Source organism: Nocardioides sp. NPDC006273 (assembly GCF_040613495.1).
Taxonomy (GTDB): domain Bacteria; phylum Actinomycetota; class Actinomycetes; order Propionibacteriales; family Nocardioidaceae; genus Nocardioides.
In genome coordinates, this window is the sequence record NZ_JBEXSD010000003.1 from 1 (window position 1) to 55,760 (window position 55,760).

58 protein-coding genes and 1 pseudogene (1 of these 59 running past the window's edge) are annotated in these 55,760 nt (G+C 69.2%); 19 read left to right on the forward strand and 40 right to left on the reverse strand.

Features of this window, described 5'->3' with window-relative positions:
- From ABZZ22_RS01960 to ABZZ22_RS01970, 3 genes and pseudogenes are all read right to left on the reverse strand, one after another.
- Positions 1-198 (reverse strand): annotated as a pseudogene (locus ABZZ22_RS01960) (hypothetical protein); the annotation flags it as partial.
- Positions 174-1,211: an anthranilate phosphoribosyltransferase gene (gene trpD / locus ABZZ22_RS01965; protein WP_354926273.1), complete on the reverse strand. Its 1,038-nt coding sequence runs from the start codon at positions 1,209-1,211 to the stop codon at positions 174-176. The pseudogene ABZZ22_RS01960 and the gene trpD, both read right to left, overlap by 25 nt.
- Entirely contained in the window at positions 1,208-1,618 is a 411-nt protein-coding gene (locus tag ABZZ22_RS01970) for a hypothetical protein (protein WP_354926275.1), read from the reverse strand. Before ABZZ22_RS01970 ends, trpD begins: the two co-directional genes overlap by 4 nt.
- Positions 1,619-1,757: 139 nt before the next feature.
- Here ABZZ22_RS01970 and ABZZ22_RS01975 point away from each other — a divergent pair, with 139 nt between their 5' ends.
- The 5 genes from ABZZ22_RS01975 to ABZZ22_RS01995 all read left to right on the forward strand — a co-directional run bounded on the left by ABZZ22_RS01975 (position 1,758) and on the right by ABZZ22_RS01995 (position 6,667).
- The gene (locus ABZZ22_RS01975; RefSeq protein ID WP_354926615.1) at positions 1,758-2,423 is read left to right on the forward strand and encodes a heme-copper oxidase subunit III; all 666 of its coding nucleotides are present in this window, start codon (positions 1,758-1,760) and stop codon (positions 2,421-2,423) included.
- 13 nt (positions 2,424-2,436) lie between these two features.
- Positions 2,437-3,318 (forward strand): c-type cytochrome, encoded by an 882-nt coding sequence (locus ABZZ22_RS01980; protein WP_354926277.1) that lies wholly within the window; start codon positions 2,437-2,439, stop codon positions 3,316-3,318.
- Positions 3,315-4,478: a Rieske (2Fe-2S) protein gene (locus ABZZ22_RS01985; protein WP_179657109.1), complete on the forward strand. Its 1,164-nt coding sequence runs from the start codon at positions 3,315-3,317 to the stop codon at positions 4,476-4,478. Before ABZZ22_RS01980 ends, ABZZ22_RS01985 begins: the two co-directional genes overlap by 4 nt.
- Positions 4,475-6,202: a ubiquinol-cytochrome c reductase cytochrome b subunit gene (locus ABZZ22_RS01990; protein WP_354926279.1), complete on the forward strand. Its 1,728-nt coding sequence runs from the start codon at positions 4,475-4,477 to the stop codon at positions 6,200-6,202. Before ABZZ22_RS01985 ends, ABZZ22_RS01990 begins: the two co-directional genes overlap by 4 nt.
- Before the next feature lie 114 nt (positions 6,203-6,316).
- A complete protein-coding gene (locus ABZZ22_RS01995) occupies positions 6,317-6,667 on the forward strand; it encodes a hypothetical protein (protein ID WP_354926281.1) in 351 nt (116 codons plus the stop codon).
- On the opposite strand, the gene ABZZ22_RS02000 is transcribed toward ABZZ22_RS01995, so the two are convergent.
- The 10 genes from ABZZ22_RS02000 to ABZZ22_RS02045 form a co-directional block, all read right to left on the reverse strand.
- Complete coding sequence (locus tag ABZZ22_RS02000) at positions 6,664-7,515, reverse strand: MurR/RpiR family transcriptional regulator (protein ID WP_354926283.1); 852 nt, start codon at positions 7,513-7,515, stop codon at positions 6,664-6,666. The two genes, ABZZ22_RS01995 and ABZZ22_RS02000, sit on opposite strands and share 4 nt — an antisense overlap.
- A 76-nt stretch (positions 7,516-7,591) precedes the next feature.
- Positions 7,592-8,467 carry a phosphonate ABC transporter, permease protein PhnE gene (phnE, locus tag ABZZ22_RS02005; RefSeq protein WP_354926285.1) on the reverse strand — a complete coding sequence of 292 codons (876 nt, stop codon included), beginning with the start codon at positions 8,465-8,467 and terminating at the stop codon, positions 7,592-7,594.
- Positions 8,464-9,288, reverse strand: coding sequence for a phosphonate ABC transporter, permease protein PhnE (phnE, locus tag ABZZ22_RS02010; protein WP_354926287.1), 825 nt, complete (start codon positions 9,286-9,288; stop codon positions 8,464-8,466). The genes phnE (ABZZ22_RS02005) and phnE (ABZZ22_RS02010) overlap by 4 nt, the downstream gene beginning before the upstream one ends.
- The gene (phnC, locus tag ABZZ22_RS02015; protein WP_354926289.1) at positions 9,285-10,112 is read right to left on the reverse strand and encodes a phosphonate ABC transporter ATP-binding protein; all 828 of its coding nucleotides are present in this window, start codon (positions 10,110-10,112) and stop codon (positions 9,285-9,287) included. The genes phnE (ABZZ22_RS02010) and phnC overlap by 4 nt, the downstream gene beginning before the upstream one ends.
- Positions 10,109-11,086 (reverse strand): phosphate/phosphite/phosphonate ABC transporter substrate-binding protein, encoded by a 978-nt coding sequence (gene phnD / locus ABZZ22_RS02020; protein ID WP_354926291.1) that lies wholly within the window; start codon positions 11,084-11,086, stop codon positions 10,109-10,111. The genes phnC and phnD overlap by 4 nt, the downstream gene beginning before the upstream one ends.
- The gene (locus ABZZ22_RS02025; protein WP_354926293.1) at positions 11,080-11,814 is read right to left on the reverse strand and encodes a hypothetical protein; all 735 of its coding nucleotides are present in this window, start codon (positions 11,812-11,814) and stop codon (positions 11,080-11,082) included. Before ABZZ22_RS02025 ends, phnD begins: the two co-directional genes overlap by 7 nt.
- A 191-nt stretch (positions 11,815-12,005) precedes the next feature.
- Positions 12,006-13,214, reverse strand: coding sequence for an Ig-like domain-containing protein (locus ABZZ22_RS02030; RefSeq protein WP_354926295.1), 1,209 nt, complete (start codon positions 13,212-13,214; stop codon positions 12,006-12,008).
- 252 nt (positions 13,215-13,466) lie between these two features.
- A complete protein-coding gene (locus ABZZ22_RS02035; protein WP_354926297.1) occupies positions 13,467-13,883 on the reverse strand; it encodes a cytochrome c oxidase subunit 4 in 417 nt (138 codons plus the stop codon).
- A 5-nt stretch (positions 13,884-13,888) separates the two neighbouring features.
- A complete protein-coding gene (gene ctaD / locus ABZZ22_RS02040; protein WP_354926299.1) occupies positions 13,889-15,583 on the reverse strand; it encodes a cytochrome c oxidase subunit I in 1,695 nt (564 codons plus the stop codon).
- On the reverse strand, positions 15,580-16,473 hold the full coding sequence (locus ABZZ22_RS02045) for a cytochrome c oxidase subunit II (protein ID WP_354926301.1): 894 nt from the start codon (positions 16,471-16,473) through the stop codon (positions 15,580-15,582). The genes ctaD and ABZZ22_RS02045 overlap by 4 nt, the downstream gene beginning before the upstream one ends.
- Positions 16,474-16,648: 175 nt before the next feature.
- On the opposite strand from ABZZ22_RS02045, the gene ABZZ22_RS02050 reads away from it, so the two are divergent.
- Both ABZZ22_RS02050 and ABZZ22_RS02055 read left to right on the forward strand, forming a co-directional pair.
- A complete protein-coding gene (locus tag ABZZ22_RS02050) occupies positions 16,649-17,758 on the forward strand; it encodes an aminotransferase class V-fold PLP-dependent enzyme (RefSeq protein WP_354926303.1) in 1,110 nt (369 codons plus the stop codon).
- Positions 17,755-17,991, forward strand: coding sequence for a sulfurtransferase TusA family protein (locus ABZZ22_RS02055; protein WP_354926305.1), 237 nt, complete (start codon positions 17,755-17,757; stop codon positions 17,989-17,991). Before ABZZ22_RS02050 ends, ABZZ22_RS02055 begins: the two co-directional genes overlap by 4 nt.
- A 111-nt stretch (positions 17,992-18,102) precedes the next feature.
- Here ABZZ22_RS02055 and ABZZ22_RS02060 read toward each other — a convergent pair whose 3' ends face one another.
- On the reverse strand, positions 18,103-19,086 hold the full coding sequence (locus ABZZ22_RS02060; RefSeq protein WP_354926307.1) for a carbohydrate kinase family protein: 984 nt from the start codon (positions 19,084-19,086) through the stop codon (positions 18,103-18,105).
- A gap of 119 nt (positions 19,087-19,205) precedes the next feature.
- Between ABZZ22_RS02060 and ABZZ22_RS02065 the strand changes: the two genes are divergently transcribed.
- Positions 19,206-19,421 carry a hypothetical protein gene (locus ABZZ22_RS02065; protein ID WP_354926309.1) on the forward strand — a complete coding sequence of 72 codons (216 nt, stop codon included), beginning with the start codon at positions 19,206-19,208 and terminating at the stop codon, positions 19,419-19,421.
- A gap of 94 nt (positions 19,422-19,515) precedes the next feature.
- Here the strand turns inward: ABZZ22_RS02065 and erpA are convergent, their stop codons facing one another.
- Together erpA and ABZZ22_RS02075 are read right to left on the reverse strand one after the other, a co-directional pair.
- Positions 19,516-19,869, reverse strand: coding sequence for an iron-sulfur cluster insertion protein ErpA (gene erpA / locus ABZZ22_RS02070; protein WP_141803852.1), 354 nt, complete (start codon positions 19,867-19,869; stop codon positions 19,516-19,518).
- A gap of 64 nt (positions 19,870-19,933) precedes the next feature.
- Positions 19,934-21,019, reverse strand: coding sequence for a glycerate kinase (locus ABZZ22_RS02075; RefSeq protein ID WP_354926311.1), 1,086 nt, complete (start codon positions 21,017-21,019; stop codon positions 19,934-19,936).
- Positions 21,020-21,111: 92 nt separating this feature from the next.
- Between ABZZ22_RS02075 and ABZZ22_RS02080 the strand changes: the two genes are divergently transcribed.
- The 3 genes from ABZZ22_RS02080 to nadA are packed head-to-tail and all read left to right on the forward strand — an operon-like array spanning position 21,112 to position 24,276.
- Positions 21,112-22,161: a DUF695 domain-containing protein gene (locus ABZZ22_RS02080; RefSeq protein ID WP_354926313.1), complete on the forward strand. Its 1,050-nt coding sequence runs from the start codon at positions 21,112-21,114 to the stop codon at positions 22,159-22,161.
- Between the two features lie 16 nt (positions 22,162-22,177).
- Positions 22,178-23,044, forward strand: a complete 867-nt coding sequence (locus ABZZ22_RS02085) for a GNAT family N-acetyltransferase (RefSeq protein ID WP_354926315.1) — start codon at positions 22,178-22,180, stop codon at positions 23,042-23,044.
- 59 nt (positions 23,045-23,103) lie between these two features.
- Positions 23,104-24,276: a quinolinate synthase NadA gene (gene nadA / locus ABZZ22_RS02090; protein ID WP_354926317.1), complete on the forward strand. Its 1,173-nt coding sequence runs from the start codon at positions 23,104-23,106 to the stop codon at positions 24,274-24,276.
- A gap of 124 nt (positions 24,277-24,400) precedes the next feature.
- Here nadA and ABZZ22_RS02095 read toward each other — a convergent pair whose 3' ends face one another.
- The 10 genes from ABZZ22_RS02095 to ABZZ22_RS02140 form a co-directional block, all read right to left on the reverse strand.
- A complete protein-coding gene (locus tag ABZZ22_RS02095; RefSeq protein WP_354926617.1) occupies positions 24,401-25,042 on the reverse strand; it encodes a response regulator transcription factor in 642 nt (213 codons plus the stop codon).
- On the reverse strand, positions 25,039-26,271 hold the full coding sequence (locus ABZZ22_RS02100) for a histidine kinase (RefSeq protein WP_354926319.1): 1,233 nt from the start codon (positions 26,269-26,271) through the stop codon (positions 25,039-25,041). The genes ABZZ22_RS02095 and ABZZ22_RS02100 overlap by 4 nt, the downstream gene beginning before the upstream one ends.
- A 17-nt stretch (positions 26,272-26,288) precedes the next feature.
- Entirely contained in the window at positions 26,289-27,638 is a 1,350-nt protein-coding gene (locus tag ABZZ22_RS02105; protein WP_354926321.1) for an FtsX-like permease family protein, read from the reverse strand.
- Positions 27,638-28,405, reverse strand: a complete 768-nt coding sequence (locus ABZZ22_RS02110) for an ABC transporter ATP-binding protein (protein WP_354926323.1) — start codon at positions 28,403-28,405, stop codon at positions 27,638-27,640. Before ABZZ22_RS02110 ends, ABZZ22_RS02105 begins: the two co-directional genes overlap by 1 nt.
- Positions 28,406-28,514: 109 nt before the next feature.
- Entirely contained in the window at positions 28,515-29,933 is a 1,419-nt protein-coding gene (locus tag ABZZ22_RS02115; RefSeq protein WP_354926325.1) for an ATP-binding protein, read from the reverse strand.
- A 101-nt stretch (positions 29,934-30,034) separates the two neighbouring features.
- The gene (locus ABZZ22_RS02120; protein ID WP_354926327.1) at positions 30,035-30,760 is read right to left on the reverse strand and encodes a response regulator transcription factor; all 726 of its coding nucleotides are present in this window, start codon (positions 30,758-30,760) and stop codon (positions 30,035-30,037) included.
- A gap of 104 nt (positions 30,761-30,864) precedes the next feature.
- The gene (locus tag ABZZ22_RS02125; RefSeq protein WP_179657085.1) at positions 30,865-31,452 is read right to left on the reverse strand and encodes a hypothetical protein; all 588 of its coding nucleotides are present in this window, start codon (positions 31,450-31,452) and stop codon (positions 30,865-30,867) included.
- 17 nt (positions 31,453-31,469) lie between these two features.
- A complete protein-coding gene (htpX, locus tag ABZZ22_RS02130) occupies positions 31,470-32,378 on the reverse strand; it encodes a zinc metalloprotease HtpX (protein ID WP_354926330.1) in 909 nt (302 codons plus the stop codon).
- Between the two features lie 10 nt (positions 32,379-32,388).
- Entirely contained in the window at positions 32,389-32,667 is a 279-nt protein-coding gene (locus ABZZ22_RS02135; protein WP_354926332.1) for a hypothetical protein, read from the reverse strand.
- Positions 32,664-33,446, reverse strand: coding sequence for a PspA/IM30 family protein (locus ABZZ22_RS02140; protein WP_354926334.1), 783 nt, complete (start codon positions 33,444-33,446; stop codon positions 32,664-32,666). The genes ABZZ22_RS02135 and ABZZ22_RS02140 overlap by 4 nt, the downstream gene beginning before the upstream one ends.
- 252 nt (positions 33,447-33,698) lie before the next feature.
- Between ABZZ22_RS02140 and ABZZ22_RS02145 the strand changes: the two genes are divergently transcribed.
- Positions 33,699-34,283, forward strand: a complete 585-nt coding sequence (locus tag ABZZ22_RS02145) for a DUF3043 domain-containing protein (protein ID WP_354926336.1) — start codon at positions 33,699-33,701, stop codon at positions 34,281-34,283.
- A 7-nt stretch (positions 34,284-34,290) separates the two neighbouring features.
- On the opposite strand, the gene ABZZ22_RS02150 is transcribed toward ABZZ22_RS02145, so the two are convergent.
- Both ABZZ22_RS02150 and ABZZ22_RS02155 read right to left on the reverse strand, forming a co-directional pair.
- Positions 34,291-34,677, reverse strand: a complete 387-nt coding sequence (locus ABZZ22_RS02150; protein WP_354926338.1) for a hypothetical protein — start codon at positions 34,675-34,677, stop codon at positions 34,291-34,293.
- On the reverse strand, positions 34,677-35,021 hold the full coding sequence (locus ABZZ22_RS02155) for an STAS domain-containing protein (protein WP_292646194.1): 345 nt from the start codon (positions 35,019-35,021) through the stop codon (positions 34,677-34,679). The genes ABZZ22_RS02150 and ABZZ22_RS02155 overlap by 1 nt, the downstream gene beginning before the upstream one ends.
- Positions 35,022-35,145: 124 nt before the next feature.
- Between ABZZ22_RS02155 and ABZZ22_RS02160 the strand changes: the two genes are divergently transcribed.
- Genes ABZZ22_RS02160 through ABZZ22_RS02170 form a run of 3 tightly spaced genes read left to right on the forward strand, consistent with a single transcriptional unit; the run spans position 35,146 to position 37,906 of the window.
- Positions 35,146-35,871, forward strand: coding sequence for a response regulator transcription factor (locus tag ABZZ22_RS02160; RefSeq protein ID WP_354926340.1), 726 nt, complete (start codon positions 35,146-35,148; stop codon positions 35,869-35,871).
- The gene (locus ABZZ22_RS02165) at positions 35,868-37,259 is read left to right on the forward strand and encodes a HAMP domain-containing sensor histidine kinase (RefSeq protein ID WP_354926342.1); all 1,392 of its coding nucleotides are present in this window, start codon (positions 35,868-35,870) and stop codon (positions 37,257-37,259) included. Before ABZZ22_RS02160 ends, ABZZ22_RS02165 begins: the two co-directional genes overlap by 4 nt.
- A complete protein-coding gene (locus ABZZ22_RS02170; protein ID WP_354926344.1) occupies positions 37,256-37,906 on the forward strand; it encodes a GerMN domain-containing protein in 651 nt (216 codons plus the stop codon). The genes ABZZ22_RS02165 and ABZZ22_RS02170 overlap by 4 nt, the downstream gene beginning before the upstream one ends.
- A 25-nt stretch (positions 37,907-37,931) precedes the next feature.
- On the opposite strand, the gene dapB is transcribed toward ABZZ22_RS02170, so the two are convergent.
- Positions 37,932-38,678: a 4-hydroxy-tetrahydrodipicolinate reductase gene (dapB, locus tag ABZZ22_RS02175; RefSeq protein ID WP_354926346.1), complete on the reverse strand. Its 747-nt coding sequence runs from the start codon at positions 38,676-38,678 to the stop codon at positions 37,932-37,934.
- A gap of 214 nt (positions 38,679-38,892) precedes the next feature.
- Between dapB and ABZZ22_RS02180 the strand changes: the two genes are divergently transcribed.
- Positions 38,893-39,360 (forward strand): class I SAM-dependent methyltransferase, encoded by a 468-nt coding sequence (locus ABZZ22_RS02180; protein ID WP_354926348.1) that lies wholly within the window; start codon positions 38,893-38,895, stop codon positions 39,358-39,360.
- A 118-nt stretch (positions 39,361-39,478) separates the two neighbouring features.
- On the opposite strand, the gene ABZZ22_RS02185 is transcribed toward ABZZ22_RS02180, so the two are convergent.
- The 3 genes from ABZZ22_RS02185 to ABZZ22_RS02195 form a co-directional block, all read right to left on the reverse strand.
- Positions 39,479-40,849, reverse strand: coding sequence for a pitrilysin family protein (locus ABZZ22_RS02185; protein ID WP_354926350.1), 1,371 nt, complete (start codon positions 40,847-40,849; stop codon positions 39,479-39,481).
- Positions 40,846-43,107: a polyribonucleotide nucleotidyltransferase gene (locus ABZZ22_RS02190; protein WP_354926352.1), complete on the reverse strand. Its 2,262-nt coding sequence runs from the start codon at positions 43,105-43,107 to the stop codon at positions 40,846-40,848. The genes ABZZ22_RS02185 and ABZZ22_RS02190 overlap by 4 nt, the downstream gene beginning before the upstream one ends.
- A gap of 203 nt (positions 43,108-43,310) precedes the next feature.
- Positions 43,311-43,898 carry a hypothetical protein gene (locus ABZZ22_RS02195; RefSeq protein ID WP_354926354.1) on the reverse strand — a complete coding sequence of 196 codons (588 nt, stop codon included), beginning with the start codon at positions 43,896-43,898 and terminating at the stop codon, positions 43,311-43,313.
- Between the two features lie 175 nt (positions 43,899-44,073).
- Here ABZZ22_RS02195 and ABZZ22_RS02200 point away from each other — a divergent pair, with 175 nt between their 5' ends.
- Positions 44,074-45,030, forward strand: a complete 957-nt coding sequence (locus ABZZ22_RS02200) for a DUF559 domain-containing protein (protein WP_354926356.1) — start codon at positions 44,074-44,076, stop codon at positions 45,028-45,030.
- A gap of 8 nt (positions 45,031-45,038) precedes the next feature.
- Here ABZZ22_RS02200 and rpsO read toward each other — a convergent pair whose 3' ends face one another.
- Positions 45,039-45,314, reverse strand: coding sequence for a 30S ribosomal protein S15 (gene rpsO / locus ABZZ22_RS02205; protein ID WP_179657071.1), 276 nt, complete (start codon positions 45,312-45,314; stop codon positions 45,039-45,041).
- A gap of 270 nt (positions 45,315-45,584) precedes the next feature.
- Here rpsO and ABZZ22_RS02210 point away from each other — a divergent pair, with 270 nt between their 5' ends.
- On the forward strand, positions 45,585-45,866 hold the full coding sequence (locus ABZZ22_RS02210) for a hypothetical protein (RefSeq protein WP_354926358.1): 282 nt from the start codon (positions 45,585-45,587) through the stop codon (positions 45,864-45,866).
- 26 nt (positions 45,867-45,892) lie between these two features.
- Here the strand turns inward: ABZZ22_RS02210 and ABZZ22_RS02215 are convergent, their stop codons facing one another.
- On the reverse strand, positions 45,893-46,729 hold the full coding sequence (locus ABZZ22_RS02215) for a hypothetical protein (RefSeq protein WP_354926360.1): 837 nt from the start codon (positions 46,727-46,729) through the stop codon (positions 45,893-45,895).
- Positions 46,730-46,823: 94 nt separating this feature from the next.
- Positions 46,824-47,759: a bifunctional riboflavin kinase/FAD synthetase gene (locus tag ABZZ22_RS02220; RefSeq protein ID WP_354926362.1), complete on the reverse strand. Its 936-nt coding sequence runs from the start codon at positions 47,757-47,759 to the stop codon at positions 46,824-46,826.
- A gap of 122 nt (positions 47,760-47,881) precedes the next feature.
- On the opposite strand from ABZZ22_RS02220, the gene ABZZ22_RS02225 reads away from it, so the two are divergent.
- Entirely contained in the window at positions 47,882-50,266 is a 2,385-nt protein-coding gene (locus ABZZ22_RS02225) for a penicillin acylase family protein (RefSeq protein ID WP_354926364.1), read from the forward strand.
- 14 nt (positions 50,267-50,280) lie between these two features.
- On the opposite strand, the gene truB is transcribed toward ABZZ22_RS02225, so the two are convergent.
- The 5 genes from truB to ABZZ22_RS02250 all read right to left on the reverse strand — a co-directional run.
- On the reverse strand, positions 50,281-51,153 hold the full coding sequence (gene truB / locus ABZZ22_RS02230) for a tRNA pseudouridine(55) synthase TruB (RefSeq protein WP_354926366.1): 873 nt from the start codon (positions 51,151-51,153) through the stop codon (positions 50,281-50,283).
- Positions 51,150-51,629, reverse strand: a complete 480-nt coding sequence (gene rbfA / locus ABZZ22_RS02235; RefSeq protein ID WP_354926368.1) for a 30S ribosome-binding factor RbfA — start codon at positions 51,627-51,629, stop codon at positions 51,150-51,152. Before rbfA ends, truB begins: the two co-directional genes overlap by 4 nt.
- Positions 51,630-51,711: 82 nt before the next feature.
- Positions 51,712-54,657 (reverse strand): translation initiation factor IF-2, encoded by a 2,946-nt coding sequence (infB, locus tag ABZZ22_RS02240; protein WP_354926369.1) that lies wholly within the window; start codon positions 54,655-54,657, stop codon positions 51,712-51,714.
- 93 nt (positions 54,658-54,750) lie between these two features.
- Entirely contained in the window at positions 54,751-55,113 is a 363-nt protein-coding gene (locus ABZZ22_RS02245) for a YlxR family protein (protein WP_354926371.1), read from the reverse strand.
- Between the two features lie 77 nt (positions 55,114-55,190).
- Positions 55,191-55,760: the 3' portion of an alpha/beta fold hydrolase gene (locus tag ABZZ22_RS02250; RefSeq protein WP_354926373.1), read on the reverse strand. The gene runs 330 nt beyond the window's last position; 570 of the gene's 900 nt are visible here — the last part of the coding sequence; its start codon lies beyond the right edge, outside the window; it ends in the stop codon at positions 55,191-55,193.

Below are 55,760 nucleotides of genomic sequence, written 5' to 3' on the forward strand. Positions count from 1 at the left end.
CAGCGCGGCGCCGACGAGGGCGCCACCCTGCAGGTCGTCGAACCACCCGACCGACTCCGAGCGCCACTCGGTCTTGACCCGCGCCCACGACGGGGCCTTGGAGCGAAGCGAAGCGAGCGAGGCGTGCGGATGCGCCGACTCGGCGCGTAATCGTCTAGCTCGCGCCGCAGAACTCAGCGAGCGGTAGCGACGACCCACCGGTCGAGCACGCCCTGAGCAGCCCCCGAGTCGATCGACTCCGCAGCGCGCACGATGCCCCCGGCAAGCCGCTCGTCGACGCTGCCGGAACCGGCGTCGTGGACCGCAAGAGCAGCCCCGGCATTGAGCAGCACGGCGTCGCGCACGGCGCCCTTCTCGCCTGAGAGCAGACGGCGGACGACCGCGGCGTTGTAGGCGGCGTCGCCGCCGCGCAGGTCCTCAACGGTGGACCGGGCGATGCCGTGGTCGAGGGGATCGACTGTCGCCTCGGTCACGATCCCCTGCGAGACCGTCCAGACGTGGGAGGTCGTCGTCGTGGTGAGCTCGTCGAGGCCGTCGTCGCCCCGGAAGACCCAGGCGTCGGCGCCACGACGGGCGAAGACGCCGGCCATGACCGGAGCGGCGGCAGGGTCGGCGCAGCCGATCGCGGAGGAGGCGGGGCGGGCCGGGTTGGTCAGCGGGCCCAGCAGGTTGAAGACGGTGGCGATGCCGACCTCCCGCCGTGCGGCGGCGGCGTGGCGCATCGCAGGGTGGAAGGCTGCGGCGAACAGGAAGGTGATCCCGGCCTCCTCGGCCACCTCACCGACCCGCGCGACATCGAGGTCGAGCCGGATGCCGAGCGCCTCGAGCACGTCGGCCGACCCGGACTTGGACGAGGCGGACCGGTTGCCGTGCTTGACGATCTTGGCCCCGGCGCCGGCCGCGACGATCGCCGACATCGTGGAGATGTTGACCGAGAAGGACCGGTCACCACCGGTGCCGACGATGTCGAGGACGCGTCCGGGCACGAAGATCGGGTTGGCCTTGGCCAGCATCCCGTCGGCGACGCCCGCGAGCTCGTCGACGGTCTCGCCCTTGGCGCGCAGTGCCACCGCGAACGCGGCGATCTGGGCCGACGTCGCTTCACCCGAGAGGATCTCCCCCATCGCCCACGCCGCCTGGTGCGCGGACAGGGACTGTCCCGCGACCAGCGTGGTGAGGACCTCGGGCCAGGAGTCGGCGGCGGACGTCATGCGCCAACGTTAACTGGCCGCAGCAGTCCCACGACCGCCCGGGCCAGCTCGAACGGGTCGAGCGGATGCGCGACGGTGGCTTCTGCACGCGACCAGGTGGCGAGCCAGGCATCCTGCGGACGACCGATGAGCACGACGATCGGCGGAGCGTCTCGCACCTCGTCCTTGATTGCCTTCGCGATCCCCAGCCCGCCGGCCGGCGCGGCCTCGCCGTCGAGGATGGCCAGCGCCAACCCGCCCCCGTCGAGCTGCGCACGCACGGTCGGCTCGGTGGCCACCTCGACGTACTCCACCTCCGGGAGAGAGGGGTGCGGGCGGCGCCCCAGCGCGAGGATCACCTGCTTGCGGACGTCGCTGTCGTCGCTGTAGACGAGGATCTTGAGTGAGTTCGAGGTGGTATCGGTCACACCCCGATGCTAGCGCCAACACCATGGTCCGCGGATAGATGTCACAGCCTGAACCTGAGCGGTGTCTCAAGGGTGTAGCACCGGTCTGAAACACGACACACAGGGTCCCGTGAAGACTCTGGGAAAGGGGCAGGACATAATGGCGGGCGTGGCGACAGTATCGACTCTTCCAACAGCCCGCCTGCACGGGCACCACGACCGTCCGAGCATGGTCAGCGTGGGGACGATCATCTGGCTCGCAAGCGAGCTGATGTTCTTCGCGGCGTTGTTCGCGGCCTACTTCACGATCCGCGCGGTCAGTCCCGAAGTGTGGGAGGCCAACACCGCTGGGCTCAACATCCCGTTCGCGGCGGTCAACACGACCATCCTCGTGCTGTCGTCGTTCACCTGCCAGTTCGGCGTCTTCGCCGCCGAGCGCGGCCAGGTCGGACGTAAGGGCTCCCTGCTCGCGATCCGCCTGTGGGGCCTGCGTGAGTGGTTCATCCTCACCTACCTCATGGGCGCGATCTTCGTCGCAGGTCAGGCGACCGAGTACGCAGCCCTGGTGCAGGAGGGCATCGCCCTCAACCGCGGCATCACCGGCCCCGACGACCCCTACGGCTCGGTCTTCTACCTGACGACGGGCTTCCACGGTCTGCACGTCACCGGCGGTCTGATCGCCTTCCTGTTCGTGCTCGGCCGGACGTACGTCGCCAAGCGCTTCACCCACGAGCAGGCCGTCTCCGCGATCGTCGTGTCCTACTACTGGCACTTCGTCGACGTGGTGTGGATCGGCCTGTTCGCGACCATCTACCTCCTCAAGTGACCAAGGACTGAATGTGCGTCTACTGAACCGCTCCGTCGGTCGACTGTCGCGGCACCGTCGCCGCCCGTTGGCCGGTGCCGCCGTGCTCCTGGTCGCCCTGTTGAGCACCGGCGGCGCGTACGCCGCCCTAGCCCCGGCCTCGCAGGCCGAGGTCGAGAAGGACAACGCCGCTCTCGTCGCCGAGGGCAAAGAGCTCTTCATGATCAACTGCTCCACCTGCCACGGCTCCAACGCTGAGGGCATCACGACCCAGAACGGGAAGCTCCTCGGCCCGTCCCTGATCGGCGTGGGTGCCGCCGCCGTCGACTTCCAGGTCGGCACCGGCCGGATGCCGATGGCCCAGCCCGGTGCCCAGGTCGAGGTCAAGGACCCCAGCTTCGACCAGGAAGAGATCGACGCGATGGCCGCCTACGTGGCCAGCCTCGGTCCCGGTCCGGCTGTCCCGGACCGGGAGCAGTACGACCCGGAGACCTTCGGCTCCGAGCAGGAGAAGGAGGAGGCGGTCGCTCTCGGTGGCCAGATCTTCCTGACCAACTGCACCGCCTGCCACAACTTCACCGGTGCCGGCGGCGCGATGCCGCGCGGCGGCGAGGCTCCGAGCATCCTGGAGACCGACCCGAAGCACATCTACCAGGCGATGCTGACCGGTCCGCAGTCCATGGACACCTTCTCCGACGGCAACATCAGCCCTGAGGAGAAGAAGGCGGTCATCGCCTACGTCGAGTCGATGAGGGAGCAGCCCGACTACGGCGGCTTCCACAACGGCCGGCTCGGTCCGGTGACCGAGGGAATCGTCGCGTGGGTCGTCGGTCTCGGCGTCCTGGTGGCCTTCACCGTGTGGATCGCCGCGCACACCACGCGCACCAACCAGACCAAGAAGGGATCTGCCCAGTGAGCAGCGACCTCAGCGAGATCGAGAAGCACGACGACTCGCACCCCGAGCTCAACGCGCACACCGACGCGCTGCTGCCCGACCCGGGCATGCACGAGCATCACTGGCGTCCCACCGACGTCGACCCCAAGGCAGAGAAGCGCGCCGAGCGCCAGGTCAGCCTCTTCTTCGCGCTCTCCGCGATCTGCTCGGTGTTGTTCGTGGTGGCCTACTTCGCGATCGAACCCGGCTACGACGGTGACGTCTGGGCCGGCTACGGCGCCTCCAACCTGGCGCTGGGATCGACCCTGGGCTTCGCCCTCCTCTTCCTCGGCATCGGCGTCATCCAGTGGGCCCGCAAGCTCGTGGTCGACATCGAGCACTCCGAGGAGCGCCACCCGGCGGCGTCCTCCCCCGCCACTCGTGAGGCGGCCATCGCCGAGCTGAAGGCCGCGCTCAACGAGTCGGGCATGGCTCGCCGCCCCTTCATCCGCAACGCGATGATCGGCTCGGCTGCCCTGCTCGGTCTGCCCGCGGTCGTCATCCTCAGGGACCTGGGTCAGACCAACGCCCAGATCACCGAGGAGCAGCCCTACCCGGGTGCCGGCCTCGAGCACACCGTCTGGGATGCCGGCGTGCGAGTCGTACGCGACGTGGTCGGCACCCCGATCCGTCCGGGCGACCTGGAGGTCGGTGACCTGGTCAACGCCGAGCCCTCGACGATCTTCGACGGCAGCCTGCACGGCGCGCCGCTGCAGATCGCCAAGTCGAAGGCGGCCACCATCCTGCTGCGTATGAACCCCGCCGACATCACCCACGACGTGACCCGCAACTGGTCCGTCGACGGCATCGTGGCCTACTCCAAGATCTGCACCCACGTCGGCTGCCCGATCTCGCTGAACGAGCGGACCACGCACCACCTGCTGTGCCCCTGCCACCAGTCGACCTTCGACCTCGCCGACCACGGCAAGGTCATCTTCGGTCCGGCCGGCCGGCACCTTCCGCAGCTGCCTCTGGGCGTCGACGCGGACGGCTTCCTGGTTGCTCTCTCCGACTATCCTGAGCCCGTGGGCGTCAGCTACTGGGAGCGCAACACCTACGACATCGACGAGATCTTCGACGACTGGTCGAAGGACCACGCCGCCGATGCTGAGCAGTACGGTTACAAGGAGGGCGGCCAGTGAGCACCGACACGTCCAAGGTTGCCGCCAGCAACGGCACCGACGCCGCTGCCCCGGCGGGCAAGCCGACCAAGGCAGGAGCGGCGGCCAACTGGGCCGACGAGCGCCTCGGCGTCGGCGGCCTGAGCAAGTTCCTCTCCCGCAAGATCTTCCCCGACCACTGGTCGTTCATGCTGGGTGAGATCGCGCTGTGGAGCTTCGTGGTCCTGCTGGTCACCGGCACCTTCCTGACCCTGTGGTTCAAGCCGTCGATGGCCGAGGTCGTCTACCAGGGCTCCTACGCCCCGCTGCGCGGCATCCCGATGTCCGAGGCGATGATCTCGACCCTGGACATCTCCTTCGACGTACGCGGCGGTCTGCTGCTGCGTCAGGTCCACCACTGGTCCGCGATGCTGTTCATCGCGTCGATGATGATCCACATGATGCGTGTGTTCTTCACCGGCGCGCACCGCAAGCCGCGTGAGATCAACTGGGTCATCGGCGCGACGCTGCTGCTGCTCGGCACGCTCGAGGGCTTCACCGGCTACTCGCTCCCCGACGACCTGCTCTCCGGCACGGGCGTCAGGGCCGCGGACGGGTTCATGATGGCGATCCCGGTCGTGGGGACGTACCTCTCGTTCTTCCTGTTCGGAGGCGAGTTCCCAGGCGACGACATCATTCCACGGCTGTTCACGATCCACGTGCTGCTCATCCCAGCGATCCTGCTGGCGCTGATCGGTGCCCACCTGATCCTGCTGATCTACCACAAGCACACCCAGTGGCCTGGACCCGGCCGCACCGAGAAGAACGTCGTCGGCTACCCGATGGTGCCGAACTACATCTCCAAGATGACCGGCTTCTTCTTCATCACCTTCGGTGTGACCGCCCTGCTCGGCGCCTTCTTCTCGCTCAACCCGGTGTGGAAGTTCGGGCCGTACGACCCGACGAAGGTCACCGCGGGCTCGCAGCCTGACTGGTACATGGGCTGGCCCGACGGCGCGCTGCGCATCATGCCTGGCTGGGAGTCGCACTTCTGGGGCTCGACCTGGTCGTGGAACATCTTCTTCCCGGTCATCGTGCTGCCGATGCTGGCCTGGATGGTCGTGCTGATGCTCCCGTTCATCGAGGCCTGGATCACCGGCGACAAGCGCGAGCACCACCTGCTCCAGCGCCCGCGCAACGCTCCGACCCGCACCGCCACGTTCGTCGCCCTGATGACGTTCTACGCGGGCTTCTGGATCGCGGGCGGCAACGACATCATCGCGATCAAGTTCGACCTCTCGATCAACCAGATCACCTACTTCCTGCGGGCGTTCGTGTTCCTGGGCCCGATCGTGGCGTTCATGATCACCCGTCGTTGGTGCATCTCGCTGCAGCGCAAGGACAACGAGAAGGTGCTGCACGGCTACGAGACCGGCACGGTCATCCGTACGCCGGAGGGCGCCTACCACGAGAAGCACCTGCCGGTCCACGAGGACGACGCCTACGCCATGACCGTCCGCGACCGCGGCCGGGCTGGCGAGGAGCCGGAGCTGAAGAAGAACGGCAAGCCGACCTTCCGGGCGAAGCTCCGTGCCTTCTACTACGACCACGACGTGGACAAGCCGACCACCGAGGAGCTCAGCGAGGCCCACCACCACGCCGAGCACGTGGCACAGGAGCTGGCCGTCCACGAGGGTCACGTCGTCGACGGGCACGACTTCGACGACCACCGTCACTCTGCGGTCGAGGAGCCCCTCAACCGCTAGGGCTGAAGCTCATACGCCACGTGGCGCCGTTCCTTCGGGGACGGCGCCACGTGCATTTCGCGGGCACCGAAACCCGGTTGCCCCTCAGCCGCGCCGGAACCTAGTCTCCAGCACATGACCGACCTCCAGACTCGCCTCCGAGCCGACCTCCTCACCGCTCGCAAGGCCCGCGACACGGCCGCCACAGCGGTGCTGCGCTCGACCCTGGCCGCGATCTCCAACGCGGAGGCACTGCCGGTGGCCGAGGCCTCGCTCACGGGCGACGGGCCGATCGCCGGAGCCGCCACGGGCGTCGGGACGACGGAGGCCGTCCGCCGGGATCTCACCGACGACGACATCCGCGCCGTCATCTCCGCCGAGCGGACCGAGCGGATCAGCGCCGCGACGCACCTGGAGTCCCACGGCGCGCAGGAGAAGGCCGAGCAGCTCCGCGTCGAGGCGGAGCTGCTCGAGGCGTACCTCTAGCCCAGCGGGTCGAGCTCGCCGCCGACGACCTCGAGCACGCGGGCGCGTACGTTGGCCGCGGCCTCGGGGTCACGAGCCGCCACGGCGGCGACGAGGGCGTTGCCGAGGATGAGCTGCGGGATCCGGATGATCGAGTCGAGCTCCTGACGGAAGCCGGCCCGACCGCCCTGCGGGGTGACCAGCTCGACCTCGGCGAGCTTGGTCAGCTGCGTTCCGGTGAAGGAGGTCAGCGCGATGACGGCCGCTCCCCCGGCGACGGCCGCCTGGGCGACCTGGATCGTCGGAGCGGTGGCGCCGGTGCCGCTGACGACCACGCAGACGTCGCCCGGCTGGAGCAGGCGAGCCCGGATGAGCTGGTCCAGGTGGTCGCCGGGCGCCACCGTGCTCAGCCCCTGGGAGGCCAGCCTCATCGCGATGTCGCTGGCCACCGGCGAGGAGACCCCCGTTCCGGCGACCAGGATCGAGCGCGCCTCGGCGAGCAGATCCACGGCCCGGCTGACCTGCTCCTCGGAGAGGAGTCCGACCATGTCGGAGGCGGAGTCCGCGATGTCGGCGAAGAAGGCGCGCACCACCGTCAGCGGGCTGCCTCCCTCGCTCGTCTCGGTCTTGGCCGAACCCAGGTCGCGCGCCAACAGCACCTTGAGGTGCGGGAAGCCACGGAACCCGAGTCTCTGCGCGGCTCTGACCACGGTCGCGGTCGAGACCGAGGCCTCGGCGGCGATCTCGGCGGTGGTCGCCTCGATGGCCCACTCCGAGCGGGTCAGCACGACCTCGGCGACCGCACGCTCGGAAGGGTTGAGCCGCGGCATCGCGGCCCTGATGGCTGGGAGAACCGGCGCGCTCGTCATGCCCACACCTCCGTCGTGGAAGGCGCAGAGTACGGACGTGTGGGCCTGACCTTGATGGTCGCTCGCTGGCGCTCGCTCATGCTGCCACCGCAGTGGCCTCGGCGCCGTGCAGGATCCGGTGACGCAGCGCAGCAGAGAGCTGGTCGACCAGGATCGTCACGAAGATGATCACAACAAGCATGATCCCACCCCACTCCCACTCACGGCCCCGAAGGACACGGTTTAATAACGCACCAATTCCACCAGCGCTCACGACGCCGAGGATCGCGCTTGCTCTGATGTTCACCTCGAAGCGGTAGAGCCAGAAGGCCACGGTCTCCGGCAACAGCTGCGGGATCACCGCCGTGCGGATGCGCTGCCACCAGGTCGCACCGGCTGCCACGACCGCCTCGACCGGCCCAGGATCGATCGCCTCGATGCTCTCCAGGGTCAGCTTGCCGAGCGAGCCGATCGAGTGGATGCCGATCGCCATCGCCCCGGCCATCGGGTTGAGCCCGAAGAGCGGAAGCATGACGATCACCGCGAGCAGGATCTCCGGGACGGCGCGGATGGCGTTGAAGAACGTACGCACCGGCATGCGTACGAACCATGGCGCGGTGTTGGAGGCGGCCAGAAATGCCAGCGGGAACGAGACCAGCGCCCCGACGCAGGTGCCGATCCAGGCGAGCGCCACCGACTCCCCCATCAGCTTCAGCGCCTGCAGCCACCAGTCTCCGTAGGTCAGGTCGGGGTCAGCCTGACCATCGGGATGCGCTCCCGGCCAGGTGAGCACGCCGTCGATCATCTGAGCGGCGTACTGCCAGATCGCGCCAGGGAACTGCGGCAGTCGCTCCCACTTGGCATCCTCCAGGGACCATCCGGCCGCCAGCACGACGCAGATGAGGGCGAGGCCGGCCGCGGTGTAGGGCCACTTCGGCGGCGGCTTCGGCCGCGTCGCGGTCGCGAGGCTCACACCAGTCTCCGGCGCAGGGCCTGGGAGAGCAGGTCGATCGCGATGACGGCCACGAAGATGACGATCACGACGGCCGCCAGCCGGGGGTAGTCGGCCCGGTTGAAGTAGAGCATGATCAGCTGCCCGACCCCGCCGGCTCCGACCGCACCCAGCACCACGGAGGCACGGATGTTGAGCTCGAAGACATAGAGGACGTACGAGGTGTAGCCAGGCAGCACCTGCGGGACGATCGCCACCCGGGCGCGCTGCCAGCGGGTGGCCCCAGCCGCGTCGAGCGCCTCCAGCGGCCCGTGATCGACGGCGTCGATGCTCTCCGCGGTCAGCTTGGCGACGATACCGACGTTGAAGACGGTCAGGGCCAGGATGCCCGGCAGCGGGCCGGTGACGACGGCGACGAAGATCAGGGCGTAGGCCATGTCGGGCAGCGACCGGATCACCGCCATCACCGACTTGGTGACCCGATAGACCCCGGGCGGCGCACTGACCTTCGAGCCCAGGAGTGCCACCCCGAGGGCGATCAGGGAGCCGACGAAGGTCGCGATCACCGCGATGGCGGCAGTCTCCATCAGCGCGGTCCACAGCCGCGAGGTCGGGTCGGTGATCTCCGCCCACTCGGGGTGCACCACCTCGCCGAGGATCATCGTCAGCGTCGACCACTGCTCGATGACCGGGGCGAGCGAGAAGTCGATCGCCCAGCCCGCGACCCCCGTGACGGCGACGGCACCGAGGACACCGCCGATCAACAGCAGGCTCGGCGGTGGTTTCGCCGGACGCACCGGGCTCTGCGGGCCGTCCGGGCGCTCGAGGACGGTGCCCGTCATGTCGAGACGTCCTCGCCGGTCAGCGAGCGTCCGTAGATCGCCTCGAAGACAGCGTCGTCGGCATCGGCTGTGGGGCCGTCGAAGACCACCTCGCCCGCGCGCATGCCGATGATCCGGTCCGCGTAGCGCCGGGCGAGGTCGAGGAAGTGCAGGTTGACCACGGTGGTGATGCCCAGGTCCCGGTTGATCTGCCGTAGGTCGCGCATCACCCGGTCGGCCGTCGGTGGATCCAGCGATGCGACCGGCTCGTCGGCGAGCATCACCGACGGCTGCTGCGCCAGAGCGCGAGCGATCGCGACCCGTTGCTGCTGCCCGCCGGAGAGCTCGGAGGCACGTACCCATGCCTTCTCGACGATTCCGACGCGCTCCAGTGCCTCGAAGGCGATCTCCTCGTCGGCTTTGGTGTGCAGCCCGAGCAGGGACCGCCCCCATGACTGGGCGTGCAGCCGGCCGGTGAGCACGTTGCTCATCACGGAGCGGCGGGTCACCAGGTTGAACCCTTGGAAGATCATCCCGATCTCGGCGCGCAGCCGCCGCAGCCGGCGGCCGCGTACCGACCTCACCTCGGTCCCACCCACCGACAGCTTCCCCGCGGTGACCGGCACCAGGCCGTTGATCGTGCGGACGAGCGTGGACTTCCCGGCGCCGGAGAGGCCGACGACCACGACGAACTCCCCTGGCGAGATGGTCAGGCTGACCCCGTCGAGGCCGCGGCTGCCGTTGGGATAGACCACCGAGACCTCGTCGAAGACGATGCCGTGTCCACTGTCGGACCCTCCATCGGACCCGTCACCGGCCCGATGCCCGAGATCCGAGGCGCTCATTCGCCGAAGTTCTCCTCCACGGACTTCGCCTTCTTCAGCGCTGCCTTGTCGACCTTCACCAGGCCCTCGATGTCGTAGACGGCCTCCAGGGTCTTGAGCCCCTTGGGGTCCTTGGCCATCGCGGTGAACGCGTCGATCACCTTCGTACGCAGCTCCTTGGAGAGCCCGCCGGCGACGACGATGCCGTCGTTGGGGATCTCCGCGGAGTAGGCGAACACCACGACGTCGGAGGCGACCTTCGGCTCGTCGGCCGCGACGTCCTCCCGGGCGTCGTCGAAGCTCACTCCGACCGGGTAGTCGCCACGGGCCACCGTCAGGACCGCGGCGTCGTGGTCGCCGGCGAACTGCGCGTCGAGGTCGACCAGCGCGTCGCCGCCGGTGACCAGCCCCCACTGGGTGGCCGGATAGTAGTAACCGGCCGCCGAACCCTGGTCGACGAAGGCGATCGGGGTTCCGGGCTTGATCTTGGACAGGGCGATCTCCCCGGTGGGGCCGGTCTCGGCGGCGTCGGTGCCGTTGCAGTACTTCAGGCCGTCGACGACCTTGACCTCGTCGGCACAGTAAGTCTCGGGGTCGTTGGTGAACCACTGCGTGTGGTAGCTCGACGAGCCGTAGCGCACCGACTGCAGGATCGGCACCGCACCGGCCTGGTCCTCGGCCTGCACCACGCCGATCGGACCGAGCATCGCGACCTGGGCCTGGTCCGACTTCATCGCCACGATCGCGGCCGCATAGCTCTCGGTCACCTCGGCGCGTACGGGGATCCCGATCCGGTCGCTGAGGAACGACTCCAGGCCTTGAGCGCTCTCGGTGATCGAGTCGATGTCCCCGGAGGGCACCAGCGACAGCACGAGCTCCTTGGGATCCTCCGCGGGCGCGGTGCTCTCCCCGCTGCCGCCGCAGGCGGCGAGCGAGAGGGCGAGCGATGCGGCGGCACCGACCGCCAGCAACCGGTTCGTGGGGGTTCTCAACATTGGACAGACTCCTTGAGGGGGTGCGCTGCGATGAAGGCTGAGGGGTCATTCGACCAGTCCGAGACTGCGGAGTACAGGCCCACCAGCGATCCTGCACGAACATGTGCCGGTCCCTGTCGACGGTCGAAGGCGTCAACGTACGCAGCAACACAACCGCGCTCGACAGCGGGTGCCAGGTCGTTGCGCCAGATGTCGCCCACAGACATGAGCCACTCCGGTCTGTCGGCCAGGCCGAAGGCATCGAGGAGGCGGTCCAGGTGACCGGTCATCCGGGTCGGCTTGAGGGCGTCGGCGCGCACCTCGTCGACCACGTCGAGGAGGCCGAGGTGCTCCAGGATCGCGTCCAGGCCGCTGCCCGGGGAGTTGGTCATGATCACCCGGTGGGCGTCGAGGCCGTCGAGCTGGTCGACCAGCCCGTCGGGCGTGCGGATGTCACCGGGCTGCTCGCTCATCGCCGCCCTGCTCCAGACGTACGCCGCGCTCAGCTCCTCCTCGGAGACCCCGGCGGCGAGGCCCAGGATCTTGACCGCCTCGTAGCCGTCCTGAGCGCCGATCAGCGTCTTCGGGGCGCTCTCGGGCAGTCTCTGCCCGAGAAAGGCCTCCGTGGTCTCCAGGAGCGCCTCAGGGGCGACGGTGAGGGCCGCCACCCGGGCGGCGTAGAGACGGACCGGCGTGTCTCCGAGACACACCGTTCCGTCCAGGTCGAGCACCAGCACGGGCCGAGACAACGAGTCCACCTTCCAGGCGCGGGCCGTCGGGGTCGACCCTGCGCATCACGATCACGTCTTCAACGGAAGGTAGGTAAAGACTCTTCCGGACGCAAGCAGCAACGACGTGGTGTCGCGCGTTGTCTGCCGCAGCCCACGATATCGGCCCGAGCCGGTCGTCCCGGTCAGGCGAGGCCCGGCGTGCCGTCGGGTCAGGCGAGCGCGGAGCCGGCGCGGTACTCCTCGTAGGGGGTGTTCCAGTCGCCCCAACCGTTGCTGAAGGTCATGCCGCGGTTGGTGCCGACCGTCTCGACCACGTCACCGCGACGGGTCATGTCGTAGAGGAACTTGGCGTTGGCGTCGCTCATCCCGGTGCAGCCGTGGGAGACGTTGGCGGTGCCCTGCTGGGCCACCGACCAAGGGGCGCCGTGGATGAACTCACCAGAGAACGTCAGCCGCATGGCCCACTTCACGCCCTCCATGTTGTAGTACTCCTGGTCGCCCTGGTTGATCCCGATGGTCTCGGAGTTCATGGTCTTGCGCTCGAACTTCTCGATGATCACCTTCACGCCGCTGCGGGTGATGAACCCTTCCTTGCCGGTCGTGATCGGGATGGTCTTGATCTTCTGCCCGTTCTTGAAGACCTCCATCTGATGGGTCTTCGCGTTGGCCCGGTAGATGTGCGCGTCACCGGTCTTGAAGGTGATCTGGCGGTTCTTCTGGCCGAAGACGCCGTCGCCGGCGGGGACCGAGTTGATGTTGAGCTTCACCTTGACCGTGGAGTTGGCCTGCCAGTAGTCGCGCGGGCGGTAGTGGGCCTCCTTGTCGTTCACCCAGTACCACGACCCCTCCTGCTTCGGGGTCGACTCGACGATCATCTTCTTCTCGAAGGCGGCCTTGTTCTTCACCGGCAGGTCGTACGTGACGATGATGGGCATCCCGACGCCGACGGTCTCGCCGTCGAGCGGCGCGACCGAGGGGTAGGTCTGGCGGTCCAGGCCGAGGTCCTCGGTCGCGAAGGCAATCTGGCTCTTCTTCTCCAGACCGTCGTCGCCTGTGGCGGTGACCGCGAGGGTGTAGGACGCGGTCGGCTCGAGCACATCGCCCGCACTCCAGCTGAGGCCGTCCTCGGTGATGGTGCCGCGCACCTTGGCACCCTTGGCCCCGGTCAGCATGACCTCGTCGAGACGCCCCTTGGCCACGTCGACCTTGACCACCTTGTCGACCGGGACGCCCGTCGCGTTGTCCTCGATGTTGTGCGTGATCTGCACCTTGGGCTCGGCGGGCTTCTTGGGCTCCTTCGAAGCCGGCTCTGCACCGCACGCGGCGAGCACCGGCGCGAGCGCCGCTGCCGCTGTGGTCCACAGCACCCGTCGGCGGGCGAGCAGAGACGGATGGTGAAACGGTGACTGCGATGACACGGTGAGACTGCTCCAGACCTGTTTAATTACCTCAACGTCCTGTACCCGGGCGTGAGCGCATTTAACCCTACCGGGCATCCCCAAGATCCGCCCAAGAAAATGAGAACAGGGCCCGATCCATCTGGATCGGGCCCCGCTAGCTAGGCGTCGTCCGGTGCGTGCGATCGCAAGGCGTGGGCGCGAAGGCGACCTTCAGGGCGAAGCCGGTCGTCGAGTGCCCACAACGCCGCGAGCGTGCGTGCCGGGCGGCGCCTAGTGCTTGAACTCGCCCCTGTAGTACTCAAAGTTCCAGCCGGCGATGGCCAGCATGCCGAGCACGGCGGCGATGATGACCAGCCACCAGGCGGCCATCGCGACCGCGAGGACCACCAGGCCGAAGGTGAGCGCGGCCCACAGCGGCCACCAGGAGAACGGCGGGAAGAAGCCGTACTCCCCTGCGCCCTCGGCGATGTCGCCGTCGGCACGGTCCTCGGGCCGCGGGTCCATCTTGATCGCGTGGAAACCGAGGTAGACGGTGATCATCGCGAACAGCAGCGTGCACATCACCAGCGCCGAGGTGCCGGTCCAGTCACCGCCCTCCTCGGAGGCCGCGGTGATGAGCCAGTAGGCCGGGGTGACCAGCACCAAGAAGACGGTGCAGACCACGAACAACCAGGCTTCAGACTTCATCGGGCTCAGCCCTCCTTGTTGGTGCCGGTGGCTGCGTCAGCCTTGCGGAGATCGTCCTCATCGTGCTCCAGCGCCGCGATCTCCGGGTGGTGGAGGTCGAAGGCCGGGGACTCCGAGCGGATCTTCGGGATCGAGACGAAGTTGTGGCGCGGCGCCGGGCAGGCGGTGGCCCACTCCAGCGAGCGGCCCCAGCCCCACGGGTCGTCCACGGTCACCAGCGGTGCCTTGCGGGAGACGTAGAGGTTGTAGAAGAAGGGCAGCATCGACAGGCTCAGCAGGAACGCACCCACCGTCGAGAACTGGTTCAGGAAGGTGAACCCGTCGCTGGGCAGGTAGTCGGCGATGCGTCGCTGCATGCCCTCGACACCGAGCCAGTGCTGGACCAGGAAGGTCGCGTGGAAGCCGATGAACAGCAGCCAGAAGTGGACCTTGCCGAGGCGCTCGTCGAGCATCCGACCGGTCATCTTCGGCCACCAGAAGTAGAAGCCGGCGAACATCGCGAACACGACGGTCCCGAAGACCACGTAGTGGAAGTGCGCGACCACGAAGTAGGAGTCGGAGACCTGGAAGTCGAGCGGCGGGCTCGCCAGGATGATGCCGGTCAGACCGCCGAAGAGGAAGGTCGTCAGGAAGCCGATCGACCAGAGCATCGGGGTGTCGAAACTGACTGAGCCGCCCCACATCGTGCCGATCCAGTTGAAGAACTTCACGCCTGTCGGCACCGCGATCAGGAACGTCATCCCGGAGAAGAACGGCAGGTTGACCGCGCCGGTGACGAACATGTGGTGCGCCCACACCGCCACCGAGAGGATCGCGATGCCGAGGGTCGCGGCGACCAGACCGACGTAGCCGAAGATCGGCTTGCGGCTGAAGACCGGGAGGATCTCGGAGATGATGCCGAAGAACGGCAGCGCGATGATGTAGACCTCGGGGTGGCCGAAGAACCAGAACAGGTGTTGCCACAGGATCGGTCCGCCGTGAGAGGCGTCGAAGACATGAGACCCGAACTGGCGGTCCGACTCGAGCATCAGCAGCGCGGCGGCGAGGATCGGGAACGCGATCAGCACGAGCAGCGCGGTGATCAGGGTGTTCCAGGTGAAGATCGGCATCCGAAACATGGTCATGCCCGGCGCGCGCATGCAGATGATCGTGGTGATGAAGTTGACCGCGCCGAGGATGGTGCCCAGACCAGCCATGTAGAGGCCCATGATCCACAGGTCGCCACCAACGCCCGGGGAGTACTGCGCACTGGAGAGCGGCGTGTAGGCGAACCAGCCGAAGTCGGCCGCGCCGGTCGGGGTGAGGAAGCCGCTGGCCGCGATCAGACCACCGAAGAGGTAGAGCCAGTAGCTGAACATGTTCAGCCGCGGGAAGGCGACGTCAGGAGCGCCGATCTGCAGCGGCATGATGACGTTGGAGAAGCCGAAGAACAGCGGCGTCGCGAAGAGCAGCAGCATGATCGTGCCGTGCATCGTGAACAACTGGTTGAACAGCTCGTCGTTGACGACCTGCTGACCCGGGAACGCCAGCTCCGAACGCATCAGCAGCGCCATCAGGCCGCCGAGCAGGAACCAGAAGAACGACGTGACCAGGTACATCTTGCCGATCAGCTTGTGATCGGTGGTGGTCAGCAGCTGGTAGATCTGCTTGCCGAGTGGTTTGCGACCCTCGGTGACCGGGCGCGCAGCAGTGGTGGTCACTCGCCCTCCTCCTCGTTGTGAGCGGCGACGTCGTCGGCGGGGCGGGTGGACTTGCCACCACCGAGCAGCGGACGCTCGGCCTCGAAGCCGTTCTGTGCCAGCGTGTCGACGTAGGACTTGTAGTCGCCCTCGGAGAGGATCGCGACCTTGAAGATCATCCGCGCGTGGTAGACACCGCAGAGCTCGTAGCAGGCGCCACGGAAGGTGGTGCCGTCGATGAGGTCCTCGGCGTTCGCGTCGAAGGTGGCCGTAGCCTCCTTCGTGGTGATCGAGTAGTGGTTCACCCGACCCGGGACGACGTCCATCCTCATGCCGAAGTCCGGAACACCGAAGTTGTGGATGACATCGGCCGAACGCAGGTTGAACCGCGTGGTGGTCTTCTCCGGGAGGACCAGCGTCGGGATGTGCGAGCCCGTGCCCACGACGTAGCCGTAGCGGTCGTAGGGGTACTCGTCGTCGACGAGGTTGTCGTCCGCGCTCACGTCGGGCTCACCGATGCCGTGGTTGAAGGTCCACTGCCACTGCTGGCCGGTCACCTCGATCACGTTGGTCGGGTTGCCGTTGTCCAGCATCTCGTTCTGGACCTTGACGGTGTGGTCGAAGAACACGATCACCATCAGAACCGGGGCGACCGTGTAGAAGATCTCCAACGGCAGGTTGTAACGCGTCTGGACCGGGACGTCGGCGTCACTGCGGCGTCGGTAACGCCAGATCGCCCAGAAGATGAGCCCCCAGGTCAGAACACCTGTGATCAATGCGGCCCACCACGCTCCCTGCCACAGGGCGAGGTTGTGCTCCCCCTGCTCAGAACGTGGCTCGGGGAAGCCGAAACGCGCCGCTTCGTCCGAACAGCCACTCAGCAGGAGGGCGCCGGCCGTCAGCGTCGCCACCAGCGCACCACGTCGGGCGCGGGCGTGGGACGGATTCGATCCGGCCCTTGGCAAGTGCAGACCCACTACGAGCCTCTCTCTCATGCGAACACTCAGATGTCGGCAGACTACCGCGAGCACCTCCGGAATCATCCTCAGGGGTTCCTCATGTCGCGCTTGGCTACCGTTGTCCTCCGTGACCGAACCCTTCACCTACCTCGACGCCGCGTCGGCCGAACCGCTCCATCCCGCCGCGCGGGAAGTGCTTCTGGCCGCGGCCGATCAGGGGTATGCCGACCCTCGCCGCCTGCACCGTCCCGCGCGCAACGCGGCGCTGCTGCTCTCGAACGCCCGCGAGGTCGTGGCCGAGGCGTTGGGGGTGCGTCGAGATGAGGTGCTTTTCACATCGTCGGGGACCGCCGCCGTGCACGCTGGCCTGCTGGGGCTCGGTTCACGTGGCATAGGTCACAGTGCCGTCGAGCACCAGTCGGTGATCGATGCCGCCCGATGGTCGCAGCGCTCCCCCGTCACCGAGCTGGCGATCGACAGCGAGGCCCGGGTCGAGGTAGCCGCCGTGCAGGACGCGGTACGGGCCGGAGACGTCGATGTGATCGCCGTCCAGCAGGCCAACCACGAGGTCGGCGCGCTCCAGCCCCTCGACGAGGTCGCATCCGCCGCCGGGCCGGTCCCGCTCTTCGTCGACGCCTGCGCCTCCATGGGGCGGCTGCCCCTGCCCTCGGCCGGCGAGGTGATCGCCGGCTCTGCCCGCAAGTGGGGCGGCCCGGGCGGTGTGGGGGTGCTGGTCGTGCGCCGGGCGGCGCGGTGGCGCTGGCCGTTCCCGGGTGATGAGTGGTCGCGTACGGACCAGGGGTTCACCAACATCCCCGGGGCGCTGGCCGCCGCGGCCGCACTCCAGGCCGTGGTCGCCGAGCGCGAGGAGGTCAACGCCCGCCAGCACGAGCTGATCTCGCTGGTCAGGGAGCGGGTCCGGGCGGAGATCCCGGACGTGGACGTGGCCGGGCCCGCCGACGGGCGCCTCCCCCACCTGGTGACGTTCTCGGCGCTGTACGTCGACGGCGAGGCCCTCGTGACCGCGCTGGACCGCCTCGGCGCCGGTGTCGCGAGCGGCTCCGCCTGCACCTCCGACACCCGCGAGCCGTCTCGCGTGCTTGCTGCAATGGGAGCGTTGACACACGGTAACGTTCGGCTGTCGCTGACCCGCGACACGACGCGAGAGGATGTGGAGCGCGTGCTCGATGCACTGCCCGGGATCGTCAAGGACCTGCGCGCCGAGGCGGGGCTATGAGCGTCCCGACCGTCGTCCTCGACTGCCGTGGCCAGGCTTGCCCGCGACCCGTCATCGAGCTCGGCCGACACCTCGGTGACGTCGAGATCGGCGAGGTGATCGCGGTAGCCGCCGACGACGTCGCCGCCCACCACGACGTGCCTGCCTGGGCCCGGATGCGCGGCCAGGAGTTCGTCGGCGAGGTGGAAGCAGCAGACGGCGTACCCGTCTATCGGATACGCCGTCTCAGTTGAGAGGTTCCGCGAGCGTCGATCTCGACCCGCAGTCGCGGCTTCGCAAGCTCAGCCGCGCGCTCGCTCGATCCCTTCGCGTTGCTCCCCGCTCGTTCCTCGCGGGCAGCAGGCTCAGGCCTTGAGGTTCGGTGCGATCTGGTCCGCGGCGGTGTCGCCGTAGGACTCGCGGACCCGGGCCACGAACTCCTCGGCGGTGAAGGAGTACTCCTGCGGGCCGACGGTCTCGACGCAGTAGGCAGCCAGGACACAGCCGACCTCGGCGGCCTGCTCCAGCTCGCAGTCCCAGGCCAGCGCGGCCAGGAAGCCGGCCCGGAAGGCGTCTCCGACGCCGGTGGGCTCGATGGCCTTCACGTTCTTCGCGGCCGGCACCTCGATGGCGTCCTCGCCCTTGCGCTGGATACGCGCACCGTCCTTGCCGAGGGTGGTGACCTGGGTGCCGACGCGGGCCAGGACCTCCTCGGCGGACCAGCCGGTCTTCTGCTGGAGGACGTGGGACTCGTACTCGTTGGTGAACAGGTACGCGGCGCTGTCGACGAGCTCGCGGATCAGCTCACCGTCGCCGAACGCGAGCTGCTGGCTCGGGTCGGAGATGAAGGTGTAGCCGCGCTGGCGCGCCTCCTGGGTGTGGCGCTTCATCGCGTCGGGGTCGTCGGGCGCGACCAGCACGAACGACGGCTCGCCGACCTTCTCCGCGATCGGGCCGAGCTCGATCTCGCGGGCCTCGGCCATCGCGCCCGGGTAGAAGCTGGCGAACTGTGCCATCGCGGTGTCCGTGGTGCACACGAAACGCGCGGTGTGCAGCGTCTCCGAGACGCGCAGGTGGTCGCAGTTGACGCCGTGGCGCTCCAACCAGGAGCGATAGTCGGCGAAGTCCTCGCCGACCGCCCCGACGAGCACCGGATCGAGACCGAGGTTGGCCAGGCCGAAGGAGATGTTGGCACCGACACCGCCTCGGCGGATCTCGAGGTCGTTGACCAGGAAGCTCACCGAGAGCTTGTCGAGCTGGTCGGCGACCAGCGAGTCGGCGAACTTTCCACCGAAGCTCATCAGGTGGTCGGTGGCGATGGACCCTGCGATCAGGAGTGAACCGGACATGCGCGGAACCCTACCGGCGAGACCTCGGACGACGTTAAGACTCGGCCGTGGACGGGAGGCGAAATATTACCGCCGAGTCGGCCTTCTACTACCGGTTGGTAGTGCTTACCGTCGTTTGTATGACAGACATGCGCGTTCCGTACGACGACCTCGACAGCCCGGCGCAGCTCTGCTCCGACTGTGCCGCCGCCGACAGCGCGCTGAGCCTGCCCGCACCGAGAGTGCGTGCGGCCGAGCGCCCGGCGCCGACGGTCCGGATGCAGGCTCGTGAGCCGGGCGACACCGCCATGCTCGCGGCGTGCGAGCATGCCGCCGACGACCTCGCCCTGACCTGATCGGCCTCGGCCTCCCTCACCGGGAGGCCACACATGCACAGCAGCCCCCTGCCTGCGCGGCAAGAGGCTGCTGACGTACTTGGCCAGGTTCGGCTCAGTGGAAGGAGTCTCCACAAGCGCACGATCCTGTGGCGTTGGGGTTGTCGATGGTGAACCCCTGCTTCTCGATGCTGTCCACGAAGTCGATCATGGCGCCGTTGAGGTAGGGGACGCTCATCCGGTCGACTACGACGGAGACACCGTCGAAGTCGGTGACCACGTCACCGTCGAGGGTGCGCTCGTCGAAGAAGAGCTGGTAGCGCAGGCCGGAGCAGCCGCCGGGCTGCACCGAGATGCGCAGGCTGAGGTCGTCGCGGCCTTCCTGCTCCAGGAGGCTCTTCACCTTCGCGGCGGCAACGTCGCTCACGTTGATGGAGTCGGCGCGGCGTTCGGTCGTCTGCTCGGTCATGTAGCTGGGCTCCCTGTGCGTGGGTGCGGGTGTGTCCTAAGGCTCAATCGTCGCACATCCTCGGTTATTCCCGATGGTCGGCGGACCACGTCCGGGCCACCCGGGCGGCCACCTGGACCAGGGAGTCGTACGCCTCGGCGAGCGCCCGCTCCTCGCCGACGCTGTCGACGAGGGAGTAGGCGGCGTCGATGCCGAGCGTCCGCAGCTCCCGTCCGCTCATGCTGGCCTTGCCGGCCAGCACGATGCAGGGCCGCAGCGACTGCTCGGCCAGGCGTGCCACCCCGACCGGGACCTTGCCGGCGGTGCTCTGCGGGTCGAAGGACCCCTCGCCGGTGATCACCAGGTCGGCCCAGGCAGCCAGCTCGGGCAGCCCGAGCAGGTCGGCGACGACCTCGAACCCCGGCCGCCGCTTGCCGCCGAGGAGCAGCAGCGCGAATCCCATGCCGCCGGCCGCTCCGGCACCCTTCTCGGTCGCGGTCTTGCGCGAGGTGGCGGCGGCCAGGTCTTGGAGCGCACCGTCCCAGCGGGGCATGGCCTCCTCCACCAGCCCTTTCTGCTCCCCGTAGACCTTGACCGCACCGAAGAGGCCGGTCAGCGGGTTGTCGACGTCGCTGGCGATCACGATCTCGAGACCGAGCGGCTCGGGCAGTGTCACCTCGGTGACGCCCTCGAGCCCGACGAGGCCGCCGTCGAGCGGCCGGTCCGCGGTGGCACCCAGCGCAGCGAGCAGACCCGCTCCCCCGTCGCTCGTGCCCGAGCCGCCGAGGCCGACCACGACCTTGATCGCTCCGGCGTCGCGAGCGGCGAGGATCAGCTGCCCCACGCCGTACGAGGTCGCCTGCTCGGCGCCCTTCCCGCCGGTCAGGTGCAGGCCGGCCGCCTGGGCTGACTCGACATACGCGGTCCCGCCGTCGACCAGGATCTGTGCGGCCACCGGCTCGCCGTGCGGTCCGCTGACCTCGAGGTCGTGGAGGTCGCCGCCGAGGGACTCGTGCAGCAGCGCGAGGAACCCCGGTCCACCGTCTGCCATCGGCACCAGCGAGAGCTCGTCGCGGGGAGCCGTACGCCGCCAGCCCTCCGCGATCGCGGCGGCCGCGTGGGAGGCGGAGAGCGTGCCTGCGTACTTGTCGGGGGCGATCAGGACTCGCATGGCCGAAACCTACCCGCGGACCGAAAGATCCGCGTGTCCACCGTCCGTCCAAAGCCACAACCATTGCGGATGCGTCGGGTTAAGGTCGTTTCGTGCGGTTCTTCCGGCGGCCCACGGCCAGCGACACAGAGACCAGACGGATCCGTGGCTTCTGGACCTGGTGGGCACAGAAGGGTGCGCTCGCCTGTGACGCAGCGCTCGATGCCGACGACCAGGACGCTCTGGTCGACCTGCTGGCCAGACGGGTCGACGCGATCGAGGCGGGCCTGAGCTGGGAGGTCGGCCCCGGACCGCTGGGTGGGCGCCTGCTGGTCGTCTCTGCCGGCGGCGACCCGGACCACCGCGCACTGGCTCGCCGCTGGCTGCTCGCCGCCCCCGAGCCCGACGGCGTCTCGCCCTGGGAGTTCAGCGACCAGCGGCCGCCGGTCGAGGATCCGGTCCAGGCGGTGCTCACCACCTCCGGCGGAGCCGAGATCCGGCTGGCCGACGTGCTGGTGAGCGGCCGGCAGAACGGCGCCCACTTCGACATCACGCTCTTCCACCCGGCCTTCCCGGAGCTCGCCGACGACGCCCGGCTGCAGGTCGCCTTCCACGCCCTCGACACCACCCTGGGCGAGTCCAACGCCGAGCTGTGGATCGGCGAGGTCGAGACCGCCACCGCCCGCCCCCGCAACGGCTTCGGCCTCGACGGGCTGCGCACCGCCGTACGCAACCTCCGCAAGGAGTACGTCGACCCCGACGGCAACCCGGCCTGGGTGCTGCTCCGCGGGGAGAGCCCGCAGGGTCCGGTGGAGGCGAGCGCGGTCGTCCCGCTGCACCCGGTCCTCGCCCCCAACCTGACCCACCACGTCGGAGTGATGATCCCCTATGTCGGCTTCGCCGAGCGTGGGCTCCCCTCGGCCGATGCCCTGCGCGACCTCGGTCGGCTCGAGGACCGGCTCGCCTCGACCCTCGGACCCGACGGCCGCGTCGTCGCCCATGAGACCACCAACGGCGTACGTCTTCTGCACGCCTACATCGACCCGACCACCTCCGCTCCGCAGCGGCTGGAGGAGACGGTCGGCGACTGGGCCCACGGCGACGTCGTCACCCGGGTCGACACCGACCCCGCTTGGGAGGCCGTCCGACCGCTGCGCGCCTGAGATAGGTTCACCAGCCATGGACATCCGGCCAATGCAGCCTGAGGACGTGCCGCTCGCCGAGAGACTCAGCGACGATGCCTTCCATGAGGCCGCGACGCTGTCACGGCGCGCTTGCGACCCTCCCGCCCAGCGGCGTACGGCCTCCCGGTCCGCGAACTGGATCACCCGCACCGAGGGGTTCCTGACCACGGACCCAGAGGGCTGTCTGGTGGCGTACGACTCCGAAGGTCTGGCCGGCTTCGCCACCTCGGCACGACGCGAGGACGCCCTCTGGTTCCTGTGCACCTTCGCCGTCCGTCCCGGGATCCAGGGCATCGGAATCGGAAAGCGCCTGCTGCACGCCGCGATGGCGTACGGCTCCGACTGCCCTCGCTGGATGCTGTCGGCGAGCGACGATCCCAAGGCGCTGCGTCGTTACCGCCTGGCCGGGTTCGACCTTCATCCTCAACTCGTGCTCCACGGCGATGTCGACCGCTCGTCGCTGGTCGCCGCCCCCAGAGTCCGCGACGGTGCCGCAGCGGACCACGACCTCCTCGACGAGGTCGACCGCGCGATCCGCGGAGCGGCCCACGGGCTCGACCACCAGATGCTCTCCGCCATGGGCACGCTGGTCGTCGACACCGGCAGGAAGGGCTATGCCTACGCCGGTGGCAGCGGGCCCGCACTGCTCGCCGCGCTGGACGAGGAGACAGCAACCAGGCTGCTTTGGGAATGTCTCGCCCGCACCGAGGGCACGGCCACGGTGGCCCACGTGACCGGCGCCAACCAGTGGGCAGTCGACGTGGGCCTGGCTGCGGGCCTGCGGATCGGCACCGAGGGCTTCCTGGGTGTACGCGGCATGGCTCCTCCATCGCCCTACCTTCACAACGGCGCCCTCCTCTAGGACCACCATGTGACCTACGCCACCGGAGCACCTAGCCCACGACATGTATTATCGTCATCATGACGACTGTCGACCTCCCGCTGCTCCCTCTCGGGCGCGGCACCGACCTGAACTCAGAGCGTGGCGTCGAGTGTCCCGGTGATCTGCCGGCCGCCTCCGATCCCGACCTGGTCGCGCGCGCTCTCGCCGCCAAGGAGAAGCTGGGCGAAAAGGTGTTCGTCCTCGGACACCACTACCAGCGCGACGAGGTCGTCCAGTTCGCTGACGTGATGGGCGACTCCTTCAAGCTCGCCCGTGACGCGGCCGCGCGACCGGACGCGGAGTACATCGTGTTCTGCGGCGTGCACTTCATGGCCGAGTCGGCCGACATCCTCACCTCGCCGTCGCAGGCGGTCATCCTTCCGGACCTCGCCGCCGGGTGCTCGATGGCCGACATGGCGCGGCTGGGCCAGGTCGAGAAGGCCTGGGAGGCGCTGTCCGAGGCGGGCGTGGCCGAGCAGGTCGTGCCGGTGACCTACATGAACTCCTCCGCCGACATCAAGGCGTTCTGCGGACGCCACGACGGCGTCGTGTGCACCTCCTCCAACGCGCAGGCCGTGCTGGAGTGGGCCTTCGACCAGAAAGACGACGCCAAGGTTCTCTTCTTCCCCGACCAGCACCTCGGCCGCAACACCGCGGTCCTGAAGCTCGGTCTGTCGCTCGACGACTGCGTCGTGTGGGACCCGCTCCAGCCCGGTGGCGGCGTGAGCGCCGAGGAGCTCCGGGCGGCGAAGGTGATCCTGTGGAAGGGCCACTGCTCGGTCCACGGCCGCTTCTCCCCCGACACCATCGACGAGCTGCGGGCCGAGATCCCGGGTGTGCAGATCCTGGTCCACCCCGAGTGCCAGCACGAGGTCGTCCTCAAGGCCGACCTGGTCGGCTCGACCGAGTTCATCATCTCGACCATCGAGGCCGCTCCTGCTGGATCCGCCTGGGCGATCGGCACCGAGCTCAACCTGGTCAAGCGCCTCGCCGCCGCCCACCCGGACAAGCGGATCGTCTTCCTCGACCGCACCGTCTGCTACTGCTCGACGATGAACCGCATCGACCTCCCCCACCTCGTCTGGGCGCTGGAGTCCCTCGTCGAGGGTCAGGTCGTCAACCGCATCGAGGTCGACCCCGACACCGCCCACTACGCCGAGCTCGCCCTGCAGCGCATGCTCGACCTCCCGGGCAAGACTCAAGACGACTGACTGACCCACCCTCGCCGAAGCGTCACGTACGTCGGCCGAAGCGTCACTCCGGTCGGCCGAGTTGGCATCGATGACGCCTCGACCAACCGCAGTGACGTCTCGGCCGGCGGGAGTGACGTCTCGGTCAGGTGTCGTTGAGCCAGGCCAGGACAGCGAGCACGCGACGGTTGTCGTCGCTCGCCTGAGGCAGGTCGAGCTTGGTGAAGATCGAGCTGATGTGCTTGCCGACCGCCTTCTCGGTGACGAAGAGCCGGGCGGCGATGGCGGCGTTGGAGCGACCCTCGGCGATCAGCGTCATCACCTCACGCTCCCGCTCGGTGAGCCGGTCGAGGGGGCGTTCCCGGCGGGTGAGGAGCGCGGCGACGACCTCCGGGTCGAGGACGGTCCCGCCGCCGGCGACCTGGCGTACCGCCCCGAGGAAGGCATCGACGTCGGCGACGCGGTCCTTGAGCAGGTAGCCGACCGCGCCCTCTCCACCGGCGAGCAGGTCGCGCGCATAGAGCGGCTCGACGTACTGGCTCAGTACCAGCACCGGAAACCCTGACCGCGCCTGTCTGACCTCGATCGCGGCGGTGAGGCCCTCGGTGGTGAAGGACGGCGGAAGACGTACGTCGACCACCGCAGCGTCCACGTCCGGCCGGACCAGCGCCCGAGCCAGCGCGGGCGCGTTGTCGACAGCCTCGACGACCTCGATCCCGCCCGCTTCGAGGATCCGGGTGAGGCCGACACGGAGCAGCGCCTGGTCCTCGGCCAGAACCACCCTCAGATCCGGCAAGGCACCTCCAGAGCGATCAGAGTCGGTCCGCCGGGCGGGCTCTCGACCTCGACGCTGCCGTCGAAGGCGGCCAGTCTGGTCGCCACGCCGGAGAGCCCGTGTCCGGTGCCGTCGGCGCCGCCGCAGCCGTTGTCGCCGACCACGATCCGCAGCCGCTGCCCGTTGTGGCTGCCGCGTACGAACGCCCGGTCGGCACCGGAGTGCTTGACCGCGTTGGCCAGGCACTCGGCCACCGCGAAGTAGGCCGCCGACTCGACCGGGTCGGGCAGGCGGCCGGGCAGCTCGATGGCGACGGTGACCGGCAACGGCAGTCCGGCGGTGATGGCCTGGACGGCTCCCACGAGACCACGGTCGGCGAGCACGGGCGGCAGGATGCCGCGTACGACTCCGCGCAGGTCCTCCAACGCGGACACCGTGGTCTCGCGGGCCTCGCGCAGCAGCGCGGCGGCGGCGTCCGGGTCGCTCGCCATCAGCTTCTCGGCCAGCCCGACGCTCATCCCGACGGCGGCGATCCTGGCCTGGGCGCCGTCGTGGAGGTCGCGCTCGATGCGACGCAGCTCGGCGGCCGAGTGGTCCAGGGTCTCGGCACGGGTCGACTCGACCGTCTCGACCCTGGCGGCGAGCGCGGCGACCTGCCCTTGACCGAGGATGCCCCGATCGGCCAACGCCCGCGCTCGAACCAAGCCCGGCGTCGCCACCCACCACACCACCAGCAGCGGACCGGTGACCAGGACCAACAGCCAAGCCGCCCAGGTGGCGCCGGCGAGGCCCAGGATCAGCCAGGTGAGCGGCACGGTCAACAACCCCGCGGGGAGCACGGAGAGCACGAAGCCACCGGTCGCCGAGAAGCAGCAGAAGGCGAAGTCGCGCCACCGCGCCTTCTCGCTGATCCACCGGAACGGCCGGCTGAGAACCGGCAGCGCACTCAGGTCCACGTACGCCTCGGGGATGGCCTCCCCGAGGAGCATCCCGCTCACCCGGCGATGCACGCCGGCGACGGCCTGGGTGGCGGGCACCGCCCCCAGGGCGATCCCGATGCCGACACCGAACGCCAGCCCGAGCGGGATCGAGAGCAGCGTGAGGATGGCCATCGTCAGCGCGGGGGCCATCATCAGGGCATAGCCCAGCGATAATCCGGTCAGCCGGAGCCGCTCGACGAGCGCCTGCCCGCTGAACGGCTCCGGTCGCACGCTTCGGATCGGTGCATCCCACTCGGCCATCAGGAGTGAGTGTGACATCAGCGGACGCCGGACGTCGTGCGCAATGCCCGACTCGTCGCACCGGCCGCGGAGGCCAGCGTCAGCGCCACGGCGCCGGCGATCAGCAGGGGCGGCAGCCAGAGCTGTGCATCGGGAACCAGGCCCTCACCCCGGACGTAGGCGAACGGGACGATCGTCGCCTGGGCCGCGAGCAGGCCGGCGAAGGTGCCGACCGCGGCGACGATGCAAGCCTCGGTGAGGACGGAGCCACGCACCTGCCCAGGGGTGGCACCGAGCAGCCGCAACGTGTGCAGCTCCGGACGCCGATCGGCGAGGACTGCCGCGAAAGCGTTGATGACCATGATCCCCGCGAACGCGCAGATCATCGCGGCGACCACGTTGTTGAGCAGGTTGATCGACTCGTGGCCCTCGGTGATCCCCGGGGGCAGTCCGGTGGGCAGGGTACGTTCATTCATCCCGACCAGCATGAGGATGCTGACCGCAGCCGCCGAGAGCACCATCACCGGCGCGAGCACCCCGGCGAGCAGGTGGGATCTCCGCGAGGTGTTGTACGCCGCCAGGTGACCGCTCGCCCCGGTCAGCAGCGGCCGCAGCAGCCAGCTGCCTGCGCGCAGCAGCATCGGTGCCAGCGCGGCGAGACCCACGGCGACGACCAGGCCGAGCGAACCGGTCGTCGCCATCGCGTCGTAGGGATCAGCGGCGTCTTTGCCCGCGGCAAGAGTCAACGCGATCATGGTCGTGGTGTGGACGGCGGCGAGCAGCGCCACCACCCAGCGCCACCAGGCGATCCGGCCGGTGCCCGTCCGCGCTTCGGCGAGAACGACCGTCGCCGGTCCCCGTGAGGACCGCGATCCGGCCAGCCCGGCGGCCGCCGCGGAGACGAGCAGGAGCAGGACGACGGTCGCTATGAGCGCGACCCAGCCACCCGAGTGGGAGACCTGCTCGCCGACGACGCCGCCGGACTGCAGCAGGTCGAGGAGCCACCGGCTGGTCCGGTCGGCCACGAGGGCACCGAGGACCGCGGCGACGAGCGCGACCACGAGCGTCTCGGCCCGCACCAGCGAACGAACCTGACGGGGCTCGGCCCCCATGGTGCGGAGCAGACCGATCTCGACCTCGCGCTGTCGCACGGTGATCCCGACGGTGGAGACGACCGAGAAGAGCGCGATGACGGCGCCCCAGGCTTCGACCACTCCCCCGAGGATGAGCAGAGTCTCCTGCTCGACAGTCGGCGTACCGGGTGCGAGCGCGACCTGGATCAGCGGTGTGAACGACCCCATCACCACCGCGCCCAGCAGGATCGCGAAGAAGGTCGCGGTCATGGCGATGCCGCGATGGCGCAGCGAGCGCACTGCCAAGGTGAACATCACACCAGGTCCCGCTCTGCGCGTGCGGTGAGTTCGTCGAGATGTGCCATCTGACCGGCGACGACCTCGGCTTCAGGGTTGTCCATCCGCCCCACGGTGCGGCCGTCGACGAGGAAGACGACGCTGTCCGCGTACGCAGCGGCGACGGGGTCGTGGGTCACCATCACGACGGTCGCGCCGAGCTCGCGCACGAGGCTCCGGAGCAGGGTGAGCACCGAGGCGGCCGTGTGGGAGTCGAGGGCTCCGGTGGGCTCGTCGGCGAGGACGATGTCGGGACCGGTCACCAGCGCCCGGGCGATCGCGACCCGCTGCTGCTGGCCGCCGGAGAGCTGGCCTGGCAGGTGGCCGGCGCGCTCGGCCAGGCCGACCCGATCGAGCAGCTCGCGCACCCGGCGGCGGGCCGCTGCGTCGATCCGGCCTCCGGCGAGGCGCAGCGGCAGCGCGACGTTCTGTTCGGCAGTGAGGTAGGGCAGCAGGTGGAACCCCTGGAAGACGAAACCGATCCGCTCACGGCGCAGCCTGGTCCGGTGCGCCTCGGACAGCTCGGTGACGTCCTGGCCCGCGATGAGGACCCGGCCGCCCGTCGGCTGCTCCAGCGCTCCGGCGCAGGTCAGGAAGGTGGACTTGCCGGAGCCGGAGGGCCCCATCACGGCGGTGAACGTGCCCGGCGCGCAGGCCAGGTCGAGTCCGTTGAGCGCGGTCACCGCGGCGGCACCGATGCCATAGGTCCTGGTGAGGCCGGTGACCTCGAGTGCGGGTGTGGTCACGGGGTGGCTCCTGGGGTTCGGGTGGCTGATGTCACCCTTCGACGCTAAGGAACGCGTCGCTTGCCCACGATGGGCTCAAGGACCCGACCCAGGTAGGGAAATCCCCACCTCACCCGTCGGAGGAGCACGGGAGGCGTACGGCGATCGTGGTGTCGCCAGGGACGCTGGTCAGCCTCACCGTGCCGCCGTGGGCGGTGACGATGGCGTGGACCAGGGCCAGGCCGAGGCCGGCGCCGCCGTCGCGCTGGCGGGCCTCGTCGGCGCGGGTGAAGCGCTCGAAGGCGCGTGGGACGAGATCCGGCGGGAAGCCCGGTCCGTCGTCGTGAACATCGAAACCGTCACGACGTACGCGGACGGTGACCGTGGTGCCGGCGGGCGTGTGCCGCCGCTCGTTGGTGAGCAGGTTGCTGATCACCTGATGGAGTCGTTGGTCGTCGCCGGTGAGGATCACCTCGGCGTCGGCGTCGGCCGGCAGCTCGAGCCGCCAGATGTGCGACGGGGCGACGACCCGGGCGTCGTCGACGGCCTCGAGGAGCAGCCGGGTCAGGTCGACCGACTCGCGGGCGAGCGGGCGGCCCTGGTCGAGGCGGGCGAGCAGGAGCAGATCCTCGACCAGCGTGGTCATCCGCAGCGACTCCTCCTCGACCTTGCCGAGCGCCATCGGGACCGCTTCCGGCCGCTGCTGGGCCAGCTCGGTGTAGCCGCGGATGGTGGTCAGCGGCGTGCGCAGCTCGTGGGAGGCGTCGGCGACGAACTGGCGTACCTGCTGCTCGCTGCGGTGACGCTCGGCCAGGGAGGTCTCGACGTGGTCGAGCAGCGAGTTGAGCGCGGCACCGACCTGACCGACCTCGGTGTCCTCGTCGGTGAGCCGCTCGGGGACCCGGTCGGTCACCGAGACCTCGCCGGAGGACATCGGGAGGCCGGCGACGGCATGCGCGGTGGCGGCGACCTCTCGCAACGGGCTGAGCTGGCGGCGTACGACGACGTAGCCCACGCCTGCGGCGGCCAGGACGCCGAGGAGAGTCAGCAGGGCCTCCCAGAAGATCAGGCTCCCGATGGTCTTCTCGACCTCACCTGTGGAGTGGCCGGTGACGATGATCGACGTCTGGCCGGTGTTCGTGTTGAAGACGGCCTGGGCGATCACCCGGTAGGTGCCGTGATCGGGCAGCTCGACGTTGTAGGCACGAGCGTCGACGCGCACATCCCGCAGCGCACCGAGATCGTCTGTGGTGAGCGTCTCCACCTCGTCCGGGTCGAAGTCGCCGAGCGTGCCTCTGGCCCGGCCGTTCTCGGGGAACTCCGCGAAGACCGAGTTCGGGGCCAGGTTGAACTGAACCCCCGGGCTCGTCCCGGCCACACCCCGAGCCATGTCGCGTACGTCTCGGTCCAAACGGTCCAGCAGGGTCTCGCGCAACGCGATGGTGGCGACGGTGGCGATCAGCAGCGAGACGACCAGCACCAAGGAGACCGCGGTGATGACCAGCCGTGAGGTGAGCGGCGCGAGGAGTCGGCTCAGCCGGCTGGTCACGCGACCACATCCGTCGCGCAAGCGCCAGAGTACGGACGTGGTCGCGTGAGACTTTGATGGTTCGCTCGCTGGCGCTCGTTCACCCAGCCGCTGGCGCTCGTTCACTCAGTCGCCTTCAGCACGTAGCCCGCGCCGCGCATCGTGTGGATCATCGGCTTCCGGCCGGCGTCGATCTTCTTGCGCAGGTAGGAGATGTAGAGCTCGACGACGTTGGCCTGACCACCGAAGTCGTAGGACCAGACGCGGTCGAGGATCTGTGCCTTCGAGAGCACCCGGCGGGGGTTGCGCATCAGGTAGCGGAGCAGCTCGAACTCGGTCGCGGTGAGCGTGATCTCCTCCCCCGCGCGGTGCACCTCCCGGGAGTCCTCGTCCATCGTGAGGTCGCCGACACGGAGCACCGAGTGCTCCTCGACCCGAGTCGCCCCGGCGCGGCGCATCAGGCCGCGCAGCCGCGCGACGAGCTCCTCGAGAGAGAACGGCTTGGTCACGTAGTCGTCACCGCCCGCGGTCAGTCCGGCGACCCGGTCCTCGACCGCGTCCTTGGCGGTGAGGAACAAGACGGGTACGACCGGGTGGGTGCTGCGTACGCGACGCAGGACCTCGAGCCCGTCGAAGTCGGGCAGCATCCAGTCGAGCACGATCGCGTCGGGCGAGGTCTCCTTCGCCGCGCTGACCGCCTTGGAGCCGGAGTGGGCCATCGTGACCTCCCAGCCCTCGAACCGCAGCGCCATCGCGATCAGCTCGGCGATGTTCACCTCGTCGTCGACGACGAGCACCCGTAGCGGCGACCCGTCGGGACGGGTCATGTCCTGTGCTCCAGCAGTCATGACTCCATCATGCGGCGGTTTGCTGTGTGTTGCTTGTGAAGCCGCTGTGGCGTGTCGAAGCAGTCCCCGACGATCTGCCGGGTGCGGGCCGGACCAGGTCGGGCTCAGAGCCCGGGCGCGCCCCAGACCGCGAGCCAGCGGGAGAGGTCCTTCTCGACCGGAAGGTCGCCCTCGATCGCGGTGCGGACGTTGATCTCGAGCAGGTTGTCGCGCTGCTGCGGACCGGTCGGGACGAAGGGGTAGAAGGTGCCCTGCTTGTAGAGGTAGATGAGGCCCACGCTGCGCCCGTCGGCACCTTCGAAGCCGATCAGCGAACACAGCAGCCCCGGCCCGAAGCCGTTCATCTCCAAGGTGGTGTTGACCGCGTGGAGATCGGTGACCAGGCCGGTGATGTCGGGGTTGGCCGGGTCCAGCGGCTCGTGGTCGACGCTGAGCCAGGTGAAGCCGAACTCGTCGACGCTCGTGGACACCTTCGGCGCGGCCTCGGAGGCACCGAGCAGCTCGACGACGTCGTCCTGGGTGCCGGCGAACCCTGCCCCTGCGGCGGCGCGATAGCAGACCGCGCCGTCCCCTGTCGGGACCAGCCCGAGCGAGGTCTGCATGGTGAGTGCAGCGGTCGGCACCGCGAACAGTGCGTCGAGGTTGGCTTGCTTCGGTCGCGTACGACCAGTGATGACATCCCAGAAACCCACGATGCGACCTTACGTCGTCACTGCGTCGGACGGCCGAGCTCGGCCTCGATCCGGGCGAGCTGCTCCAGGCGCTGCTCCAGCGAGGGGTGCGTCGAGGTCAGCGTACGCAGCGACTGACCGCTGATCGCCGGCGCGATGAAGAACGCGTTCATCGCCTGCGAGGACCGCAGGTCCCGGCTCGGGATCGCGGAGATGTCGCCGGTGATCTTCTGCAGTGCGCTGGCCAGCGCGCCCGGCTTCATGGTCAGGTGCGCGCCGGCACGGTCGGCGGCCAGCTCGCGATAGCGCGACAGCATCCGCAGCAGCACCCACGACACGGCGTAGACCGCCAGCGAGACCAGCAGCACCACCAGCCACACCGGGGGGCCGTTGTTGTTGCCGCGACGGCCGGCACCCGCGTACGCACCGAACCGAGAGCCCCGCGACAGCATCCCGGCGACGATGCCGGCAGAGGAGGCGACCGTCATCACGAGCACGTCGCGGTGGGCGACATGGGAGAGCTCGTGAGCGAGCACGCCCTCCAGCTCCTCGGCGCTCAGCCGCTGCATGATGCCGGTGGTCACCACGACGGCGGACCGCTTGGGCGAGCGGCCGGTGGCGAAGGCGTTGGGCATGTCGGTGTGGGCGATCCCGACCCGCGGCTTCGGCATGTCGGCCAGGGTGCACAGCCGGTCGATCATCGCGTGCAGCTCGGGCGCCTCCTGGACCGACACCTCGCGCGCGCCCATGGCGCGCATCGCGAGGGTGTCGGAGGAGTACCACTGCCACCAGGCGATGCCGAGACCGACGATGCCGATGATCGGCGCCCACTGCGCCGGCATCACGAACATCAGCGCGACGACGAGCCCGACGAAGAGGGCGCCGAGCAGGAACATCACCGTGGTCATCCGGGCGGTCAGCCCGGCATCCCCCTGGAAGCGTGACATCAGATCAGGCTCAACCGGGGATGAGGCCCTCGTCACCGAGCATCTCGGAGACCTCGGCGAGCGTGGAGCCGGGGCCTGGCAGGATCAGGTCGGAGGAGTCGATCGCGTCGACCGGGTGCGCGGTGCCCAGCGAGCGCACGCCTTCGAGCAGCGCCACCAGTGCCGCGTCGAAGACGGCCTCGTCGGTGCCCTGGCAGGCAGCCTCGACGGCTGCGTCGAGCTCGTTGAGCTTGTCGATCGCGGAGGCGTCCAGGTCGTACTGCCCCTCCCCTAGGATGCGAACGATCACTGCTCCGCCTTCTTCTCGGTCGAGTCGACGTCGATGACCGGCGAGCTGTTGTCGCCACCGGGCAGCGCCTGGGTCTGCTGCGGGGAGCCGAGGCCCTTGAGAGCCGCGAGCTCGGCCTCGACGTCGCTGGTGGAGCTCAGCGCGTCGAGCTGACGGGTGATGTCGTCGGACGGACCTGCGGTGAGGTCGTCGAGGGCACCAGAGGAGAGCAGCTCGTCGACGGCACCTGCACGGGCCTGCATCTCGAGGGTCTTGTCCTCGGCACGCTGCATCGCCAGGCCGACGTCACCCATCTCCTCACCGATGCCGGAGACGGCCTCGTTGATCCGGGTCTGCGCCTCGGCGGCGGTGTAGGTCGCCTTGATGGTCTCCTTCTTCGTGCGGAAGGACTCCACCTTGGCCTGCAGCCGCTGCTGGGCGAGGGTGAGCTTCTCCTCCTCACCCTGGAGGGTGGCGAGCTGCGTGCTCAGGTCGTTCATCTGCTGGCTGAGGCCGGACTTGCGGGTCAGCGCCTCGCGGGCGAGATCCTCGCGGTTCATCTCGATGGCCTTCTGGGCCTGCTGGGTGAGCTTGTCGGACTGCTGCTTGAGCCCGTTGATCTGCAGCTCGACGCGCTTGCGGCTGGTCGCGACGTCCGCGACGCCGCGACGCACCTGCTGCAGCATCTGAAGCTGCTTCTGGTAGCTGTAGTCGAGCACCTCCCGTGGGTCCTCGGCCTTGTCGAGCGCCTTATTTGCCTTCGCCTTGAAGACCAGGCTCAGCCGCTTCATCACACTCATCGCTTCCCTTTACGCCTCTCATATGCAGCCGACCGCCGGCCGCCCCGCGTCGTCGCTTGCCACTGGACTCTCGTCGTCCTTAGGACAAGTGTTGCCTCTCACCCTAGGCCGGGTCCACAAAACTCGTTGTCCGGGTCCCTCGGGATATCCTGTACGTGTCCTAGCCAACACTGTTTTTGCTTCGGGCTCCGCTTCAGCAAGACTCATTTGCCTCGAGCTCCCGCTTCAGCAGATACGTAAGAGGTCCCTTCGTTGTTCGGTCGCAAATCCCCCGCCCAGCAGGTCGTCGAGCCCGAGACCCCGGTCAAAGAGACCGGCAAGGGTCGCCCGACCCCATCGCGCAAGGAAGCCGAAGCGGCTCGCAAGGCGCGTCTCAAGCAACCGCGTACGCGCAAGGAGATCAACGCCGCCAACCGCGCCCAGCGCGCCGAGCACGGCGACAAGATGCGCCAGGCGATGAAGACCGGCGACGAGCGCTACCTGCCGCAGCGCGACAAGGGCCCGGTCAAGCGCTTCATCCGCGACTGGATCGACTCCCGGTTCACCTTCGCCGAGATCGTGCTCCCGGTGCTGATCATCGCGTTGGTGGTGCCCTACATCAGCCTCGAGCTGGCGATGTACTCCCAGCTCTTCACGCTCGTCGTGATGGCCACCGTGATCATCAACCTGATCACGCTGCGCTTCCTGCTCCGCAAGGAGCTCAAGCGCCGCTTCCCCGAAAACGACCTCAAGGGCACCACCTACTACGCGATCATGCGGGCCATCCAGATCCGCCCCCTGCGTATGCCCAAGCCGCAGGTCAAGATCGGCTCGCAGCTCTCCGACGACTACCACTGAGCCCCGGCTAGGCGTCGTCGGGCCGAGGCACGTCCTCGACCTCGCAGACGAGGCTGGCCCCGCCGACGCGCTCGTGGAAGCTCCACGAGCCGGCCAGGTCGGTGAGCTTCTCGGCCACGTAGGGCTCGGGGGCGGACGCCGGCATCGAGGTGAGCGTCCAGATGGTGGAGAGCTCGACCCGGGTCGGCGTACGCCACGCCATCTTCACCCAGATCTCGCCGGGAAGGTTCGAGATGGCCACGTGGACGCCGAATGCGGCGAGGACCTCGAGCCGGTTGGCGGCGCGGTCGCCGACGACCCGTGAGTCGGTCCACGCCCGCACCTGGTTCATCGCCTGGTCCGGCGTCAGCAGATCGAATGCCTGCTCGCGTTCTGTCTCGTAGACGTTGCTCATCAGTTGGCCTTTCGGGTGGGGGTGGATGCGGCCGGAGCCGTCTGGATGTCCCAGATGGTGTCGAGACCGGCTCGGCGGAGCTGACCGGCGAGCGCCGGATCCGCGTTGCGGAGACGAAGCGGCACGCCCCTCGACCCGCAGCGACGCTTTGCCCACAGCAGCGCCGCGATGGTCGTCGACGAGAACCCGGTCAGACCCGTCAGGTCGACCACGACCGCCTCGGGACCACCCACGAGCATCTCCGCCAACCGCCAGCGCAGGTTGTGGATCGCTCGCAGACAGGTCGCGTCCGAGAACGGCACGATGATGGTCTCGTCCATCGGGTAGAACTCCGCCTCGCTCATGCCGTCAACCCTGCCTACGGTGTGTGGAGGTCCTTTCGCAATTTCATGTCAGTTCCGTGTCACTTCCGGCCGGCGGACCGCGACGGCTCTGTGTCCCGGCCGTTCGGATGAGACGATGCGGGACGTGCAAGAGGCAGCAAAGCGAGTGCTCATCCTGGAGGACGACTACGGGCTGCGTACCTCCCTTCGGCTCTTCCTCGAGCAGGAGGGGTACGCGGTCGGCGAAGCCGACGACGCCGAGATCGCCCTCGATCTCGACGCCCAGGAGCCGTTCGACGTGATGCTCGTCGACCTGATGCTCGGCGGCATCGACGGGTTCACCTTCATCCGGAGCGTGCGCCCCCGAACGACCGCACCGATCATCGTGATCAGCGCCCGCGACGGCGCCAAGGACGTGGTCACCGCCCTGGAGGCAGGTGCCGACGACTACGTCCGCAAGCCGTTCGACGTGGCCGAGGTCAGGGCCCGGATCCGCGCCGCGCTGCGGCGCCCGGACTTTCCCCTCATCCCGGCCCAGGGCGGCTACGCCCCTGCCAGCGGCATCGTGCTCGACTCGACCGATGGCCCGCTGGTCTTCGACCCGGAGGCCGCGACCCTCCGCCGGGGCGCCGAGGACCTGCACCTGACCAGCACGGAGTTCAAGCTCCTGCTCGCGCTGACGAACAGCCCCGGCAGGGTGATGACTCGCGAGAACCTGGTCAACCAGATGTGGCCCGAGGGCCATCACGGAGACGTCCGGGTCGTCGACGTGCACGTCAGCCGTCTGCGCAACAAGGTCGACGCCGACCCGGAGGCCGGCGGCGTCATCTCCACCGTCCGCGGCCTGGGCTACCGGCTGGACCCGCGATGAACCGGAGACCGAGTCGGCGCGGCCTCCGCGCCAACGTCGTGGCGGCGTTCGCGGCCGGCGCGCTGCTGATCAGCCTGATCCTCGCCTTCAGCACCTACTTCTCGGCGCGTCACTACCTGATCGCGCAGCGTGAGCGGAACGCCCTGCAGCAGGCCTACATCGACGCCGCTCTCGTCAAGGAACGGCTGCGCACGAACGGGGTCAACGTCGCCGAGGTTCTCGCCGAGATCGCCCAGCCGAGCCGGACCACGGTGTTCGTCCACAAGGACGGCCAGTGGTACTCCTCCGACCTCACCACCCAGGTCCACGACGCCACCAGCGACGTCGCCTCGAGCGTCCAGGCGGGAGACGTCGCGCTGACCTGGAACGACACCGGCGACCGGCCCAACATCGTCGTCGGGGTCCCGCTCAAGGGGGTGGACGCCGACTACTACGAGGTCACCTATGCCAAGGAGCTCAGCGAGACCCTCGACACGATGGGCTACGCGCTCGCCATCTCGGCGGCGGTCACCACCATCGCCGGCGGCGTGCTCGGCTGGTACGCCGCCCGGCGGGTGCTGCGGCCGCTGCGCCAGGTCGCCCTGGCCGCAGCGCGGATCTCCGCCGGAGAGCTCGACACCCGAGTCGAGGCGACCGACGACCCCGACCTGTCGACCCTGACCGGGTCGTTCAACACCATGGTCGACACCGTGGTCGAGCGCCTCGACCACGATGCCCGCTTCGCCGCCGATGTCAGTCACGAGCTTCGTACGCCGGTGGCCACCCTCACCACGAGCCTCGGCGTCCTGCAGGGCGACAAGCACCTCTCCCCCAGCTCCGCGACCGCGGTGGGCCTGATGGCCGGCGAGCTGGAACGGTTCCGCGGGGCACTCGAGGACCTCATCGCGCTGGGCCGCCTCGACGCGGGCGTGCGGGAGTCGGAGTGGGAGGTGCTGAGAGTTGCCGATCTCGTCGCCGCGACTCTCGCCGACAACGGCATCGGCGACGATGTCGTCATCGACGTCCCCGACGACCTGGAGATCTACGGCGATCGGCTCCAGCTGCACCGAGCCCTGGCCAACCTCGTCCGCAACGCCGAGACCCATGGCGGCGGCCTCACCTCGGTGCGTGCCACCGCGCGCCGCGGCGATGCCGAGATCCACGTCGCGGACTCCGGGCCCGGCGTACCCGTCGCGTCGCGCGAGCACATCTTCGACCGGTTCTCCCGGCTGGGGGCGCGGGGCACGACGACCGGGAGCGGGCTGGGCCTGAGCATCGTGGAGCGGACCGCTCAGCTGCACGACGGCTCGGTCTGGTGTCGCGATACCGAGCCGAGCGGCGCGGACTTCGTGCTCTCGCTTCCCATCGCGCCCACGGCGCGGACCGTCTCGGGCCGGGAGGTCACATGAGGACGGCGCGTACGTCATGGGCGGCGCTGCTCGCCGGACTGCTGCTGGCTGGAACTCCCGCCTGCGGAGTCCCGAGCAGCGACGAGGTGCAGACTGTCGATCCCGCCGAGGTCCCCTACCATCTGCTCGACGACGCTGCCGCCGTCGAACCGGGCGCAGCGCACGGTGCCGCCGGGCCGCGGCTCTACTGGGTCAACGGCGAGGACCGTCTCGTCAGCCGCCCCACCGCCAGCTTCTGCTCCGAGACCGTCGACGGTGTCGCGGAGAAAATCCTCAGCCAGCTCGGCGGCGGACCGTCGCAGGTCGACCTGGCCTCGGGCCTCGGCACCGCCCTGCCCCCGGAGGGATGGCTGGAGCTCGTGGAGATCAGCGACCGCACCGCCCACCTCCGCATCTCCACCGACGACACGATCGCCACCAACCGGGTGGTGCTCGCCACCGCGCAGACGGTGCTGTCGCTGACCTCGATTCCCGGCGTGGACCGGGTGAAGATGGAGTACGACGCCGAGCCGCTGCAGGTGCCGAAGTCGTCGGGCGAGCTCGCCGACGGGCCGTTGCGCCACGCCGACTACCGCAGCCTGCTGGCCGACCCTGCCGAGCCGCCCAAGGACGAACTGCTACGACGCCGGGACCTCTGCCCGAGCTGAGGCCGCCAGCAGCCCTGAGCGGCCCTCAGCGGAGCCCGAGCACGTCCTCCAGGCCGATCGTCAGCCCAGGACGCGAGCCGATGCCGCGGATCGCGGCGAGCACGCCGTGAGCGAAGGAGGCGTGCGAGAGCGAGTCGTGGCGGATGGTCAGGAGCTCGCCGACACCGCCGAGGACGACCTCCTGGTGCGCGATCGAGCCGGACATCCGCAGCGAGTGGACCGGGATGCCCTCCACAGCGGCGCCACGGGCCCCCTGGAGGGACGAAGTGGTCGCGTCCGGCGCCGGGGCCACCCCGGCCTCCCGACGCGCGGCAGCGACGAGCTCAGCGGTCCTGCGGGCCGTACCCGAAGGAGCGTCGGCCTTCCGTTCGTGGTGGGTCTCGACGATCTCCACGGACGGGAAGTGAGCGGCCGCGAGCTCGGCGAAACGCATCATCAGCACAGCGCCGACCGAGAAGTTGGGGACGACCATCGCGCCGACCCCCGGAGCCTCGGCCAGCCAGGCCTCGAGCTGCTCGACGCGGTCGGGGCCGAAGCCCGAGGTGCCGATCACGGTGTGCACGCCGTGGGACAGGCAGAACTCCGCGTTGCCCATCACCGCCTCGAGAGTGGTGACGTCGACAGCAACCTCGGCTCCCGCGTCGGTGATCGTCGAAAGCTCGTCGCCGCGACCGATCCGCGCCACCAGCTCCAGGTCAGCGGCGGACTCGACCGCCTCGCAGACCGCCGAACCGAGCTTGCCACCTGCACCGAGCACAGCCACCTTGATCATGGCGACCAACCTTATGCGAAGCGGCCCCGGAGGACGCGACCGACCGCATAGTTCACGCTCCAGCAACGATCTACCGCTATCCGGTGAACATTTCGCGAGGCGATGTCCTGAGCTTGTCGAAGGGGCTGTGAGCGGAACCGTAGGTGGATCTGGCAGTCTTGGCCCCATGGTGGTGCAGACGATCCCTGCTCGGATCCGTTGGGCCGTTGATTTCATGGACATTCAACCGAACGATCATGTCCTTGAGATCGGCTGTGGCCCGGGGGCTGGTGCCGAGCTGATCTGTAGCCGGCTGGAGACCGGAAAACTATTTGCGATCGATCGCTCGGAGTCGGGCGTCGATCGTACGAAGCGACGCTGCGCGAAGTACCTGGAGGCAGGACGCCTCACGGTCCGCCAGATCGACCTCGCAACGCTGCGGGTCCCGGTCAAGCGGCTCACGAAGGTCTTCGCGTTCAACGTCAACCTGTTCTGGGTGCGTGACGCATCCGCCGAGATCGCGCTGCTCCACGAGCGCGTGCTCCCCGGCGGCACCGTCAACCTCTTCTACGAGGCCACTCAGCGTGAGCAGGTCCCCGAGATCATCGAGAAGGCGAGCAAGGCCCTGGCCGACGCCGGCTTCCGAGTCTCCATCGTCGACTCCAAGGTCCCGGCCGCCGTCGGGATCATCGGCAAGCGTTAACCCCACGCCGAGACGTCACTTTCTGACGTCGAAGCGTCGCTTTCGGACGCCGAATGGTCCATTCGGCGTCAGAAAGCGACGTCTCGGGCTCGAGAATCGACGTCTCGGCGGGCTCCGGTCAGGCGGGGCCGACTACGGCCAGGATCTCGGGGCGGCACAGGATCTCCGCCGCGACCTCACGGCACTCCTCGAGGGTCACCCCGTCGATCCGGGCGAGGACCTCGTCGATCGAGTAGAGCTCGCGATGGACCAGCTCGGCACGGCCGATGCGGGACATCCGGGAAGCCGAGTCCTCGAGGCCGAGCACGAGACCGCCACGCAGCTGCCCCTTGCCGAGCTCGAGCTCCTCGGCGGTGATGCCGTCGCGGGCGACGGCGGCCAGCTCGGAGCGTACGACCTCGAGCACCTCGTCGAGCTTGGCCGGCAGGCAGCCGACCTGGACCCCGAAGAGCCCCGTCTCGGCGTGGCTGTAGGCGTAGGAGTAGACCGAGTAGGCCAGACCCCGCTGCTCGCGGACCTCCTGGAAGAGCCGCGAGGAAGTCGCACCGCCGACCGCGGTGTTGACCACCTCGAACGCGAAACGACGGTCATCGCCCCGCTGCAGACCCTGGCGGGCCAGGATCACGTTGACCTGCTCGAGCGGGCGCTGGGCGCCGACCTCGCCGGGGACGACCTCGATCGGCGACCCCTCACGAGGAGGCACCGGAGCGGCGGAGGCTCCGAGGAAGCCCGACCCGGAGAACGCCTTCTCCACCATCGCCACGACCTCGTCGTGCTCGACGTTGCCGGCGATCGCGACGACCATCCTGGGCGGCACGTAGTGGGTCTTGTAGAACTCGTCGATCTCATCGCGGGTCAAGGCGGAGATCGACTCCTCGGTGCCGGCGATGCCCCGTCCGAGCGGCGTCTCGGCGCCCCACGCCTGCGCGGCGACGAGGTTGTGGATGACGTCGTCGGGATCGTCGTCGTGCATCGCGATCTCGTCGAGGATGACGTCACGCTCGGCCTCGACGTCCTCGGCGGAGATCAGCGAGGAGGTCAGCATGTCGCCCATGACGTCGACCGCCAGCGGCAGGTCGACATCGAGCACGCGCGCGTGGAAGCACGTGTACTCCTTGGCCGTGTAGGCGTTGAACTCCCCGCCCACACGGTCCAGCGAGGAGGAGATCTCCAAGGCCGTACGCGACGGGGTGCCCTTGAACAGCAGGTGCTCGAGGAAGTGGGAGCAGCCGTGCTGACGCGTGGTCTCGTCCCGGGAGCCGACGCCGATGAAGACGCCGATCGCCGCCGAGCGGACCCCGGCCATATGCTCGGTCACGATCCGCAGCCCGGACGGGTGGACCGTACGGCGCACCAACGACGTCACCGCGCCGTTGACCTCGGTCTGCTCGAGAGTGACGGTGGTGCCGGGCTCCTGGTCATAGCCGGAGGACCGGCCGACACCTTCGTGTCGACCGGTCCCCCGGGTGGTGGGTGACGCCAAGGTCACTCCTCGTCTGCAGCCTCGGTGGCGGCCTCTGCAGGAGCCTCTTCGGAGGAGGCCTCCTCCTCGAGCACCGGGGCGAGCGAGAGCTTGCCGCGGTCGTCGATCTCGGCGATCTCGACCTGGATCTTCTGGCCGACCTCGACGACGTCCTCGACCGACTCGACCCGCTTGCCGCCGTTGAGGGCGCGCAGCTTGGTGATGTGGAGCAGGCCGTCCTTGCCCGGGAGCAGGGCGACGAAGGCACCGAAGTTGGTCGTCTTCACGACCGTGCCGAGGTAGCGCTCGCCGACCTCGGGCATGGTCGGGTTGGCGATCGCGTTGACCGCCGCACGGGCGGCCTCGGCGGCGCTGCCGTCGGTCGCGCCGATGAGCACCGTGCCGTCGTCCTCGATGGAGATCTGGGCGCCGGTGTCCTCCTGGATCTGGTTGATCACCTTGCCCTTCGGGCCGATGACCTCGCCGATCTTGTCCACGGGGACCTTCACGGTGATGATCCGCGGAGCGGTCGCAGCCAGCTCCTCGACGCCACCGATGGCCTCGTGCATGACCTCCAGGATGGCCGCACGCGCGTCCTTTGCCTGGTTGAGGGCCTGGGCGAGGACCTCGGCCGGGATGCCGTCGAGCTTGGTGTCGAGCTGCAGCGCGGTCACGAACTCCGCGGTGCCGGCGACCTTGAAGTCCATGTCGCCGAAGGCGTCCTCGGCACCGAGGATGTCGGTGAGCGCGACGTACTTCGTCTCACCCTCGATCTCACCGGAGATCAGACCCATCGCGATACCGGCGACCGGGGCCTTCAGCGGCACACCGGCGTTGAGCAGCGACATCGTCGAGGCGCAGACCGAGCCCATCGAGGTGGAGCCGTTCGAGCCCATCGCCTCGGAGAGCTGACGGATCGCGTAGGGGAACTCCTCGCGGCTCGGCAGCACCGGCAGGAGCGCGCGGCGGGCGAGCGCACCGTGGCCGACCTCGCGGCGCTTGGGCGAGCCGACCCGGCCGGTCTCACCGGTGGAGAACGGCGGGAAGATGTACTTGTGGATGTAGCGGCGGTGCTTCTCCGGGGAGAGCGTGTCGAGCTGCTGCTCCATCTTGAGCATGTCGAGGGTGGTGACGCCCAGGATCTGGGTCTCACCGCGCTCGAACAGCGCCGAGCCGTGGACCCGCGGGATCACGCCGACCTCGGAGTGCAGCGGGCGGAGGTCGGCCAGGCCACGACCGTCGATGCGGACCTGGTCGCGCAGGACCTGCTCGCGGATGGCCTTCTTGGTCAGGGCGCGGAAAGCAGCGCCGATCTCACCCTCGCGGCCCTCGAACTGGGCACCGAGCTTCTCGAGCAGCGCAGCCTTGATCCGGTCGGCCTCTTCGTCGCGCTCCTGCTTGCCGAGCGTGCGCTCGCGCTTGCCACCGACGGTGTAGAGGTCGGTGATGTCGGCGCCCACGGTGGCCTCGACGGCCTCGTAGACGTCGTCCTGGTAGTCCAGGAAGATCGGGAAGTCCTGGACCGGCTTGGCGGCCTGCTTGGCCAGCTCGGCCTGGGCCTCGACAAGCTGCTTGATGAACGGCTTGGCAGCGTCCAGACCGCCGGCCACGATCGGCTCGGTCGGCGCCTGGGCGCCGGAGGCGACCAGGTCCCAGGTCTGCTCGGTGGACTCGGCCTCGACCATCATGATGGCGACGTCACCGGAGTCGGTGACACGGCCGGCGACGACCATGTCGAAGACGGCGTTCTCGAGCTGGCTGTGGCTCGGGAAGGCGACCCACTGGCCCTCGATCAGGGCGACGCGAACGCCGCCGACCGGGCCGGAGAACGGCAGGCCGGAGAGCTGGGTGGACATCGACGCGGCGTTGATCGCGAGCACGTCGTAGGGGTGGTCGGGGTCGAGCGCCATGACGGTGATGACGACCTGGACCTCGTTGCGCAGACCCTTCTTGAAGGTCGGGCGCAGCGGGCGGTCGATCAGCCGGCAGGTGAGGATCGCGTCCTCACCCGGGCGACCCTCGGAACGGAAGAAGGAGCCGGGGATCTTGCCCGCGGCGTACATCCGCTCCTCGACGTCGACCGTCAGCGGGAAGAAGTCGAGGTGCTCCTTCGGGTGCTTGGATGCGGTGGTCGCAGACAGCAGCATCGTCTCGTCATCGAGGTAGGCGGTCACGGAACCCGCGGCCTGCCGGGCGAGCAGCCCGGTCTCGAACTTGACGGTGCGAGTGCCGAACTTGCCGTTGTCGATGGTCGTCTCGACGGCGGTGATGACTGGTTCAGTCAAGGATTCGTCCTTGTCAGGTCTCGGAGCGCCCCCGCGCCGGGCATGTGCGCTCGTTGCGCACCGGGGCCGGTCTTCGATCGAGACCCACAGGTCACGACGGACCTGGGAATCACTACCGAGGACCGAGCCGGACGGGCGGGCCGCTCCTGGTGATGTGTTTCGTTTTTCCGAGTGCCTGCGCGCTTGGCGCTAGCACTCCTCCCTCAGCCTATCCGTCCCTTGCCCGAAATGCGGAACGGAGGCACGCGCGTGCCGCCCGCGTCCAGACCGGAGCCCACCCCGTCACGCCAGACTGTGCGCACCGCCAGGGCCGGGATCCAGCCCCAGAGGGCACCGGCGCCCAGTCCGTACGTCACCGCGTCGACGAAGGCCGCGGGATGGACCACACCGGTGATCGAAGGGTCCACGCTCCACAGCAGCGCGCCCGCCACCGCCCCGGCGACAGATCCCACCAGCGCGGCCATCCAGGCACTGAGGAACACGGCGGCACCGCCACTCCGTGGCACCCCACGGACGGCCACCCGCACCAGCGCCAAGGTGACCGAGAAGAGCACTCCGGTCTTCAGCACCAGCGAGACGACGACCCACAGATCGACGTAGGTCAACGACCCGAAATAGCCCATCGCATGGCTCGGTAGATACGGCACGGTGCGGGACGCGCGCACCACCCACGCGTCCACCGCCGGCACGGCGGCGAGCAGCGTCGACAGCCACATCAGCCCAGCCAGCACGACCCCTGCGACGATGCCGGGATCACGCCTGCCCCGACTCACTGCCCCCGAGATGCTCATACCTCACCGTACGACCGCACCCGGAGGTCGCACCAGCAATCGCGCCCCAGACGACGTAGAGAAAGGGCCTCGAGGAGGCCATACCGCAACCGAACCCGACCGACCGTTCTGGCGTGCAGCGACAGACTGTCGTCTAACGCTTCTATCGGTCGGCGAAATGGTTGATGCTGGAGTCATGGATGCTGAGGCGGTACTACGCGAGCTCGGCGGCGCCGCGCCCTACCGGGCGCTGCTGGCGAGCTCGACCCGATCGAGCATCCGTAAAGCCGTGACCGACGGGCGGATCGTTCGCGTCGAGCACGGGAGGTACGCGCTCCCCGCGACCGCCGACGGTCTCGACCTCGCCACCCGGATCGGCGGAGCACTCGCCCTCCGCAGTGCTGCTGCGGCCCACGGGTGGGCCCTGAAGACCGAGCCAACTCTGCCTGAGATCGCGGTGCCACGCGGCACCCGGCGCGGTCGAGGTCGCAGCGACGCGCGGGTGCTGTGGCTCAGACTCGAGCTTCGGGACGTACGCAACCGCGTCACCACTCCCCTGCGCACCGTCATCGACTGCGCCCGACAGCTGCCGTTCGACGAGGCTCTCGCCGTGGCCGATTCAGCGCTGCGCTCAGGCCAGGTGACCGATCTCGGATCCGTGCGCGTCAGCGGAGCTGGGGCGGCCCGGGTGCACAAGGTCCTGGACGCCGCACACGAGCGCGCCGCGAACCCGTTCGAGTCGGTCCTGCGCGCACTCTGTCTCGACTCGGGGCTCGACGTGGTGCCCCAACGCGCCGTCCTCGCCGGCGGCATCGTCTTCCATCCGGACCTGACCTGCCTGAGCAAAGGCGTGCTGATCGAGGCGGACTCGTTCACCTTCCACAGCGGGCGGGACGCATTCAGCCGCGACTGCGAGCGCTACAACTGCTACACCCTCGCGGGCTGGCGACTGATCCGCTTCACCTACGAGCAGGTGATGAGCGGGCAGAACGAGGTGCTCCGCATCCTCTCGCGGGTCGCAGCCCTTCCCGACGCGGACGGCGAGCTCCTGGCGCGCTCGCTTGTGAACCTACGCGGTGACGCCGACCGCACAGCGACAAATGACGAACGGGCCGCCTCCCAGATGGGAGACGGCCCGTCGCGTACGCGTTGAGAATCAGATCAGCGACGAAGGCCGAGCTTCTCGATGATCGAGCGGTAGCGCTCGATGTCCTTCTTCTGAAGGTAGTTGAGAAGGCGGCGGCGCTGGCCGACGAGCAGCAGCAGACCACGACGGCTGTGGTGGTCGTGCTTGTGCTCCTTGAGGTGGTCGGTCAGGTGGGAGATGCGGTGCGACAGCAGCGCGATCTGCACCTCCGGCGAGCCGGTGTCACCCTCGGTCGTGGCGTGCTCGGCGATGATCTTCTTCTTGGTCTCCGCGTCAGTTCCAACTGCCATGCGAAGGCTCCCTTCCGGCCCGTGGGCCCAACTCGTTGCGCGGCGCGCCCGGGCCTGTTCACCGGGGCACTCTTGATCCGCGGCCGATTTCACGGCTTGAGCTGCCGATCCCCATGGACCGACAACCCGAGAAGATTAACAGCGCGCCGGCATACCCCCGAATCGTCGCCGGATCAGGCCACGAGCACGAGCCGCGCCACCCGCCGACGCAACCTCCACCAGTACTTCATCGCTCTCCCCCTCGGCTCTCTCCTCATCGAGTAAGACGCGGTGGAGCCGGATCCGGTTGCATCGTCAGCTCACGGCATCTCCGGAGCACTCGGCGAGACGGACGGCGACGCGCTCGGCGAGCTCGTCCCGATCCCGGGCAGCGAGACCTTCGGCACGGTCGCCAGCGGCGGCTCCTGGATCTTCGGCGCATCGGCGTCCCCGCTCGCGAATGCGTTCGGGTCGAGCTCGGCTCGCCGCCCAGGCCCGCACGATCCACCACAGCGGCCGCAGCCAGGCGACCACAGGCCCCAGATCCGTACGCAGCAGCCTCTCAGCGGGTGACGAGCAGCCGACTCAGGACCGGCCGGTCAGGACCGGCCGCGCACGTCGCGCACGAAGTCCTTCCAGGCGGCCGTGTCGCCGGCCGGCCCGGAGGCGCGAGCGGGCCCGGTGAAGGTGCGGACCTGGACGGGCTGAGCAGACCGCCCGGACGGCGAGGCAGACATCAGGCTGGTCTGGGCGGTCGGCACGGCGACAGTGGAGCGCAGCTGCTGACCGTAGCCACCGGCCGCGCCCGCGGAGCTGCCCGGGATGAGTGCCGACATCGGCGCGTAATCCTCCACCTCCGGTCGCTTTCCCGGCACCGCGAGCCAGATCAGCGCGATCAGGAACCCGGTCGCCCACCCATAGGTGAGCCCGTACGCAGCCCCCGACTCGAGCACGTCTCCGAGCGTTGCCAGCAGCCAGCCGGAGCGGCCGTCGGAGAGGTAGGCGTAGAGGCTCTCGGCGACCTGGCCGACGGCCGTGGCGACGATCGCGGCGAACCAGCAGCCGAGGAACACCGGCCAGAACGCCCTCGGCCAGATGCCGATGGTGGCGAGCCAGGTCAGCAGCCAGGTCAGCGCGAAGACGGTCACGGTGAGGACGACGGAGTGCACCAGGGCGTCACCGGAGAGGAGGTCGCCGAAGGAGCCGTTGCCGAAGTAGGTGAGCCGGTCCCCCAGCAGCGCGGGCAGCCAGCTGGCCGAGTTGGTGCCGTTCTCGTCGGCCCAGGTGGACAGCGGCGCCGAGCCGGCGAAGAACTGGAGGGCCCAGAGCCCGCCGGTGACCAGGACCGCGTTGAGGACGGCCGGGATGCCGCCGCGAGGACGCTCGGCCTCGACCTCGGCCTCGTAGGCGGACGTGGGGGTGGAGTGGGGATCCATGGCGAGACATTCAACCGCACCGGCACCCCGCTGGATAGGGCGCCGGGGTAGGAGATCGCACGGATGGGGCCGCCTGCCCCCACCGGCGCGATCTCTACTGCTCCACCAGGATCTCGCGCGCCCGCACCACGTCGGCGTGCATCTGCTCCACGAGCGCGTCGATCCCCTCGAAGGCGACCATGCCGCGCAGCCGCTCCACGAAGGCGACCTCGACCTCGACGCCGTAGAGCTCGAGGTCGTCACGGTCGAGCACGTAGGACTCGACCCGGCGCCCGACCACGCCTTCGAAGGTGGGGTTGGTGCCGACCGAGATCGCCGCCGGGAAACGCTCGCCGGTGTCGCGCCGGGTCAGCCAGCCCGCGTAGATGCCGTCGGGCGGCACCGCGGTCAGCGAGTCGGTGGGCACGTTCGCCGTCGGGAAGCCGAGCTCCCGGCCGCGCTGGTCACCCTTGACGACGATCCCGCGCACGGAGTAAGGGCGGCCCAGGGCCTCGGCCGCACCGGTGACGTCGCCAGCAGCCAGACACGTCCGGATGTAGGTCGAGGACCAGACCTGGGGGCCGCCGTCGAGCGGGATCCCCTCGGCGGAGAAGTCGTGGACCTTGCCGTAGGCGACCAAGTCGGCCACGTCGCCGGCGGCCTTGCAGCCGTAGCGGAAGTTGGCGCCGACCACGCACGCCTCGGCGTGCAGCGCGTCGACGAGGACCCGCTGGGCGAAGTCCTCGGGCGACCAGTTGGCCATCTCCATGTCGAACGGCAGCGCGAGCACCGCGTCGGCGCCGGCCGCGAGCAGCAGTTCGGCGCGGACCTCCATCGTGGTGAGCACACCGGGAGCGTGCTCGGGCCGCAGCACCGCCATCGGGTGCGGGTCGAAGGTGACCGCCACCAGGGTGAGCTCCTTGGCGTCCGCCACCTCGCGCCCCCGGCGCAGCACATGCTGGTGCCCGAGGTGGACGCCGTCGAAGTTGCCGACCACGACACAGGTGCGGCCGAGGTCGGCGGGCACCTCGCTCAGACTTCTCCAGAACACGCCGCCAGAATATCCATCCTCGGTCCCCTTCCCGGGATCCGGGCCACCTGGCAACCAAACAGTAACCTGTTCTACCCATTCTCGTTGGTCGAGGCATGGAGAGCCTCGTACGCAGAGCCACCATGTCCCTCGCTCCGCTGGTCCTGCTCGCGGGAGCGCTCAGCGCTCCTGCGGAGGCCGCCGAGCCGAAGCCCGGGTACGACGCGAAGGTGCGGATCACCGAGCACGGGATCCCACACATCACCGCCCGCGACTGGGGCTCGCTGGGCTACGGCAGCGGCTGGGCGACCGCCGGTGAGGCCACCTGCACCCTGGCCGACATCCTGCTCAGCGCCCGCGGCGTACGCTCCCGCTGGCTCGGCGCGGACAAGATCTACGACGACGGCGTCTCCAAGCCGACCACCAACCTCGACTCGGACGTGCTCGTGGGTGATCTCCACAACCGGCAGGTGGTCGAGCGGCTGCTCGAATCACCAGCCGGGCCGTCGACGCGCGCGAAGCAGATGGTGCGCGGCTACGCCGCCGGGGTCAACGAGTGGCTGCGTACGCACGAGGTCACCGACCCGGCCTGCGCGGGCGCTCCCTACCTCCGCCCCGACGTCACCGGGACCGACGTCTGGTACGGCGTCTATCTCGCCAACCTGATCGCCTCGGCCGGACAGTTCGTCGGCGAGATGAACGCCGCCTCTCCCCCGTCGCTGACCGACCCCGGCCTGCCCGATCTGCCCGGCGCCCTGGGGCTGCCGTCGCTGCCCACCACCGCAGCCGAGGTGCCGGCTGCGGCCGCGAAGGTGGACAAGCAGAATCTGCTGGCCTCGTTCGGCCGTGACCCCGAGCGCTCCTTCGGGTCGAACGCGACCGCGATCGGCGGCGATGCCAGCTCGACCGGTGCCGGGATGCTGCTCGGCAACCCGCACTTCCCGTGGCAGGGCCGCTACCGGTTCACCCAGCAGCACCTGACGATCCCCGGCGAGTACGACGTGGCCGGCGCTTCGCTGATCGGCTCGCCGGCGGTGAACATCGGCTGGAACGACGACGTCGCCTGGAGCCACACGGTCTCGACCGCCTACCGGTTCACGCCGTACGAGTACACCACCCTCGGGCCGGGAACCCGCTACCTCACCTCGGACGGGGTGGAGCGGGCCGAGCGGCGGGAGGTCGAGGTCGAGGTCAAGACCGCCTCGGGCACGACCACGGTCACCGAGGATCTCTACCGCACGCCCGAGGGCTACGTCATCGACTCGCCCTCGCAGCTGATGGCCTGGGGGTCGCAGAGCTTCTGGGCGATCCGGGACGCCAACGCCGAGCACCTGCGCACCATCGACACCTTCCTCGGCATGGGCTCTGCCTCCTCGGTCGGGGACCTGCTGGAGCGCCAGGACGCCGGTGGCGGGATGCCGTGGGTCAACACGATCGCGGCCGACCGCCACGGTGACGCCCTCTACGCCGACCACTCGGTCGTCCCGCACGTCACCGACAGGCTCGCCGCACGCTGTATGACGGTCGTCGGCAGGCTGCTGAACGTCGTCGCCGGCCTGCCCGGTCTCGACGGCAACCGCGCCGGGTCCTCCTGCGCCTGGGGAGCCGATGCCGATGCCCAGCGCCCCGGGATCCTCGGTGACGAGCACCTCCCCGACGTCGTACGCCGCGACTGGGTGATGAACGCCAACGACTCCCACTGGCTGCCCAACCCGGAGGCCCCGCTGGAGGGCTACCCCGCGATCCTCGGCTGCGAGCGTTGCGAGCGGACGATGCGTACGCAGATGGTGGCCCGCTACGTCATCGACCAGCTCGCCGCGCACGGCGTCGAGACGCCCGCCTCGCTGGCGGACCACGAGTACGACAACCGGCAGCGGACAGCCGAGGTGATGAGGGCCGACGGCGCGCTCGACCGGGTCTGTCGGCTCACCGGCGAGAAGCAGGCCTGCGCCGTCCTGGCCGGATGGGACGGACGATCGGACGCGACCTCGGTCGGCACCGCGATCTTCACCGAGTTCGTCGAACGGGCCCCGGCCGGGCTCCGGCTCTGGCGGGTGCCGTTCGACCCCGACGACCCGCTCGACACGCCGCGCGGGCTGCGCACGACGCCGGGCACGATCAAGGCGATGAAGGGCGCGATCGCGGCCGTGAAGGCGACCGGCCTACCGATCGACTCGCCATGGGGTGCCTACCAGGTCGCCGCCGACCGCGGCGCTCCCCCGCTGCCCCTCGGCGGCGGTGAGGGCAACCTGGCCGGCAACGCCAACGCGCTCGCCTCCCACAGCCCGGTGCAGAACACCGGCTACGCGCGGCCGATCACCTACGGCTCCTCCCACATCCAGGCCGTCTCGTTCGGCCCGGACGGCGTCGAGCCGCGCACGATCCTGACCTACGGCCAGTACGAGGACCCCGCCTCGCCTTGGTCCAGCGACCAGACCCGCCTCTTCTCCGAGGAGAAGTGGGTCGACTTCCCCTGGACCGACGAGGAGATCGAGGCAGACCTGGTCGAGACCGTGCGCCTGCGCTGACTCGGCGTGGGGTGTCAGCCGACGAAGACGGCGCTCGCCTTGGCGAGCTCGGGTCCGACCGGCTCATAGAGCGCGAGGAACTCGCCGTCGGGAGCGAAGACAGCCGTGATCTTGTCGAGCGCGAGCCCGAGCTTGCGCCCGTAGCGGACGTCCTGCGCCTGCGCCTCGGAGAGGTCGTACGCCGGGAACGCAGCGCGAGCGGCCTCGGCCAACGGGAGCACGGCGAACTCGTCGCCGAGCTCGTCGAGCGTCCTGGCGACGTCCAGGTCGTAGGGCCCCACGGCGGTGCGGCGCAGCGCCGTCAGATGTCCACCGACCCCGAGCGCCTCGCCGACGTCGCGGGCGATCGCGCGGATGTAGGTGCCGCTGGAACAGCGCACCGAGATGTCGACGTCGACCACGTCGCCCTCGACCCGGACGTCCCCGACGGTCAGCTCGTGCACCGTGACCGGCCGGGCCTTCAGCTCGACCTGCTCACCGTCGCGTACGCGCTGGTAGGCGCGCTTGCCGTCGACCTTGATCGCCGAGACCGCGGTCGGGACCTGGAGGATGTCGCCGACCTGGGTGGCGAAGGAGCTGCGTACGTCCTCGGCGGCCAGTCCGCTGGCGACCTTCTCCGCGACGACCTCCCCTTCAGCATCATCGGTGGTCGTCGAGACTCCGAGCCGGACCGTCGCGTCGTAGGCCTTCTCGGTCAGCATCAGGTGACCGAGCAGCCGGGTGGCACGCTCGACGCCGAGGACGAGTACGCCGGTGGCCATCGGGTCCAGGGTGCCGGCATGCCCGACCTTGCGGGTGCCGGCCAGACGACGCACGCGCGCGACGACGTCGTGGGAGGTGACCCCGGCGGGCTTGTCGACGATGACGAGACCAGAAGGAGCACTCACTCCTCGTCGTCCTCGCGGTGCCCTGAGCCTGTCGAAGGGTCCCACTCGTCCTCGGCCTCACGCGGCTTCTTGTAGGGGTCGGGCTCGCCGGCGTAGGACTCCACACGAGCGGCGGCGACCGCGTCGTCCTGCGCCTTGGCGCGGGCGAGCACGTCGTCGAGGTGGCGAGCCGTCTCCGGCAGCGCGTCGTGGATGAACTCCAGCGTCGGGGCGGTGCGTGTGCCGAGCTGCTTGGCGACCTCGGAGCGGATCAGCCCCTTGGCCGACTCCAGCGCGGCCGCCGTGCCGGCGAGCTCGGCCTCCGAGTCCGCTCCCAGCACCGTGTAGAAGATCGTCGCGTTCTGGCTGTCACCGGTCACCCGGACATCGGTGATGGTGACGAAGCCGATCCGCGGATCCTTGATCCGCCGTTCCAGCATCTGAGCGACAACGACCTTGATCCGGTCAGCGATCCGACGCACCCGTGGGCTACTCATGTTCACACTCTCTCAAATAATCGAAGCAAATCGAGACGTTGGCCGGGCCGCGACTGCGACCCGGCCAACGTCAGAGGCTCGTTCAGCCCCTGGGAATCTCCACCATCTCGAAGGCTTCGATGAAGTCGCCTTCCTTGATGTCCTGGAAGTTCTTCAGGACCAGACCGCACTCGAAGCCCTCGCGGACCTCGGAGGCGTCGTCCTTCTCGCGGCGCAGCGAGGCGAGGTCGAGGTTGTCGGCCACCACGGCGCCGTCGCGCAGAACGCGAACCTTGGCGTTGCGGCGGATGAGGCCCTCGGTGACCATACAGCCGGCGATGTTTCCGGCCTTCGACGAGCGGAAGATCGCGCGGATCTCCGCCTTGCCGAGGCTCTTCTCCTCGTACTCCGGCTTGAGCATGCCCTTGAGGGCCGCCTCGATCTCCTCGATCGCCTGGTAGATGACCGAGTAGTAGCGGATCTCGACACCCTCGCGGTCAGCCAGCTCCGTCGCCTTGCCCTGCGGGCGGACGTTGAAGCCGATGATGATCGCGTCGGAGGCAGCAGCCAGGTCGACGTTGGTCTCGGTGATCGCACCGACACCGCGGTCGATGACCCGGATGGAGACCTCGTCGCCACCCACGTCGATCTTGGCCAGTGCGTCCTCGAGAGCCTCGACCGAACCGGACACGTCGCCCTTGAGGATGAGGTTGAGCTCTTGGCTCTCGCCCTTCTCCATGGAGGCCATGAAGTCCTCCAGCGTGCGGCGTACGCGGCGCTTGGCCTGCTGCGCAGCACGCTCGCGCGCCTCGCGCTTCTCGGCGATCTGGCGAGCCATCCGGTCGTCCTCGACGACCAGGAAGCTCTGGCCCGCACCCGGCACCGCCGAGAGACCCAGGACCATCGCCGGACGCGACGGAGTCGCCTCGGTGATCTCGTGGCCGTACTCGTCGATCATCGCGCGGACACGGCCATGGGCCGGACCGGCGACGATGGACTCACCCACACGCAGCGTGCCGCGCTGGACCAGGATGGTCGCGACGGGGCCGCGGCCACGGTCGAGGTGAGCCTCGATGACGATGCCCTGAGCGTCCTGGCTGGCGTTGGCCTGCAGGTCGAGCGAGGCGTCGGCGGTCAGCACGACCGCCTCGAGGAGGCCCTCGATGTTGATCCGCGACTTCGCCGAGATCTCGACGAACATGGTGTCGCCGCCGTACTCCTCGGGGATGACGCCGTATTCGGTCAGCTGGCCACGGATCTTGGTCGGGTCCGCCTCCGGCTTGTCGATCTTGTTGATCGCGACCACGATCGGGACGCCGGCCGCCTTGGCGTGGTTGAGCGCCTCGATCGTCTGCGGCATCACGCCGTCATCGGCCGCGACCACGAGGACCGCGAGGTCCGAGGACTGCGAACCACGAGCACGCATGGCGGTGAACGCCTCGTGGCCCGGGGTGTCGATGAAGGTGATCCTGCGCTCTTGGCCGTCGACCTCGGTCGCGACCTGGTAGGCACCGATGTGCTGGGTGATGCCACCGGCCTCGCCCTCGATGACGTTGGCGTCACGGATGGCGTCGAGCAGCTTGGTCTTACCGTGGTCGACGTGACCCATGACGGTGACGACCGGCGGACGGACCGTCCAGTCGGACTCGTCGCCCTCGTCGCCGAGCTCGATGTCGAAGGACTCCAGCAGCTCGCGGTCCTCGTCCTCGGGGGAGACGACCGAGACGATGTAGTTGAGCTCCTCACCGAGCAGCTCGAGGGTCTCGTCGTTGACGGACTCGGTCGCGGTGACCATCTCTCCGAGGCCGAACAGCATCTGCACCAGCTGGGCCGGGTCGACGCCGATCTTCTCGGCGAAGTCGGTCAGCGAGGACCCACGGGCGAGACGCACGGTCTCGCCGTTGCCCTTGCGGACGCGGATGCCACCGATCGTCGGGGCCTCCATGGCCTCGAACTCCTGACGACGCGCCCGCTTCGACTTCCGGCCACGACGCGAGGGGCCACCCGGGCGACCGAAGGCACCCTGGGTCGTTCCGCGACCACCGGGACGACCGGCGCCCGGACGACCGCCGAAGCCACCGCCACCGGGACGACCCGGAGCACCGCCGCCGCCACCGGGACGACCACCGGCACCCGGGCGGCCACCGCCGCCGGGACGACCCGGAGCACCGGCACGACCGCCGCCACCGCCGCCGGGACCGCCGCCAGGACGGGCACCGAACGCGGCCGGGGACTTCGGCATCATCGCCGGGTTGGGACGCGGCATGCCGGGACGGCCGCCACCACCCTGGCCACCCTCACGGGCAGCAGCAGGACGCGGCGGACGCTGGTCGCCACCGGCCGGGGCACCGCCCTGGCCTCCGCCCTGACCGCCCTGGCCTCCACCCTGGCCGCCGGGACGCGGACGCCCCATGCCCTGGTTGGAGGAGAACGGGTTGTTGCCCGGGCGCGGAGCGCCGGGCTTGCCGACCGGACGGGGTCCGGGACGACCGGCACCACCAGAGCCGCCGCGAGCCGCGGGGGTCTGCGGACGAGTGCCGGGCTTCGGCGCACCAGGCTTGGGCGCACCAGGCTTGGGCGCGGCCGGGCGTCGCTCGCCTCGGTCGGTGCCTGCCGGCTCGCTCGGGCTGGTCTTGGGAGCGGCCGGAGCCGACTCCGCGGGGGCTGCCGGCGGAGCCTCGGCCTTCTTGGCCGGGGGCTTCGGGCCGGGCCTGGGGCCGGCCGGCTTGGACGCCGCAGGCGCCTCGGCAGGCTTCTCGGCAGGCTTCTCGGGCGCCTTGTCCGCGGCCTTCTTCGGGGCAGCAGGCTTGGGGGCGGCCGGCTTGGGGCCGGGCTTGGGGGCGGTCTTCTCGTCCGTGGACGAGGATCCACCGTTGCCGCCGGACTTCAGGCCGGGGCCGATCTCCTTGCGGAAACGCATCTCCGCAGGCAGCTCGACGGTCGAGCTCGCCGACTTGACGAACTCACCCATCTCCTTGAACTTCTCGAGAACGAACTTGCTCTCGACTCCGAACTCTTTGGCGAGTTCGTGGACTCGGGTCTTAGCCACGTTTCTCCTTCTGGCCACAGACCCGAAATCCGGGTGAAACTGTGACCACTAATGGTTGTAGAACACGCTCATCGCGAAGTACTCATCGAGTGCTCATGAGCTTTTGCTCCAGTTCCTGGTCAGTTGACCGTCGGCGACGGTCGTGGATGTCGGGCGCTTGTCGAGGTAGTCCTCCACCGGTGCGCTGGAAAGCCCGCCCGCGCCCCCCCTGCCTTTCGGGAACAGGGCCCGGGTGAACGCCTTCCGGCGCACCGCGAGTTCGTAGCACTCACGCGTGGGATGCAGATGCGCCCCTCGCCCGGGTGCGGTGGCTGTCGGATCGGGCACCACGGCCGGGTGGCCGTCGTGGCCCGAGCCGGCGGTCACCCGCAACAACTCGCGCTTGGCGGCTCGCTTCCGGCAACCCACGCACGTACGGACGGGTCCGTTCTGCGTAGTTTCTTCGAGGCGTGCCACCGATACTCAACACTACCGCTTACGGGGTTCGGGAGACTAAACCGGGGCACAGGTCGTTCCTATTCCGTGACCCGACCTCACAGGACGGCGGCGATCTCCGGCCAGGCCAGCAGGCCGAGCTCGCGGTCGGCCTCCTCCGAACCGCCCCAGTCGAGCCGCCGGCTGAGCGGGAGCACGGGCTCTCTGGGCAGCACGACCCGATGACCGGCGTCGGGATGGGTGACCACGATGGTCTCCAGGTCGTGGGCCGTACGTCGGCGCCGGACCGCCTCCGCGAAGAGGACCGACGGCCACAGCGCGTCATCGCCCCCGGCGACCAGGACGACCTCACCGGCGATGCGCTCGACCGCGATGGTCGCGGCGGGCACCCGGTCGGCGTACTTCTCCAGAGCCGAGAGGTAGGCCTCGCAGAACGACGGGAGCTCCCCATCGGCCTGCGCGCTTCGCGCGCTTGCTCCCTCGCTCGGCGCGAGCGGACGAGCAAGCTCGCCGCTCGACCTCACTCCGGTCGCCTCCTCGATCGCCTCGTCGTCGAAGGGTACGAATGGCACCTGCTCGCCGCGCAGCGTCCACGAGGACCGCTGCGGCCGCTCGTCGCTGAGGCCGGCCCAGGAGACGTACGTCGGGGACATCGCGACCACCGCGTC

Bases quoted from the DNA above. Each gene is read 5' to 3' on its own strand.
- ABZZ22_RS02150 (WP_354926338.1), bottom strand. From the start codon at position 34,677: ATGAGCAACGTCTACGAGACAGAACGCGAGCAGGCATTCGATCTGCTG.
- dapB (WP_354926346.1), bottom strand. From the start codon at position 38,678: ATGATCAAGGTGGCTGTGCTCGGTGCAGGTGGCAAGCTCGGTTCGGCG.
- phnC (WP_354926289.1), bottom strand. From the start codon at position 10,112: ATGAGCGCCTCGGATCTCGGGCATCGGGCCGGTGACGGGTCCGATGGA.
- ABZZ22_RS02120 (WP_354926327.1), bottom strand. From the start codon at position 30,760: ATGACTGCTGGAGCACAGGACATGACCCGTCCCGACGGGTCGCCGCTA.
- ABZZ22_RS02155 (WP_292646194.1), bottom strand. From the start codon at position 35,021: ATGAGCGAGGCGGAGTTCTACCCGATGGACGAGACCATCATCGTGCCG.
- erpA (WP_141803852.1), bottom strand. From the start codon at position 19,869: ATGACCGAGCAGACGACCGAACGCCGCGCCGACTCCATCAACGTGAGC.
- ABZZ22_RS02065 (WP_354926309.1), top strand. From the start codon at position 19,206: ATGACAGACATGCGCGTTCCGTACGACGACCTCGACAGCCCGGCGCAG.
- ABZZ22_RS02195 (WP_354926354.1), bottom strand. From the start codon at position 43,898: ATGAGCATCTCGGGGGCAGTGAGTCGGGGCAGGCGTGATCCCGGCATC.
- rpsO (WP_179657071.1), bottom strand. From the start codon at position 45,314: ATGGCAGTTGGAACTGACGCGGAGACCAAGAAGAAGATCATCGCCGAG.
- ABZZ22_RS01995 (WP_354926281.1), top strand. From the start codon at position 6,317: ATGACCGACCTCCAGACTCGCCTCCGAGCCGACCTCCTCACCGCTCGC.
- ABZZ22_RS02055 (WP_354926305.1), top strand. From the start codon at position 17,755: ATGAGCGTCCCGACCGTCGTCCTCGACTGCCGTGGCCAGGCTTGCCCG.
- ABZZ22_RS02180 (WP_354926348.1), top strand. From the start codon at position 38,893: ATGGACATTCAACCGAACGATCATGTCCTTGAGATCGGCTGTGGCCCG.
- ABZZ22_RS02100 (WP_354926319.1), bottom strand. From the start codon at position 26,271: ATGGCCGAGTGGGATGCACCGATCCGAAGCGTGCGACCGGAGCCGTTC.
- ABZZ22_RS02140 (WP_354926334.1), bottom strand. From the start codon at position 33,446: ATGAGTGTGATGAAGCGGCTGAGCCTGGTCTTCAAGGCGAAGGCAAAT.
- ABZZ22_RS02035 (WP_354926297.1), bottom strand. From the start codon at position 13,883: ATGAAGTCTGAAGCCTGGTTGTTCGTGGTCTGCACCGTCTTCTTGGTG.
- htpX (WP_354926330.1), bottom strand. From the start codon at position 32,378: ATGTCACGCTTCCAGGGGGATGCCGGGCTGACCGCCCGGATGACCACG.
- nadA (WP_354926317.1), top strand. From the start codon at position 23,104: ATGACGACTGTCGACCTCCCGCTGCTCCCTCTCGGGCGCGGCACCGAC.
- rbfA (WP_354926368.1), bottom strand. From the start codon at position 51,629: ATGAGTAGCCCACGGGTGCGTCGGATCGCTGACCGGATCAAGGTCGTT.
- trpD (WP_354926273.1), bottom strand. From the start codon at position 1,211: ATGACGTCCGCCGCCGACTCCTGGCCCGAGGTCCTCACCACGCTGGTC.
- ABZZ22_RS02000 (WP_354926283.1), bottom strand. From the start codon at position 7,515: ATGACGAGCGCGCCGGTTCTCCCAGCCATCAGGGCCGCGATGCCGCGG.
- ABZZ22_RS02200 (WP_354926356.1), top strand. From the start codon at position 44,074: ATGGATGCTGAGGCGGTACTACGCGAGCTCGGCGGCGCCGCGCCCTAC.
- ABZZ22_RS02105 (WP_354926321.1), bottom strand. From the start codon at position 27,638: ATGTTCACCTTGGCAGTGCGCTCGCTGCGCCATCGCGGCATCGCCATG.
- phnD (WP_354926291.1), bottom strand. From the start codon at position 11,086: ATGTTGAGAACCCCCACGAACCGGTTGCTGGCGGTCGGTGCCGCCGCA.
- ABZZ22_RS02165 (WP_354926342.1), top strand. From the start codon at position 35,868: ATGAACCGGAGACCGAGTCGGCGCGGCCTCCGCGCCAACGTCGTGGCG.
- ABZZ22_RS02060 (WP_354926307.1), bottom strand. From the start codon at position 19,086: ATGTCCGGTTCACTCCTGATCGCAGGGTCCATCGCCACCGACCACCTG.
- ABZZ22_RS02085 (WP_354926315.1), top strand. From the start codon at position 22,178: ATGGACATCCGGCCAATGCAGCCTGAGGACGTGCCGCTCGCCGAGAGA.
- ABZZ22_RS02075 (WP_354926311.1), bottom strand. From the start codon at position 21,019: ATGCGAGTCCTGATCGCCCCCGACAAGTACGCAGGCACGCTCTCCGCC.
- ABZZ22_RS02225 (WP_354926364.1), top strand. From the start codon at position 47,882: ATGTCCCTCGCTCCGCTGGTCCTGCTCGCGGGAGCGCTCAGCGCTCCT.
- phnE (WP_354926287.1), bottom strand. From the start codon at position 9,288: ATGACGGGCACCGTCCTCGAGCGCCCGGACGGCCCGCAGAGCCCGGTG.
- ABZZ22_RS02215 (WP_354926360.1), bottom strand. From the start codon at position 46,729: ATGGATCCCCACTCCACCCCCACGTCCGCCTACGAGGCCGAGGTCGAG.
- ABZZ22_RS01975 (WP_354926615.1), top strand. From the start codon at position 1,758: ATGGCGGGCGTGGCGACAGTATCGACTCTTCCAACAGCCCGCCTGCAC.
- ABZZ22_RS02170 (WP_354926344.1), top strand. From the start codon at position 37,256: ATGAGGACGGCGCGTACGTCATGGGCGGCGCTGCTCGCCGGACTGCTG.